General features: G+C 38.4%; 55 protein-coding genes and 6 tRNA genes (1 of these 61 only partly in view). 28 read left to right on the top strand and 33 right to left on the bottom strand.

The window, feature by feature from the left end; genetic code table 11:
• Positions 1-22: 22 nt before the first annotated feature.
• From NGC85_RS03600 to NGC85_RS03590, 3 genes are all read left to right on the top strand, one after another.
• A complete protein-coding gene (locus NGC85_RS03600) occupies positions 23-607 on the top strand; it encodes a hypothetical protein (protein WP_254805542.1) in 585 nt (194 codons plus the stop codon).
• A 158-nt stretch (positions 608-765) separates the two neighbouring features.
• A complete protein-coding gene (locus NGC85_RS03595) occupies positions 766-3,303 on the top strand; it encodes a sulfite reductase flavoprotein subunit alpha (protein WP_254804864.1) in 2,538 nt (845 codons plus the stop codon).
• Between the two features lie 125 nt (positions 3,304-3,428).
• Entirely contained in the window at positions 3,429-4,214 is a 786-nt protein-coding gene (locus tag NGC85_RS03590) for a YdcF family protein (protein WP_254804863.1), read from the top strand.
• A 30-nt stretch (positions 4,215-4,244) separates the two neighbouring features.
• Here NGC85_RS03590 and NGC85_RS03585 read toward each other — a convergent pair whose 3' ends face one another.
• From NGC85_RS03585 to NGC85_RS03545, 9 genes are all read right to left on the bottom strand, one after another.
• On the bottom strand, positions 4,245-4,715 hold the full coding sequence (locus tag NGC85_RS03585) for a DUF2750 domain-containing protein (RefSeq protein WP_005055838.1): 471 nt from the start codon (positions 4,713-4,715) through the stop codon (positions 4,245-4,247).
• Between the two features lie 90 nt (positions 4,716-4,805).
• Positions 4,806-4,881 (bottom strand) — tRNA-Val (locus NGC85_RS03580).
• Between the two features lie 101 nt (positions 4,882-4,982).
• Positions 4,983-5,059: transfer RNA gene (locus NGC85_RS03575), tRNA-Asp, on the bottom strand.
• A gap of 36 nt (positions 5,060-5,095) precedes the next feature.
• Positions 5,096-5,171, bottom strand: a tRNA-Val gene (locus tag NGC85_RS03570).
• Between the two features lie 99 nt (positions 5,172-5,270).
• Positions 5,271-5,347, bottom strand: a tRNA-Asp gene (locus NGC85_RS03565).
• A gap of 44 nt (positions 5,348-5,391) precedes the next feature.
• Positions 5,392-5,468: transfer RNA gene (locus NGC85_RS03560), tRNA-Asp, on the bottom strand.
• 23 nt (positions 5,469-5,491) lie between these two features.
• Positions 5,492-5,567, bottom strand: a tRNA-Val gene (locus NGC85_RS03555).
• Between the two features lie 151 nt (positions 5,568-5,718).
• Complete coding sequence (gene elsL, locus NGC85_RS03550; protein WP_254804862.1) at positions 5,719-6,240, bottom strand: cell wall-recycling L,D-carboxypeptidase ElsL; 522 nt, start codon at positions 6,238-6,240, stop codon at positions 5,719-5,721.
• Positions 6,241-6,456: 216 nt separating this feature from the next.
• Entirely contained in the window at positions 6,457-6,840 is a 384-nt protein-coding gene (locus tag NGC85_RS03545) for a YbaN family protein (protein WP_254804861.1), read from the bottom strand.
• A gap of 100 nt (positions 6,841-6,940) precedes the next feature.
• Between NGC85_RS03545 and NGC85_RS03540 the strand changes: the two genes are divergently transcribed.
• From NGC85_RS03540 to dapE, 3 genes are all read left to right on the top strand, one after another.
• Positions 6,941-7,801, top strand: coding sequence for a DUF1853 family protein (locus NGC85_RS03540; RefSeq protein ID WP_254804860.1), 861 nt, complete (start codon positions 6,941-6,943; stop codon positions 7,799-7,801).
• A 118-nt stretch (positions 7,802-7,919) separates the two neighbouring features.
• Entirely contained in the window at positions 7,920-8,063 is a 144-nt protein-coding gene (locus tag NGC85_RS03535; protein WP_165569309.1) for an entericidin A/B family lipoprotein, read from the top strand.
• 124 nt (positions 8,064-8,187) lie between these two features.
• Positions 8,188-9,321 (top strand): succinyl-diaminopimelate desuccinylase, encoded by a 1,134-nt coding sequence (gene dapE, locus NGC85_RS03530; RefSeq protein ID WP_254804859.1) that lies wholly within the window; start codon positions 8,188-8,190, stop codon positions 9,319-9,321.
• A 48-nt stretch (positions 9,322-9,369) separates the two neighbouring features.
• On the opposite strand, the gene NGC85_RS03525 is transcribed toward dapE, so the two are convergent.
• From NGC85_RS03525 to pilG, 6 genes are all read right to left on the bottom strand, one after another.
• A complete protein-coding gene (locus NGC85_RS03525; protein ID WP_254804858.1) occupies positions 9,370-9,825 on the bottom strand; it encodes a hypothetical protein in 456 nt (151 codons plus the stop codon).
• 13 nt (positions 9,826-9,838) lie between these two features.
• On the bottom strand, positions 9,839-14,902 hold the full coding sequence (locus NGC85_RS03520) for an Hpt domain-containing protein (RefSeq protein ID WP_254804857.1): 5,064 nt from the start codon (positions 14,900-14,902) through the stop codon (positions 9,839-9,841).
• A gap of 154 nt (positions 14,903-15,056) precedes the next feature.
• Entirely contained in the window at positions 15,057-17,144 is a 2,088-nt protein-coding gene (locus NGC85_RS03515) for a methyl-accepting chemotaxis protein (RefSeq protein ID WP_254804856.1), read from the bottom strand.
• Between the two features lie 46 nt (positions 17,145-17,190).
• Entirely contained in the window at positions 17,191-17,727 is a 537-nt protein-coding gene (locus NGC85_RS03510; RefSeq protein ID WP_005061620.1) for a chemotaxis protein CheW, read from the bottom strand.
• Positions 17,728-17,766: 39 nt separating this feature from the next.
• Positions 17,767-18,129 carry a PleD family two-component system response regulator gene (locus tag NGC85_RS03505; RefSeq protein ID WP_005061617.1) on the bottom strand — a complete coding sequence of 121 codons (363 nt, stop codon included), beginning with the start codon at positions 18,127-18,129 and terminating at the stop codon, positions 17,767-17,769.
• A 20-nt stretch (positions 18,130-18,149) separates the two neighbouring features.
• The gene (gene pilG / locus NGC85_RS03500; RefSeq protein ID WP_005055851.1) at positions 18,150-18,533 is read right to left on the bottom strand and encodes a twitching motility response regulator PilG; all 384 of its coding nucleotides are present in this window, start codon (positions 18,531-18,533) and stop codon (positions 18,150-18,152) included.
• Between the two features lie 277 nt (positions 18,534-18,810).
• Between pilG and NGC85_RS03495 the strand changes: the two genes are divergently transcribed.
• Positions 18,811-19,455 (top strand): hypothetical protein, encoded by a 645-nt coding sequence (locus NGC85_RS03495; RefSeq protein ID WP_005061615.1) that lies wholly within the window; start codon positions 18,811-18,813, stop codon positions 19,453-19,455.
• Positions 19,456-19,659: 204 nt separating this feature from the next.
• Positions 19,660-21,375 carry a proline--tRNA ligase gene (locus NGC85_RS03490; RefSeq protein ID WP_254804855.1) on the top strand — a complete coding sequence of 572 codons (1,716 nt, stop codon included), beginning with the start codon at positions 19,660-19,662 and terminating at the stop codon, positions 21,373-21,375.
• A gap of 58 nt (positions 21,376-21,433) precedes the next feature.
• On the opposite strand, the gene NGC85_RS03485 is transcribed toward NGC85_RS03490, so the two are convergent.
• The 5 genes from NGC85_RS03485 to NGC85_RS03465 form a co-directional block, all read right to left on the bottom strand.
• Complete coding sequence (locus tag NGC85_RS03485; RefSeq protein ID WP_005061609.1) at positions 21,434-21,772, bottom strand: YegP family protein; 339 nt, start codon at positions 21,770-21,772, stop codon at positions 21,434-21,436.
• A gap of 144 nt (positions 21,773-21,916) precedes the next feature.
• A complete protein-coding gene (locus NGC85_RS03480; RefSeq protein WP_254804854.1) occupies positions 21,917-22,261 on the bottom strand; it encodes a zinc ribbon domain-containing protein YjdM in 345 nt (114 codons plus the stop codon).
• Between the two features lie 162 nt (positions 22,262-22,423).
• Positions 22,424-23,170, bottom strand: coding sequence for an IS5 family transposase (locus NGC85_RS03475; RefSeq protein WP_254730381.1), 747 nt, complete (start codon positions 23,168-23,170; stop codon positions 22,424-22,426).
• A gap of 354 nt (positions 23,171-23,524) precedes the next feature.
• Entirely contained in the window at positions 23,525-23,860 is a 336-nt protein-coding gene (locus NGC85_RS03470) for a DUF2004 domain-containing protein (protein WP_254804853.1), read from the bottom strand.
• A 70-nt stretch (positions 23,861-23,930) separates the two neighbouring features.
• Entirely contained in the window at positions 23,931-24,377 is a 447-nt protein-coding gene (locus NGC85_RS03465; protein WP_254804852.1) for an SRPBCC family protein, read from the bottom strand.
• Positions 24,378-24,565: 188 nt separating this feature from the next.
• On the opposite strand from NGC85_RS03465, the gene NGC85_RS03460 reads away from it, so the two are divergent.
• The 5 genes from NGC85_RS03460 to NGC85_RS03440 all read left to right on the top strand — a co-directional run bounded on the left by NGC85_RS03460 (position 24,566) and on the right by NGC85_RS03440 (position 27,769).
• Positions 24,566-25,288, top strand: a complete 723-nt coding sequence (locus tag NGC85_RS03460) for a folate-binding protein YgfZ (RefSeq protein WP_254804851.1) — start codon at positions 24,566-24,568, stop codon at positions 25,286-25,288.
• Between the two features lie 89 nt (positions 25,289-25,377).
• Entirely contained in the window at positions 25,378-25,611 is a 234-nt protein-coding gene (locus tag NGC85_RS03455) for a hypothetical protein (protein ID WP_254804850.1), read from the top strand.
• 2 nt (positions 25,612-25,613) lie between these two features.
• On the top strand, positions 25,614-25,934 hold the full coding sequence (locus tag NGC85_RS03450; protein ID WP_254805541.1) for a low molecular weight protein tyrosine phosphatase family protein: 321 nt from the start codon (positions 25,614-25,616) through the stop codon (positions 25,932-25,934).
• Between the two features lie 74 nt (positions 25,935-26,008).
• Positions 26,009-26,740, top strand: coding sequence for a DsbC family protein (locus tag NGC85_RS03445; RefSeq protein WP_254804849.1), 732 nt, complete (start codon positions 26,009-26,011; stop codon positions 26,738-26,740).
• Between the two features lie 222 nt (positions 26,741-26,962).
• Complete coding sequence (locus NGC85_RS03440) at positions 26,963-27,769, top strand: tetratricopeptide repeat protein (protein WP_005061595.1); 807 nt, start codon at positions 26,963-26,965, stop codon at positions 27,767-27,769.
• Between the two features lie 35 nt (positions 27,770-27,804).
• On the opposite strand, the gene NGC85_RS03435 is transcribed toward NGC85_RS03440, so the two are convergent.
• Complete coding sequence (locus NGC85_RS03435; RefSeq protein WP_254804848.1) at positions 27,805-29,934, bottom strand: TonB-dependent receptor; 2,130 nt, start codon at positions 29,932-29,934, stop codon at positions 27,805-27,807.
• A 204-nt stretch (positions 29,935-30,138) separates the two neighbouring features.
• On the opposite strand from NGC85_RS03435, the gene mutM reads away from it, so the two are divergent.
• The 3 genes from mutM to NGC85_RS03420 are packed head-to-tail and all read left to right on the top strand — an operon-like array spanning position 30,139 to position 31,785.
• Entirely contained in the window at positions 30,139-30,966 is an 828-nt protein-coding gene (mutM, locus tag NGC85_RS03430; RefSeq protein ID WP_254804847.1) for a bifunctional DNA-formamidopyrimidine glycosylase/DNA-(apurinic or apyrimidinic site) lyase, read from the top strand.
• Between the two features lie 18 nt (positions 30,967-30,984).
• On the top strand, positions 30,985-31,275 hold the full coding sequence (locus NGC85_RS03425; RefSeq protein WP_254804846.1) for a peptidylprolyl isomerase: 291 nt from the start codon (positions 30,985-30,987) through the stop codon (positions 31,273-31,275).
• A 33-nt stretch (positions 31,276-31,308) separates the two neighbouring features.
• Positions 31,309-31,785: a hypothetical protein gene (locus tag NGC85_RS03420; protein WP_254804845.1), complete on the top strand. Its 477-nt coding sequence runs from the start codon at positions 31,309-31,311 to the stop codon at positions 31,783-31,785.
• Positions 31,786-31,810: 25 nt separating this feature from the next.
• Here the strand turns inward: NGC85_RS03420 and NGC85_RS03415 are convergent, their stop codons facing one another.
• From NGC85_RS03415 to typA, 3 genes are all read right to left on the bottom strand, one after another.
• On the bottom strand, positions 31,811-32,134 hold the full coding sequence (locus tag NGC85_RS03415) for a gamma-glutamylcyclotransferase family protein (RefSeq protein ID WP_254804844.1): 324 nt from the start codon (positions 32,132-32,134) through the stop codon (positions 31,811-31,813).
• A 127-nt stretch (positions 32,135-32,261) separates the two neighbouring features.
• Complete coding sequence (gene mscL, locus NGC85_RS03410) at positions 32,262-32,693, bottom strand: large conductance mechanosensitive channel protein MscL (protein ID WP_169109420.1); 432 nt, start codon at positions 32,691-32,693, stop codon at positions 32,262-32,264.
• A gap of 245 nt (positions 32,694-32,938) precedes the next feature.
• Positions 32,939-34,774 carry a translational GTPase TypA gene (typA, locus tag NGC85_RS03405; RefSeq protein ID WP_005055866.1) on the bottom strand — a complete coding sequence of 612 codons (1,836 nt, stop codon included), beginning with the start codon at positions 34,772-34,774 and terminating at the stop codon, positions 32,939-32,941.
• Between the two features lie 176 nt (positions 34,775-34,950).
• Here typA and NGC85_RS03400 point away from each other — a divergent pair, with 176 nt between their 5' ends.
• The 5 genes from NGC85_RS03400 (at position 34,951) to NGC85_RS03380 (ending at position 40,479) form a co-directional block, all read left to right on the top strand.
• Entirely contained in the window at positions 34,951-36,309 is a 1,359-nt protein-coding gene (locus tag NGC85_RS03400) for a uracil-xanthine permease family protein (RefSeq protein ID WP_254804843.1), read from the top strand.
• 63 nt (positions 36,310-36,372) lie between these two features.
• Complete coding sequence (locus NGC85_RS03395) at positions 36,373-37,389, top strand: class I SAM-dependent methyltransferase (protein ID WP_254804842.1); 1,017 nt, start codon at positions 36,373-36,375, stop codon at positions 37,387-37,389.
• Positions 37,390-37,407: 18 nt separating this feature from the next.
• On the top strand, positions 37,408-38,865 hold the full coding sequence (locus tag NGC85_RS03390; RefSeq protein ID WP_254804841.1) for an amino acid permease: 1,458 nt from the start codon (positions 37,408-37,410) through the stop codon (positions 38,863-38,865).
• 245 nt (positions 38,866-39,110) lie between these two features.
• Positions 39,111-40,316, top strand: coding sequence for an RtcB family protein (locus tag NGC85_RS03385; RefSeq protein WP_254804840.1), 1,206 nt, complete (start codon positions 39,111-39,113; stop codon positions 40,314-40,316).
• A gap of 4 nt (positions 40,317-40,320) precedes the next feature.
• Entirely contained in the window at positions 40,321-40,479 is a 159-nt protein-coding gene (locus NGC85_RS03380; RefSeq protein WP_254804839.1) for a hypothetical protein, read from the top strand.
• A 119-nt stretch (positions 40,480-40,598) separates the two neighbouring features.
• Here NGC85_RS03380 and omp38 read toward each other — a convergent pair whose 3' ends face one another.
• The gene (gene omp38, locus NGC85_RS03375; protein WP_254804838.1) at positions 40,599-41,648 is read right to left on the bottom strand and encodes an outer membrane protein Omp38; all 1,050 of its coding nucleotides are present in this window, start codon (positions 41,646-41,648) and stop codon (positions 40,599-40,601) included.
• Between the two features lie 387 nt (positions 41,649-42,035).
• On the opposite strand from omp38, the gene NGC85_RS03370 reads away from it, so the two are divergent.
• The 3 genes from NGC85_RS03370 (at position 42,036) to NGC85_RS03360 (ending at position 44,408) form a co-directional block, all read left to right on the top strand.
• Positions 42,036-42,548, top strand: coding sequence for a GspH/FimT family pseudopilin (locus tag NGC85_RS03370; protein ID WP_254804837.1), 513 nt, complete (start codon positions 42,036-42,038; stop codon positions 42,546-42,548).
• 111 nt (positions 42,549-42,659) lie between these two features.
• Entirely contained in the window at positions 42,660-43,835 is a 1,176-nt protein-coding gene (locus tag NGC85_RS03365) for an acetyl-CoA C-acyltransferase (RefSeq protein ID WP_254804836.1), read from the top strand.
• A 132-nt stretch (positions 43,836-43,967) separates the two neighbouring features.
• Positions 43,968-44,408, top strand: coding sequence for a VOC family protein (locus NGC85_RS03360; RefSeq protein ID WP_005061568.1), 441 nt, complete (start codon positions 43,968-43,970; stop codon positions 44,406-44,408).
• A gap of 74 nt (positions 44,409-44,482) precedes the next feature.
• On the opposite strand, the gene NGC85_RS03355 is transcribed toward NGC85_RS03360, so the two are convergent.
• The 5 genes from NGC85_RS03355 to NGC85_RS03335 form a co-directional block, all read right to left on the bottom strand.
• On the bottom strand, positions 44,483-44,968 hold the full coding sequence (locus NGC85_RS03355) for a DUF934 domain-containing protein (RefSeq protein WP_254804835.1): 486 nt from the start codon (positions 44,966-44,968) through the stop codon (positions 44,483-44,485).
• Positions 44,961-46,604, bottom strand: a complete 1,644-nt coding sequence (locus NGC85_RS03350) for a nitrite/sulfite reductase (protein WP_254804834.1) — start codon at positions 46,602-46,604, stop codon at positions 44,961-44,963. Before NGC85_RS03350 ends, NGC85_RS03355 begins: the two co-directional genes overlap by 8 nt.
• A 173-nt stretch (positions 46,605-46,777) precedes the next feature.
• Positions 46,778-49,183: a glucose/quinate/shikimate family membrane-bound PQQ-dependent dehydrogenase gene (locus tag NGC85_RS03345; protein WP_254804833.1), complete on the bottom strand. Its 2,406-nt coding sequence runs from the start codon at positions 49,181-49,183 to the stop codon at positions 46,778-46,780.
• A 139-nt stretch (positions 49,184-49,322) separates the two neighbouring features.
• A complete protein-coding gene (locus tag NGC85_RS03340; protein ID WP_254805540.1) occupies positions 49,323-50,546 on the bottom strand; it encodes a carbohydrate porin in 1,224 nt (407 codons plus the stop codon).
• Between the two features lie 144 nt (positions 50,547-50,690).
• Positions 50,691-51,809 carry a CaiB/BaiF CoA-transferase family protein gene (locus NGC85_RS03335; protein WP_254804832.1) on the bottom strand — a complete coding sequence of 373 codons (1,119 nt, stop codon included), beginning with the start codon at positions 51,807-51,809 and terminating at the stop codon, positions 50,691-50,693.
• 213 nt (positions 51,810-52,022) lie between these two features.
• On the opposite strand from NGC85_RS03335, the gene NGC85_RS03330 reads away from it, so the two are divergent.
• Positions 52,023-53,036: an AraC family transcriptional regulator gene (locus NGC85_RS03330; protein ID WP_005055887.1), complete on the top strand. Its 1,014-nt coding sequence runs from the start codon at positions 52,023-52,025 to the stop codon at positions 53,034-53,036.
• A 93-nt stretch (positions 53,037-53,129) separates the two neighbouring features.
• A complete protein-coding gene (locus tag NGC85_RS03325; RefSeq protein ID WP_254804831.1) occupies positions 53,130-53,597 on the top strand; it encodes a GNAT family N-acetyltransferase in 468 nt (155 codons plus the stop codon).
• A gap of 18 nt (positions 53,598-53,615) precedes the next feature.
• Here NGC85_RS03325 and NGC85_RS03320 read toward each other — a convergent pair whose 3' ends face one another.
• The 3 genes from NGC85_RS03320 to NGC85_RS03310 form a co-directional block, all read right to left on the bottom strand.
• Positions 53,616-54,047 (bottom strand): NUDIX hydrolase, encoded by a 432-nt coding sequence (locus tag NGC85_RS03320; protein WP_254804830.1) that lies wholly within the window; start codon positions 54,045-54,047, stop codon positions 53,616-53,618.
• Positions 54,044-54,586, bottom strand: a complete 543-nt coding sequence (locus NGC85_RS03315) for an AAA family ATPase (RefSeq protein ID WP_254804829.1) — start codon at positions 54,584-54,586, stop codon at positions 54,044-54,046. Before NGC85_RS03315 ends, NGC85_RS03320 begins: the two co-directional genes overlap by 4 nt.
• Positions 54,587-54,670: 84 nt before the next feature.
• Complete coding sequence (locus NGC85_RS03310; protein ID WP_254804828.1) at positions 54,671-55,768, bottom strand: agmatine deiminase family protein; 1,098 nt, start codon at positions 55,766-55,768, stop codon at positions 54,671-54,673.
• A 232-nt stretch (positions 55,769-56,000) separates the two neighbouring features.
• On the opposite strand from NGC85_RS03310, the gene NGC85_RS03305 reads away from it, so the two are divergent.
• Both NGC85_RS03305 and NGC85_RS03300 read left to right on the top strand, forming a co-directional pair.
• Complete coding sequence (locus tag NGC85_RS03305) at positions 56,001-57,206, top strand: acetyl-CoA C-acetyltransferase (RefSeq protein WP_254804827.1); 1,206 nt, start codon at positions 56,001-56,003, stop codon at positions 57,204-57,206.
• A 277-nt stretch (positions 57,207-57,483) separates the two neighbouring features.
• Positions 57,484-57,671, top strand: partial view of a 3-hydroxyacyl-CoA dehydrogenase NAD-binding domain-containing protein gene (locus NGC85_RS03300; protein WP_005061537.1) — the 5' end (the start) only. Its footprint extends 1,948 nt past the window's final position; the window shows 188 of its 2,136 coding nt (coding positions 1-188); its start codon is at positions 57,484-57,486; its stop codon lies beyond the right edge, outside the window.

Here is a 57,671-nt window from a genome sequence, read left to right as displayed (position 1 = left end):
AAAACTCATTTTTTACATTATTATGACCGCCAAAACACTATACGCTTACACGCTACAACCTGTTCCCTATGAAGTCTCTGAAGTTGAACAACGTCAAGCTCAACTGATGATTTGGCGTAGTACCAACAAATTCAGCCGCAAAGCATGGATGATTATGATTGCACTGGTTGTGCTCTCTTTAGTTGCAGCAGGACTTATCAAATATTATTCAACTTACTCAACTATAATTTGTTGGGTGGTAATCATTGGTGTCGCTCTGTTTTACTTGACCAAAAGATTTGGGCTTGAGTGGTATGTAAAACGTAAAATGAATGAGTTCCCTGTTCAAGAAACCAAGGGCTTGCGCTTAGGTGTACAGCAACATGGGATCGTAATGCGTCAAAAAGTAGGCATGCAAGATGGCATTATGACTGTCGGTTGGAAAGACATTTACGAGTGGTACAACTCCCCTGACTTTATTTTGGTTAACTTCAAAGTGAAAACACCAAAGGGTGATGAGCAACAAGGCGCTTATATTTTGCCAAAGCGCATGGACTCTAGAAACTTTCCATTTAATACTGTTCGCAAGCATTTAACTGAAATCGTTGGTCCTGCTAAGCAAGTTTAATTTTTAAAATCTAAAAACCTTTCACAATGAAAGGTTTTTTTACACCCTTAAAAATAAATGAGAATCAAAATCAATATTACCTAGAAAATCCATATTATATTCTTAATCTTGAGTTATAATTTTTTACATGAATTTCATTATCTTTTCATGATTTGACCATGCTAAAAAAAGTTTTTTTCCAAATTCACTGGTTCTTAGGAATCACTGCAGGTTTGATTCTCTCTTTGATGGGAATAACAGGGGCAATTTACTCTTATGATCAGCAAATTCTCAAATGGATCAATCAGGACAGTTATGTTGTACAAGCTGCAACAACGCCTAAATTAACTCCTGCTCAGCTTTATCAACATTTTAATCAACAGCAACCAGAAATTGTTATCAATAGTGTGACGATTGAAGCCAGCCCTACTGCATCTTCGACAGTTAATATCAAAAAAGAAGGCGCTCGGCGTGGTTATAATATGATGGTGAATCCATATACTGCTGAAGTGTTGCCTGAAGTCAAAGGACGCGAATTTTTTCAGTTTGTTCAACGATTACATCGCAATTTAACCGTCGGCGAATTTGGTGCACAAATTACTGGTGCATCGACCTTGATGTTAATTTTCTTTGTACTTAGCGGTATTTATCTGCGTTTTCCTAAAAAGCATACTGTTAAACAATGGTTATTCATTAAACCCAAACTAAAAGGTCGTAATTTTATTTGGGACTTACACGCAGTTGTGGGAACGTGGGTGATCGTTTTTTATCTTTTATTTGCGTGTACTGGCTTATATTGGTCTTATGACTGGTGGCGTGCTGGCATGTTTAAAGTGATGGGGGTAGAACAACCTCAACGCAATCAACAAAATAACGAACATAATAAAAAGAAAGAGCCTGCTTTATCTCCTCAGCAAGTCAATACCATCCTTACCCAAACATGGACTGGTGTAAACGCCCAAATTGGTCATCAATATTCTAGTCTAACACTAAATATTCCTAAAAAAGATGATGCAAAAGTTGAAGTATCTTTTGTTGATCCAACGCCGCAACATGAACGCGCTCGCAATCAAGCTGTTTATAACTATGAAAAGAAAAAATTTGAAAAATTAGAGCTTTATGAAGACAAAAAACTCAATGAAAAAATTATGAGCAGCATGTTGCCTGTTCATCGTGGCAGTTTTTTTGGTTCAACCTATCAATTTATAGCATTGCTTGCTTCCCTTGTCATGCCATTATTTTTTGTAACGGGTTGGATGCTTTATCTCAAACGACGTAAGCAGAAAAAACAGACTCTAGCAGCTCGTCAATCTGTGACGACACAACAAATTGATCCCAATGCTAAATCTTGGTTGATTACTTATGCATCTCAAACGGGTGTAGCAGAGCAACTTGCTTGGCGAACAGCAACAAGCCTACAAGAAGCTAAACAGCCAACAACGGTTAAGCCTATTCAACAGCTTACGCCACAAGATCTTCAGCAAGCCGAGCAAGTCTTATTTGTGGTAAGTACCTATGGAACAGGTGATGCGCCAGATCTTGCTTCAAGTTTTACTAAAAAAGTGATGCGACAAACATTTGATTTAAGTCAAATGCAGTATGCTGTTTTAGCCCTAGGTTCAAAAGAATATCCGAATAGCTATTGCAGTTTCGGTCACGCAATTGATGTATGGCTTAAGCAATCTAAAGCGCAAGCTTTGTTTGATCTGATTGAAGTCGATAACGCCAATATCAATGATATTCAGCGTTGGAATCAAGCACTATCAGTCATCACCAAGCATGAACTTCATGCCATGAATATTGAAAAAGTCTTTGACGAATGGATGTTAAGCGAACGCTATGTACTTAATCCAAACAGTGTTGGTGATCCTGCTTTTAACATTGAATTAACAGCACCACATGATATGACTTGGCATGCGGGAGATATTGCCGAAATACAACCTGCAAATAGCTTGATTGAAATTCAGGAATTTTTGGTTAAATATCAAATTCCAGCACATGCAGTAGTTGAGTCGCTCAATCTTGAAATTGAACAAGTCTTGTGGGATAAAAACTTACGCACGGATATTCAAAGCTTTAAAACACTTGAAGAGCTATTAGCACAACTACCAATCTTAGCTACACGAGAATACTCGATTGCCAGTATTCCTGCACAACAAAGATTAAGATTAGTAGTGCGTCAAAAGCGTGATGCAAATAATCAACTTGGTCTTGGTTCTGGCTGGTTAACTGAGTTTGCTCAACTGAAACAGGAAATCTCATTACGTATTCGCACCAATGAATCTTTCCATTTAATAGATGACAATCGCCCAATTATTTGTATTGGTAACGGTACAGGTATTGCTGGTCTGATGAGCTTATTACAGCAGCGTAATCGACAAAATTACACAGCAAATTGGCTCATATTCGGTGAACGTCAACGTGAGCATGATTTCTTTTATCAAGAAACAATTAATGCTTGGAAAAATATGGGAACGCTGCAACGTCTCGATCTTGCTTTTTCTAGAGATCAAGAACAACGTATTTATGTTCAAGATATTCTTCGAGAAAATGCCGAGGAACTCAAACACTGGATATATCAAGGTGCAGTGATCTATGTATGCGGTAGTATTGAAGGTATGGCTTCAGGTGTAGACCAAGCTTTAAATGACATACTTAGCGAAGAGAAAGTAGATGAACTCCGCCAATCAGGACGCTATCGTCGCGATGTATATTAAGTAATTTTAATGCGCAGAAAGACGAGTGATTTTCACTCGTCTTTTTTATTTTAATGCACTCAAATTTGCCTTTCTACGAATTTTGCATACACTTAGCACGACTCAAATCGACTACGATTAAGATTATGCAATTAAGCTCATGGATACGCATTTTTATAGCCCTTATTGGCTTAGTTTTACTCTTCGATGGTGCGATCTTAATCGCCTTTAAAAAGATTCATATTGGAACCGTTATCCCTCTCGTATTGGGATTATTTCTTTGTTTTTATTCGTTCTATTACTATTATATTGAACGATTCTTCTTTTACCATTTCCGCTTACATTCAATTTGGCGTTTTGGGTGGCTATGTTTTTGGGTTTGGTTGATCAGCTTAGGCTATTTTTTTAATCACCTTTCAAAAAGCAATCCAATCAATCAAAAAGTTCCAACTGCTGAAGCCATCATCGTTTTAGGCAGTGGTGTAGAAAATGGAGAACCGTCTGTTACGCTAGCAAAGCGATTAGATCGCGCAGCACCAGTAGCACGATCTCAGCCTAATGCAAAATTAATTGTATCAGGTGGCGTCGATTTTGGAGAAGTCGATAGTGAAGCATTGGTTATGTCCCGCTATCTACAAAAAAACTATCATATTCCCGCATCACAAATTCTGTTAGAAGATAAAAGCACTAGCACAGAATTGAATCTTATTAATAGCCAACCTTTACTAAAAGCACATAACATCACTATTCAACAGCCGATTATTATTGTCACCAGTGATTTTCATACCCCTCGTGCTGCTGCAATTGCCAAAAAACAAGGTTATAGCAACTTTACCATGCTTGGCTCAACCACTCCGCTATCAACACGCTACAATGCATGGCTAAGAGAATATTTTGCCTATGTGAGTGGTTGGTTACTGAATGAATATTGATGAGCGAATAACCTCAATTGCGATTCAAACTTATTTATGCAGTCGAATATCACGTGGCATAGGTAATTTTAATTCTGCAAACACGTCTGGACGCTGCAAATAAATTTGATATAGAAAGTTTTTAATATCCAATAACAATGTATCTGGTGACACCAAAAGGTTATTTCCTTCTGGTGTTAAATCCAGTGATAACATCGTATTATTTTCTTTTAAAAATGGAATCAGCTTTTCAATCAGTGCTGACAAAGATACTTCTTGGATCTCATATTTAGCCCAATTATCTTTGATCAATAATTTTGCTAGTCCTTTATGTTGCCAAATTGATAAAGCATGTTGACCAGATGGCGTTGAACACAAAGCCCAACCATCATGATACAAAGCAATAACTTGACGTTGAATAATAATATTTTGGATAAACTGACGATAAGCATCTTTCGGTAATGAACTGGATGTTGTTGTTTTTGATTTCGACGCAGCCTTGCGTTGATAAGGGTTTTTCATAAAATTACTTCAATATTAGAATCATTATTAATGCCAATATTAAAATATTTTACGTTAAAGTACAATGATTTGATTTTAATAGAGAGAATATGGTGGGCGCTGACGGGATCGAACCGCCGACATTCTGCTTGTAAGGCAGACGCTCTACCAACTGAGCTAAGCGCCCTGAGGAATAAAAATTGATTGAATATCAATTTTTATGACGCAAGACAAACGGAGTGCGTAATGTCTTACATTGTCACCCTCTTGAACAGGGAATCAAGAGAATGGCGCAGCGGACGGGGCTCGAACCCGCGACCCTCGGCGTGACAGGCCGATATTCTAACCAACTGAACTACCGCTGCACTGCATTACTTCCAACGAAGTAAATGTCACAAATATGGTGGGCGCTGACGGGATCGAACCGCCGACATTCTGCTTGTAAGGCAGACGCTCTACCAACTGAGCTAAGCGCCCTGAGCGAGGTAACAAACTTAAAGTTTTGCTTTTTAAGTTTGTTTGAATAAAAAGAAAAAATCAATCTATTCAACTCTAACCAAGCATGCAAATTTAAAGTGGCGCAGCGGACGGGGCTCGAACCCGCGACCCTCGGCGTGACAGGCCGATATTCTAACCAACTGAACTACCGCTGCACTATAATTTTGCAATTATGGGTAAAACGATATTAAAACTTAAGTGGCGCAGCGGACGGGGCTCGAACCCGCGACCCTCGGCGTGACAGGCCGATATTCTAACCAACTGAACTACCGCTGCACTTGAGTTTTAACGTAAAGGCTTGGTGGGCGCTGACGGGATCGAACCGCCGACATTCTGCTTGTAAGGCAGACGCTCTACCAACTGAGCTAAGCGCCCTTAACGTCTTCATCGTTTGTGAGGTGCATTATAGAGAATCTTTACAGCCTGTCAAACGCTTTTCCGATTCTTTTTAGAAAAAACAGTGTGAATGATTAAAAAATAGGTGATTCCGTTAAAAAATAAAGATTTCCGTATTTTATTTAGGCACTTATTGAAAATTTAACGGCTCATTTTCCAATGCTTGCTCTGAAATATAAACCAAAGCTTGTTCTGAAATCAGTTGAAAAATTTCAATCACATCTTTATTTCTCATACGAATACACCCATGCGACATCGGTATTCCCATCGGTTCGGTATCAGGGGTACCATGTATATAGATATAACGTCTAAAAGTATCGCAACCTTCCCCTTTGTTAAATCCAACTTCTAATCCATCTAACCATAAGATTCGAGATAAAATCCAATCCCGTTCGGGAAATTGCTGTGCAAGTTGTTGATCGTATATTTCACCTGTTGCTTGTCTAGCAATGAATACCGAATTTTCTTGAGCGTCTAAACCTATTTTTTGTGCAACTTGATGCCAACCTCTAGGCGTCTTGCCACTGTTTTCTTGCTCCCCTATGCCATTTTTACCCGATGAAATCACATAAAATTTATTGTGTTTAGGCAAATGCAACGTTTGTTGTGCTAGGTCAATAAGAATATCTGCCTGATCAAGCATATAGGACATTGTGATCTCAAGATGAATAAAACATGATTATTTCAACATAGTCAGCAATCATTTTCTTGTATTTTTCAGTAGTTTTAATTTACAACAAGTTTTAAAACCAATAAGCAAATACTCAATTAAATATGAATATCTTATAAATCAGTCAAAACTGTTTGATTGCTTAACCGATACTTCTATTAGCCTGATGATAGACCATAAGATGTTTAGCTGAGCAACCTACTTTTGATTGAGTTCTAGCTCAACTTTCGACTCTGGTCGCATCCACAACCAAATTGCTACGATTAACATTGTTAAATCTGTAAATACTTTTACTAAAAAGGGTGCATTGGTAAATAACATTAAAATACCGCTAAGCAGCATCATAATACTGGCGATCCATTTTGCTTTACGCGGCACTGTTCCATTTTCTCGCCAATTTCTTAATGTAGCACCATATTTAGGATGACTCAGTAACCAAGCATCCATTTTTGGCCACCCTTTCGATGCAGCCCAAGCAGCTAAAATCAAGAAAACCGTTGTTGGCATACCTGGCAATATTGCACCAATAATGCCGAGCGTAATAAAAATTACCACTAGACCTCGCCAGAACAAAGTTTTCATTGAGCCATAACCAATAAGCTAATCCAAGCGTGCTAGTATAAATTGTTTTTTCGCTGCTTTCTTAAACTTAGCGCGCTTATTTCCACAATTGGGTTAACTAATGATTAAAGCGATTTCTCAAAAAAAATATTTTGAACCATGGACTCAATTTAAGACGCCAATTGTTCGGCAACTGGCGTTTTGTATCGCCAGTCCAAATATTTTGATCAGCATTCCAACAGAACTAAATATAAAAAATGACTTTGAATTACATCATAATCATGAATGGCGAAATTACTATGATTCATACGAAATACGTTTACATGAACTTGATCAAGCACCGCATGTTTTAATTGATTTTCTCTCACGTTTGAAAAGCACCCGTTTAGGATTACGTTTTGAAAATTTATTGTGGTTTTGGTTATTAGATAACGCTTATCACCCTTATCAACTTTTAGGACATAGCATCCAAAAAATTAATGGTGCTACTACCTTGGGTGAGCTTGATTTTGTGGTACTCAATACAATATCAAATGAAATTGAACATTGGGAAGTTGCGTTAAAATTTTATCTTGGGGAAGATCTACTCTATTTAGATCAATGGTTTGGTCTCAATCGGCAAGATACGTTACAAAGGAAATTACGACATTTTACCGATCGTCAATTTCAGTTTTCACAAGCTTTAGAACATACAATTCAACGAAAAATAGCTGTGATAAAAGGTCAATTATTTATCCCGTTTGAGCAGAATAATCCAGCATTGCCTGATTGGATAAATACCGAACGTCGTTTGGGTTATTGGGGAACAAAAATCCCAAGTACATCATTTTATCGTTTACAGCGGCAAGAATGGTTATGTCAAAACAATCAACCCTCTTCTGAAACAGCAAAATGGTGGACAAATGGTCTTTATTATTCAGGAAAAAGTGAGCCGCTATTTTATATGTTTCGCAACCCAGCTATTTTATTAAGTGCTACTTAATCAAATCATTTTTTATAAAGTAACATTTTATAACACATCTACCAACAAACCATCATGTTCATTTTATGCGTTTTTTTTTAGCCTTGATGAACATCATAATTACATTTAAACGGAGAAGATGATGAAAAAAATCTTAGTTGCTTCAATCATGACTGCTTTTGTTTTAACTGGCTGTAATACGTTTAAAGGCTTTGGGCAAGATGTTTCTAAAGCTGGTGACAAAGTGAGTCAAACTGCTGAAAAAACTCAAGATAAAATGTAATTTAACCGAACAAACTGCACTAAACCTTATCTATTCTTAGATAAGGTTTATTTTGACATACCTTTCTTCTTAAGATTCCCCTATCATATCGGCTTATAACTCACCAGATTTAGCCACATTTCGCATGAACCATTCCGATACTTTAGAACTTAGCTTACAACTTCTTCGCCAACCCTCAGTTACACCTGTAGATCATGATTGTCAAAATATCATGGCTGAGCGCTTAGCAAAAATTGGTTTCAATATCGAAAATATGCGTTTTGATGATGTCGACAATTTGTGGGCTCGTCGTGGTACAGAAAGTCCTGTGTTCTGTTTTGCTGGGCATACCGATGTTGTTCCAACCGGTCAACTGGATGCTTGGAATTCCGATCCATTTATTCCCAGTATTCGTGATGAAAAGTTATACGGTCGTGGCGCTGCGGATATGAAAACAGCTTTAGCCGCTATGGTTGTTGCTTCTGAACGCTTTGTAACTAAACACCCAAACCATAAAGGCTCTATTGCGTTTCTGATAACCTCTGACGAAGAAGGTCCATCAATCAACGGAACAGTGAAAGTTGTTGAAACTTTAGAAGCGCGTAACGAAAAAATGAAATGGTGTTTGGTGGGTGAACCATCAAGTACTACTACACTTGGTGATATTGTAAAAAATGGTCGTCGTGGTTCTCTGAATGGTGTCTTAACTGTACAAGGTAAACAGGGTCATGTTGCCTATCCTCACTTAGCTCAAAATCCTATTCATTTAGCCTCTAAAGCGATCACTGAGTTATGTGAAATGGTTTGGGACAATGGTAATGAGTATTTTCCTGCTACTTCATTTCAAATCTCAAATATACATGCTGGAACAGGAGCAACAAATGTTGTCCCAGGCACATTAGATGTGACCTTTAACTTCCGTTATTCGACTGAAGTGACGGCTGAAATTCTTAAACAGCGCGTTTTAGAAATTTTGGATAAACACGGTTTAACATATACGATTAATTGGACCTTATCTGGTTTACCATTCCTCACCCCTGTTGGTGAGCTTGTAAATGCAGCACGCAATGCTATTAAAAATGTCACTGGAGTTGATACTGAATTATCGACAAGTGGTGGTACATCGGATGGTCGATTTATTGCTCCTACAGGTGCTCAAGTGCTTGAACTCGGTGTGTTAAATGCAACCATTCATCAAATCAATGAGCATGTCAATGTTGCTGATTTAGAGCCATTGGCTGAAATATATGAGCAAATCCTCGAACAACTTTTAGCATAATGATTTGATTTAAAATAAAAAGGAGCTTTTGAAAGCTCCTTTTTTTATTTACAACCCAAGTTGGGTTTGAATATTTTGCAAGTGAGGAACATAAAACTGCTGCTCCCCCATTTTTACATATTTAAATACCTTGTTATCATCAACATCTATTTCATCATCAACAATCTCAGAAATACGTACACGAATTGATTCAGGCATTTCATTGCAAACCAATGCAAAACGTTCAGAGACATCATCTCCTTCAATCACCAAAGCCACACCTTCTTTATGATTAGGATCATTCACAGCAAAAACTGGAAGTTTTAAATCATGCCATTCAATATGGTCAACGTTGGTTGCAGTATCCATTGCAGATAACACAATATTTTGTGGTAATAACATCGGAACTTTCTGATGACATTGAATAATATAGGCATCGATAAATCCAGTAGATACCGTAATTAAGTGCTGTAACTCTTGCTGATTAATTTGTCCCAATGTTGGGTTTGCGCCTTGCTTAGCCATTCTTTTTCACCTCTTAGCGCACTGCGAGTAAGCTTTCAACATTTTCCAAGAGAGCTTCTTCTTGGAAAGGTTTACCCATATATTGATTCACACCTAGTGATAGTGCTCGTTCACGATGTTTCTCACCAGTACGAGAAGTAATCATAATAATCGGCAAATCACGATGTAATTCATGATGGCGTACAAGGTTTGTAACCTCAAAACCATCCATACGAGGCATTTCAATATCAAGCAACATCAAGTCTGGCTTAATGGTTTCTAACTGCTCAATCGCATCGACACCATCTTTCGCAGTCACAACATCATAACCTTGGCGTTCTAACAAACGAGAAGTAACCTTACGAACTGTAACTGAGTCATCCACAATCATAATCAAACGACGTTCGTCATAACGTTGCTTAGTATAGGTTTCATCTGCTTGTTTGCTACGATTAGTTGACTGTGCATGTCTAGCAATATTTTGACCATCCAAAATCAAGCAGACTTGACCATCACCCAGAATCGTTGCACCTGCAATGACCCCAATACTAGAGAATTGTTGCCCAATTGGTTTTACAACAATTTGACCACGAGAACCAATCAATTGATCCACAAGTAATGCTGTTGTTTGACCTTGCGCACCTTTAACCAATAGTACAGGTAATGAATGGACAACCCCATGTAAGCGTGGAATAGGCTGTCCAGCCACAAATTCAGATAAATAACGTAAGCGATAGCGTTCTTGATCAATTTTGAAGTAATCTTCTTTACTCTCAAAATACTCTTCTAGAGCTGCTGGCGAAATACGAACAATACGATCAATTTGCGCCAATGGGAATGCAAATTGCTGATCGCCCGCTTTAACCATTAAGGCATCACTGACCGCTACTGTCGTTGGTACGCGAATCGTAAAGGTCGTGCCTTTTCCTAGAGTCGAATCGACACTAACATGACCACCTAAAGCTTTAATATCACTTTGTACAACGTCTAGTCCAACACCACGACCAGAAATTTGAGTGACTTCTGCGGCTGTACTAAAACCAGGATGGAAGATAAATTGTAGAATTTCTTCCTGATCAAGCTTCTGATCTTTGGTCATCAATCCCGTTTGGATCGCCTTTTGCTTGATGCGATTAACATCAATTCCTTTACCATCATCACTGAATGTAACGACAACATCCGTACCTTGACGACCAATATTTAAAACAATATGACCTGTTTCTGGCTTCTTGGTTTGTAAACGTTGTTCACGGTCTTCGATACCATGGTCAATCGCATTACGAAGCATATGTTCAAATGGTGAAACCAAGCGCTCCAAAATACTACGATCTAATTCACCCTCGGTATTGTTGACAATTAACTCAGTTGGGCGATTTAGGGTAGATGCAGTTTGGCGCACAATACGCTGTAAACGTGGCAATAAACGAGAGAAAGGAACTAGACGGGTACGCATCAAACTTTCTTGAATTTCAGCTTGAATACGTGATTGTTGCAATAGCAAACCTTCCGTATCACGGATTTTCTCAGAAAGTGTGGTTTTAAAATCGACTAAATCCGAAGCCGATTCAGCAAGAGACTTAGACAACTGATTTAATGATGAATATTGGTCCATTTCTAATGGATCAAAATCAGCATAACGGGAGTTTTCACCACCATGACGAGCAATAATTTGACTTTCTAACTCGCCTTCCATTCGGCGCAACTGATCAGCCAAACGTTTGATTGCAAGTTCCATCTCAGTCAATGTCCCACCTAACTGACCAAGATCCATTTCAATACGTGAACGGTTAATTGCATTTTCACCCGACAGATCAATCATTTTCTCAATGACATCTGCGGAAACACGAATCATCTCATTGTTTTGTTCATTTCGCTCTGTCGTTTCCCACTCACCCAACATTGAAGGTGGTTCAGTACCATCACCCTGAACAAATTCCATCGTATATTCAGGTGTAAAGATATCTTTAGCTGAAAGCTTTTGTGGAAGTTTTGCAGAAACATCTACAAACTCCATATTTTCTAAGCTTTGTTTTAAACCATCAAAGTTTGCATATTGACGCTTAAATATCGCATCATTTAGCCATGCAAGAGCTGTGTTGAGCAAATTGTCATACACATTAGAGTTAAAATGATGCACACCAAATTGCTCGAATGCATTCTCAAGATGATAAGCAATAATAGCAATCGCATCCAACTCCGCCATGCGAGCGCCACCTTTTAAACTGTGGGCATTACGTTGGAGTTGCAACAATAAACTACGGTTACCACGCTGATCAATCCATTGTTTCAACAAAGTTTTTGCTTGTTCTAATAGCTCTTCAGCTTCTTCAAAGAATGTCTCTTCAACCAAAGAACGAACTTCATCATCTTCATTACGTTGCTGAATTTCAGCAATGGTTTCAAGAGATGAGGTATCTTCAACTTCATGCTGATCATTCAGTACGATTTCTGATGTATCAGCCGCTAACTCTAATGTGCTACTGTCAATTTGAGAATGTTCAATTTGTGTTAGATCTTCGGTTTGCTCTTCTAAGCTCGCAATCTCAAGATCACTCGTAGCAGTCTGATCAGATTGTTGTAGAAGGTTGATGACATTAGTTGATGGATAATCAACATGCTGATCTCGAATCGTTTGAATACGATCTGCAATATCATCCTGAACAATACGAATTAATGCAACCAAGTAAGCTGTAGGCTGTATTTGTTGATTAATCAGTTTTTCATAAATTGTTTCTAACTCATGCGCAATCAAACCAATATGACGCGCTTGAATCATATTTGAGCCACCTTTTAAGGTGTGTAGATAACGCATTAAGTTTTTCAAAGCATTAATATTTTGATGGTCAGAGGTCCAACTGTTGAGATCAGTATCAATACCTGCCAACAATTCATCTGCTTCTTCTAAGAAAATATCTAATAGATCTGGATCAAAATCTCGATTTGCTTGATCAGACTGTAACTGCTGTTTGTCTAAAGTTAACTGTGCGGCTAAGGCTGTTACATCAATTGTAGAAGGCTGAATATCCGTTTGAGAAACATTAGCAACATGACTAGATTGAGTGATTTCAGTTTCAAAAACAGTGTCGTTAAAACTTAAACTTTCAATTTCATTTTCTGATGTTTGATCTTCATCTACAACTTCAAGTACAGCAATGCTGGTACTTTCTAACTGATCGAAGTTATTTAATATCGCTAATACATGTGTTGATGGATAATCAACTTTCTGATCACGAATCGTTTGAATTCGATCTGCAATATCATCTTGTACAGCACGGATAACAGCAATAAGCTGACTAGATGGTTGTAACTGTAGATTAATCAACTTTTCATAAATGGTCTCTAACTCATGCGCAATCAAACCAATATGACGCGCTTGAATCATATTTGAGCCACCCTTCAAGGTGTGCAAATGACGCATTAAATTTTTGAGTGCATTTATATTTTGTTGATCAGCAGCCCAACTATTTAAATCAGCATCTATACTACCCAATAACTCATCAGCTTCCTCAAGGAAAATATCAAGTAAATCAGGATCAAAATCTCGATTTGATTCGCTAGATTCAATTTGTTGTTTATCTAATGCGAATTGTGCTGCTAAATCAGTAATATCAATAGAAGAAGGTACTTGTTCATCAGTATCTTGAATAGTATTCGACTGTTGATATTGCTCAGTAGATGTTGTATCAACTGGCTCTAAAAGCTCAATATTCTGTTGGGTAAATGAACTTAATTCATTTAAAACACGCTCATGCGTTTTACTTAATGTCACCCGCTGCCCAGCAGCCAAAGTATCAAACAATTGTATAAACTGTTGATGAACCTGATGATATAACTCAAAAGCATAATCAATATTTAAAAGATCAGGCTTAAATAAGAGATCTTGATAACTAGAACGCAATAGACTGGTATACTGGTACATACCAATCGTTGCATGATGATGGGTATGTTGTAATAACAGTTCAGTTTGTTGGCTTAATGTTTGAATATAACGAGGGAACTCGTCACGAGCTCGCTTTTCAAAATCAAATTCAACATCCAATAAATCATTAATATTTAATTCTAATAACTGTGAAACTAGACCTTGTGGACGAACCGCATCACCATGTTTTTCTTCTAATTGGAAATCGTAACTATCCCACGCCACATTAAAGGTGTCATAAATTTCATTACATTTCTGCTCTGAACCTTGATGCTTTAATGTATGTAAATAATCACGTACAAATTGTGCATAGTGAGTTAATAGCGCAGTTTCATCTGAACTAGAATCCAACTCTTCTTGTAATAATGTTTTAAATAAGTTTTCAACTTTAGAGCTGGCTTCAAACACATGATGAACATGCGCCATTGCGGAACTACCACGTAATGTGTGCAGTGCTCGAATTAAAGTATTGTAATTTTCATTTGATGGACGATCATTAATTAAGAATTGATCGATTGTTGCTAAATGATCCTCTGCTTCTTCCAAGAAGATCGCCAAGGTTTCTTTTAATAAGCCATCATCTTCAAGATTGATAACTTGTGGCTCTTCAATATCAACCGAATCTAGTGGCTCAGCAATGAATTGATCATTTACAAACTCTAAATCTGTAATCACCGAATCATCAGTTAATTGATCTGCCAGTAGCAGTAAATCTGTTAAAGCAGGCTCTAAGCTTTGTTGCTGTTGTAATTGCTGCCCAAGTAAGACCAAAGGTCTTAAATCTATTTGATGTTTTTGAACCGATTTAAAATCATGAGCGAGCTTAAAGCGATAGATATTAAAAATCGCTTTTACGTAGCATTGAATTTCATTTGTTAATGAAATTGTTCCTGCTAGCACTCGATTTAAAGTATCTTCAACAGTCCATGCCAATTCACCAGACGACTTTGCACCGACCATACGCCCAGAACCTTTTAAGGTATGGAAATGACGACGAATATCAGTTAGCACATCCTGTTGATTCGGCTGTTCTTTCCATTGAACGAGTAATGGCTCTAGCTCAACAAAAATCTCATCTAATTCTTCAATAAAAATTTCGAGAATTTCTGCGTCTTGCTCAAGATAACTATCTTCAGGAAGCGTCATTGTTTCAACTAACGTTTTTAATATTTCTTTCATAGCGGCTTCTTTAGTTTTTATCCACTAACTGTGGCTAAAAATTACGTGTATCTATCATTCAAGACGTTGTTTGGTTTCATCATCATCTTGCCAAGATAATCTACATCTCTATAAAAAAGGAAGGCAGACACCCCATCTACCTTCCCTATGCTGCTTAGTCAGGTAACTTAAAGTCAGTTACAGATTCACGTAATGATTCAGCCATATTCGCCAACTCAGAAACTGAGCGCGCTGTATCAAAGGTTGCTGTCGTGGTCTGAGAGGTAATCTCTTGTACAACATTCATCGTCGTCGCAATGTGACTTGCAGATGCCGACTGAAGTTTTGCTGCATCAGAAATGCTTTCAATAAGTTTTGCCAAATCACCTGATACCGTCTGAATTTCATCTAGTGCAATACCCGCATCTTTTGCTAAGTTCGCACCACGCACAACTTCAGAAGTCGTTTGTTCCATTGAAATTACTGCTTCATTAGTATCCGTTTGAATGGTTTTAACTAAGCTCTCAATCTGTTTAGTTGCAGATGCTGAACGTTCAGCAAGACGCTGTACTTCATCGGCTACAACTGCAAAGCCTCGACCTGCTTCACCTGCCATCGATGCTTGAATTGCAGCATTTAATGCCAAAATGTTCGTTTGGTCGGCGATGTCGTTAATTAAAGAGACAATATTACCAATTTCTTGAGATGACTCACCCAAACGTTTAATACGTTTAGAGGTTTCTTGAATCTGCTCACGAATATGATCCATACCTTCAATAGAACGGTTTACAACTTGCGCACCATTCGATGCAATTTGTACTGAACGTTGTGCTACTTCCGCTGACTCTGATGCATTTGAAGATACTTGGTCAATCGACAGCGCCATTTCGTTCATCGCTGCTGATGCACCTGCAATCTCTTGTGCCTGATGTTCAGATGCTTCTGCTAACTGGTTGGTAATGTTCTGAGTATCTTGAGTATATCGAGCAACTTCTTGAGACGTATCCGTAATTCGAGATACAAGATCACGTAACTGATCAATCGCGAAGTTAATCGAGTCCGCAATCGCTCCAGTAAAATCTTCCGATACCGTTGCATAAGAACGTAAGTCACCGTCTGCAAGGTCGGCAATTTCATCAAGTAATCGTAAAATCGCATTTTGGTTACGATCATATTCATCTTGTAAGCGTGTTACACGTTCTTTATCTGTGTTACTACGTAATGCAAGCAATTGAAGTGCTGAGAAAATCAATAGACCTAATGCGCCAATTAATACAACACCTGCAATTACATTACCCCAACCACTTTCAGCTTTATCAGACAACGTATTTAATGAACCTAATAAACTATCTGATTGAGAAAAAATTTGAGAAGATGCTTGACGTACACGAACGATTTGATTGGCGTTTTGCAAAACTGTTGCAGCAGCTGATTTCAATACAGCATCATAATCAGATTTAATACTGTCTACAGATTCACGCAAATCTGGTGATGAAATACGATCCACACCTAATTCAGAGCTACCATTTAGCTGAGCGTTTAAATAAACACCAAAGGTATCAATATCGGCACCGAAGTCATTTGCAGAAACGTTAGAGTTATCCGTTCCAACCAATACTGAGTTAATCGAACGTAAAATACGTTCTGCAATAAATACTTGGTTTTTCGTGATAATTACCTGACTACTTGGCATGTTCTCACGAACCATTTGATCAACCATCAAGTTATATTCAGCCTGAATTTCAGGAATCGTTTCACTGATCGAAATGTTGGTATCGTAGAGTTGGTTAATAATTTTTTGTTGCGAGGCAATTAACTCAATGTTTTTCGATACATTGGTCCAAAGCTCATTCACTTTCTTGTATTCTTCAGACCCTTTACCATAGACATCTTCAACAGTTTCAAGGTTTTCAGCAAAGCGCTTCTCTGATTCAACAAGACTTTTCATCGCTTCAGGTGTACCCGAAGCTGTCGCTTCAGTTGCTTGACGAGAAATCATTTGTGATAACAGACGTAATTCACCCAAACTACGTGTTAACTGATTTGAACGTGGCACACTCACAAACAGATAAATTAAGAGGATGACTGCAAGAGCTAGAGCAATTAAAGCACGGTAAATAATTGGCTTAGATTTCTCAGTTTCACCGAATAAACGTGAAAACTGATCAAGCTGAGTTCGTATCTTTTCTAGAAACGCACGACCACTTTTTTGACCAGCACTATCACTGCCACTACCATTTTTCTTTTTAAGTTTAAAGCCCATATCAGCTTCTCCCCAGAATACGCGTTTATGTTCCGTAGCGTACAAATTAGTTTATAAATTTTATAGATGCATTCATATATTGAGGATTTTGCAACAACCGACTCAGTAAAAATACATGCCATTGCTGATTATGTTGATGGAAATAACCTTGACAATAATCTTTTAATTTATCGTCAATTTCAGCACTTTGAGAAAAGAAACTCTTTTTATTAAAGTGCTGGATTCCAAGAACTTGATCTACAACCAAGCCAACATAATGATCTTGATGACTAATACATATTACTTTTTGTGTTGGCGAAAATTGACTCCGCTGCCCTGAAATAAAATGCGTTAAATCAGAAACTGAAAGCAATCGTCCACGAATATTTGCCAAACCACGCACCCATGCTTGGGTATTTGGAACAGGAGTATATTTCGGTGGATATATTACTTCCGAAATTTCCCCTAATGGAGCGACAAAATATTGCCCTAACATCTCAAATGCAATACCAGACCAACGGCTGACTTCATTTTGAGTTGAAGCGTATTGTTTATTGCCTCGCTTGGATAAGCGAAGCAATTCGATAAATCCATTTGCTGCCATAACCTATCCTGTATTGAGTAATGAAAAGGCCCGTATTGATTAACTTAATAGTTCTTTAATTACATCAATAAGCTGCTGTTCATCAATTGGCTTGGTTAAATAATCACAAGCACCTTGACGCTTACCCCATACACGATCTGTCGCCTGATCTTTGGTACTTACGATCACAACAGGAATATGCTGTGTGTCTTTACCTTTGCTGATTTGGCGAGTTGCTTGAAAGCCATTCATCCCTGGCATAACCACGTCCATAAGAACTAAGTCTGGTAATTCTGCTTGTGCCATCGTGACACCATCCGCGCCATTGGTCGCCTCAATCACATCATAACCGTGCTTAGTCAAAATTTCTCTAAAACGAAATGTTTCAGTAGGAGAATCATCTACGATAAGTATACGAGCCATTTTTTCCTCAATTTAATTCTTTATGCGCCAACGTGGTTACGAATCGCATTTAAAAGCTCATCTTTACTAAATGGCTTAGTTAAATACTCATCTGAGCCCACAACACGACCTTTCGCCTGATCAAACAAACCGTCTTTGCTTGATAACATGATCACAGGAATATTTTGATAATTTAGAGAGTTTTTAATTAATGCGCAGGTTTGATAACCGTCTAAACGAGGCATCATAATGTCAACAAAAACGATATCAGGATTAGCTTCAGCAATTTTTGATAGTGCTTCAAAACCATCAACGGCTGTGATTACTTCACAACCTTCACGCTGCAATAATGTTTCTGCTGTACGACGAATTGTTTTTGAATCGTCAATTACCATTACCTTTAAATTTTGAAATTTATCTTCCATTTAATTGTCCTGCCCCAATACTCAATACAAATTATGGTTGTTTAATTTGTTTTATACAGATTAGTTGATATTTTTAACATATCTTTACTTGCATTATCAATGAAGTTTTTTGAACCAATCTATCAGTTTTTCTTAACAACACTAAGTGGTTCACACTTTTCATCGAATAACTATTTTTTTTGCATCTTAAGTATTTTTAATTGTATAAATAGCTACTAATATACAACTGATTATTATTTAAAAATAAGTGATTTAGTTAACTTTTTTGGGGAATGTAATGACTGGTTTGTTAAAGTGGAGTTGCCGCGTTAGTCACTTTACAATGATCACTCGCAATTACATTTGTGCTTTTTTATTATGCATTTTTACTATTGATTGCTTTGCAGCAACCGACCAGTCTAAACCCGTTTGGTATCGTTACTATGATAAAAATGGCGTGGCAAATGTGAGCACTTCGGTCACTCCTGAACATATTCGTTATGGCTATGAAGCTTTAGATCGTAATATGCAAGTTATTAAGCGAAATCGTCCTTACAATGCGATTCAAGATGTACAACAATCTTCTCGTCGTGAATCTATAGCACGTCAACGCGAACAAGATTTGAAACTCAAACGTGCTTATGGTAGTACCAAAATTGCTGCAGCAAAACGTGATCAAATTTTAGCAAATTTAAAAAAACAACTGAACTATCAACAAGAGCAACTTCAACAGCTACAACAAGATAAAATCGGTTTTAAACGCCAAGAAATGGAATATCATCGCAAAGGCCAACCCTTACCTCCGCAACTTAAAAGTAATTTAGAGAATAATGCAAGAAATATTGATAATGTAAAAAGAACTGTAGAAAGTTTACGTAATGCTTATCATAAAACTGAACAGGACTATGCCGATATTATCAATCGTTTGAGTAAGCTTGAATAAAGTGGATCACATCATTCTTAGTTAGTTTCATCTAGTCTTCCCAATTTAATTATCATTTATTCCTTCAAACGCAATTCCCGCATTTTAACTTTTCCCGAAATTGATTGATTCATGGCATAATGCCAACTACTCAAAGATGGGCATATTACTTGTTCACTGTTGTAATCTTATTTTTATATAACACTTAACTTTAGGATAGTTTCCATGCGCGCAAGCCGCTTTTTATTTGCAACGTTAAGAGAAACCCCAAATGATGCTGAAGTAATATCTCACCAGCTCATGTTACGTGCGGGGATGATTCGTAAATTAGCTTCTGGCTTATACTCTTGGTTGCCCATGGGAACACGTGTTTTAAAGAAAGTTGATGCGATTGTCCGTGAAGAAATGAATCGTTCAGGCGCATTAGAAGTCTTTATGCCAGTGACTCAACCTGCTGCTTTATGGGAAGAATCTGGTCGTTTTGTACAATATGGTCCTGAGTTATTACGCTTTAAAGATCGTCATACTAACGACTTTGTATTAGGTCCAACGCATGAAGAAGTTATTACTGATTTAGCGCGTAATGAATTAAAAAGTTATAAGCAACTTCCATTGAATTTTTATCAAATTCAAACCAAATTCCGCGATGAGATTCGTCCTCGCTTCGGTGTAATGCGTTCTCGTGAATTCATCATGAAAGATGCATATTCGTTCCATGCAAATCAAGAATCACTTCAAGAAACTTACGATGTGATGTATGACACTTATAGTCGTATCTTTAGTCGTCTAGGATTAGACTTCCGCCCTGTACAAGCAGATACAGGCTCGATCGGTGGTTCAGCATCACATGAGTTTCATGTACTTGCAGCTAGCGGCGAAGATGATATCGCATTTTCAACCGAATCAGACTATGCAGCCAATGTTGAAATGGCTGAGGCTGTTTTAGTGGGTGAGCGAGGCGCTGCAACTCAAGCTTTGGCATTGATTGACACACCGAATCAAAAAACCATTGCAGATGTATGCCAATTCTTAAATGCAAATGCAGCACAATCAGTAAAAGCACTACTTGTACAAGGTATAGCTGACGAATCAGGCAATATCCCTGTTGTTGCATTATTCTTACGTGGTGATCATGAACTGAATGACATCAAAGCAGAAAAGCACCCTTTAATTGCCTCGCCTTTGGCTTTTGCAACAGAAGAACAATTGAAACAGAATGGCTTAACTGCTGGTTTCTGTGGTCCGCAAGGTCTTGTTGAAAAAGGTTTGGCAGTCATTATCGACCGTGCAGCCTCTGTATTATCTAACTTTATTGCAGGTGCGAATGAAGTGGATAAACATGCAACTGGCGTAAATTGGGATCGTGACGCGAAATTTACTGAAGTCTTCGATCTTCGTAATGTGGTTGAAGGTGATCCATCTCCTGATGGTAAAGGCACCCTTCAAATCAAACGTGGTATTGAAGTTGGTCATATTTTCCAACTCGGCACAAAATACTCTGAAGCATTAGGCTGTAAAGTGCTTGGTGAAGATGGCAAGCCGTTTACCGTGACAATGGGTTGTTATGGTATTGGTGTAACTCGTGTGGTTGCGGCTGCGATTGAACAAAATTTTGATGATAAAGGTATTATTTGGCCACAAGCAATTGCGCCATTTGACATCGCTATTGTGCCAATGAATGCACATAAATCGCCTCGTACCGTTGAAGCTGCTGAAGCTCTGTACGCAGAATTACAAGCACAAGGCTATGATGTATTACTGGATGATCGAAATGAACGTCCTGGTGTAAAATTCTCTGATCTTGAGTTGATGGGTATTCCACATCGTATTGTGATTGGTGAAAAAGGCTTGGATGCAGGTACTTTTGAATACAAAGGTCGTCGCGATGAAGAAGCAAGTAATTTGACTAAAGAAGAATTAATCGCAAAATTTGCTCGTTAATCTTTTACTAAAATCCATAAATAAAAAAGCCGTTTTATAAACGGCTTTTTTATTGTAATCATGAAGTTGTCAAATCTTTTACTGTTTCAGATGGACCATTGTTTTTTACTGATTCAATACCCTTATCACGTGATTGCTCACTTGCATAAAGCTGACTTGTGCCAATGACCTGATGATTTGCCGCCTTTAAATTAAAATAAGCTTTATCATTTTTAGAAGTTAGTTTTTCATAACGTGCATCATCAGGACTATTTTTTTGTACTGATGCAATGCCATTCATAGCAGCAGCTTTTGTTTTATATAACTCACTATTTAGAATAGCTTCTCCATTCCCTGCTTTTAATATAAATCGAAACTGACCATCGCTAGCTAAGCTTACTTCAAACCATCCAGCCATAAAAAACCTCTTTTATTAGAGTTAATATTGTTTGTTATTTACTCAATATAAATCAGCTAAAAAAATATTAGATCGTTTTTTGTTCATTTTTGGTAATTGATAATTTTAAAAAAGGAGCATTTTTGCATGCTCCTTTCATGTGAGTTAAACCTTTTTCACATATTCCGATTTGAGTTTCATTGCTCCAACACCTTCAATTTTACAATCGATATTATGCCCATCGGTTGCATCTGGTACTAAACGAATATTTTTCACCTTTGTTCCAACTTTAACAACAGAAGATGAACCCTTAATTTTTAAATCTTTAATCACCGTGACAACATCACCGTCAACCAATACATTTCCATTTGCGTCTTTAATAACGTCTTGTAATTCTGAAACCGCTGCTTCCTCTTCCTTCCATTCATGTGAACATTCAGGACAAATCAATAAGTCGCCATCTTGGTAAGTATATTCTGATTGGCATTGTGGGCAATGTGGAAAAGACATAAAAGAAACTCAAAACGACTATTATGATGGATAGAAGCCGTTATTCAAAGTTTTAGGCTGAAATCGTTTTTCGAGTAAATAATTTTAAGTACTAAAACATGGTTAAGATGTAGTATCTTTTGTTGCATAAATCGTCATCAATTCTTAGGGTGTGTTGACATTTCATAGCGGTAGCCAAATAAATATACAGGCTAAAGCAACTGAATTTTCGTAGTTCCGCTTTAGCTTGTCATAACGTGTTGCAATTCCCCTAAATTGCTTGAGTCTAGCAAAGGTATTCTCCACTAAGTGCCTGATTTTATATAAGTGCCAGTCCATATAATCATTGTTCGATCGTGTATTGGATTTCTTTGGAATATTTGCTTTAGTCGCTGTTTTTTCTATCTGCTCTCTCAATAATTCTGAGTCATATCCTTTATCTGCACAAAGCACATCGGTATCTTTTAAATCAATGCTATCGACTAATGCAGGTGCAACACTCACATCATGGGTGGTGCCATCATGAATGAGAAATTGGATTGGGTTCCCATTTGAATCCACAGCTAAATGGATTTTAGTACTGTTTCCACCGATGCTTCTTGAAATAGCTTGATCCTTGAGTCCTGTAGCATGTTGATGTGCTCGAATATGGCTAGCATCAATAAACACCCATTCTAGATCAGCATGTTTTGATAATAATTTAAATATTTTTAGTAGCTTATTATCTTTAGACCACCTGGTGAATCGTTTAAATATGGTGTTGGACTTACCAAAAGATTCAGGTAAATCTCGCCAAGGACAACCTGTTCTAATTCTATAGAGAATGGCTTCAATAAAATTTCGAAGATTATGTTTGAGGTAGATCCCCAAATTGTGGACAATAGATTTCAGCTTTAACCAGTGTTGATCATTCAGCATTGTACGAGTCATAGCGAGGAGTAAATTTGGTTTGGCGATTGAATTTTACTTTCTCGCTATTTTTTTGCACAGCAAATGTCAACAGACCCTATTGTTCTACCATTTCTATGAACAGATGCACATAAAGATTACCTTTAAGTTCTTGGTAATATCCCGCTTGAAAACCTAACCAATGTTCAACCTTGTGACAAAAGGCTTATCACAACTCAGTAAAAGTGTAATTCCCCTCAGTCATAATTTAAATGTGCAAGCCCTTTAGAAAATCCTATTGAGCACAAACGATCAAACTAGACTTAGCCACCCAATATTTCGACAGATTCATATACACCTTTGTTTATTATTTACAGAGGTACTAAAAATTCTGAATTAGCTCTCCATAGAGATATCAATAACATCTCCTTTCTTATCAAAACTGACACAAAGCACATAATTGGTTATTTCATCAGGTAAGCTAAAATCAATTAATTCAGCACGTTGAAATGGCTCATCTCCATCATTGTCCACAACTAACAAATCTAATACCTGTAATATTGTAGGTTTTTGAGTTCCTGTGTGTTTTTCCCAATACGCTGGTTCAATTTCTTCAAGATGATGTTGAATAAATAATTCCACACTATCTTCCGCTTTTTGATTTTGTAAAGCCTCACGCATAGCAATACGCGCAAGATGTTCACGTTGTTGAATATTTTCCTGATCAGACATAATCCCCTCGCAATCACTATAAAAACATTTTTTTATTTTTCTATTTTAATTTTGACCAAACCTGAAACAATTACTCATCAGGAATTTCAGGCTGTACCAGTAGATTTAATAAATAAAGAGATTCTTGCCATCCTAAATAACACGCCTCTACAGGGATCACATCTGGTATTCCCTCTTGAGTAATATTTACCTCAGTTCCGACCAAGACTGATTTCAATTGAATCGTGACTTGTATTTCTCCGATCAAATTCGGATCATCAAACTTATCTGTGTAACGCAATAATTCATTAGGAATAATTTCAACATAGGTGCCGCTAAATGAGTGAGACCGACCAGTTGAAAAGTTGGTAAACGACATTTTATAGGTGCCACCTTCTTGCAGATCTAGGTGGTGAACTTTTGCAGTAAATCCGTGAGGAGCCATCCACTTTACTAAGGCATCAGGATCAAGAAATGCTTTAAAAACTCGCTCAGGTGGTGCGCTAAAAACTCGATGTAATCGTACTGTACCTGCCATTTTTATTCTCCATTCTTACTATTATTTTATTTGGTGAAATGATCATAGCGATTTGATTAATAATTGCTATACCTTCAATCGCATATTTCAGCACGATTATCGAGATTCTCAAGCTGCTTTTTTGTGAAAAAAAGCGCAGAATAGGAACCCGTATTTTAATGATCAGAACGCAGCTTTAGGATTGATCTATGAGTCAACTTGCTTTTATTGCTTTTAGCTTAAATGGTATTGATGCACAAAAATTCTTACAAGGTCAGGTCACTGTTCACATTGAACGCTTGGCTGAAAATGAAAGCCGTTACACTGCAATTTGTGATTTAAAAGGGCGAATTCACTTTGGTCTTTGGATAAAAAAACTCAATCCTGAAAGTTTTGAGTTGGTCACCACTCAAGATCAAGCAGAAGAATTTGCCAAACACATTCGTAAGTTTGGTGCCTTCTCTAAAATGAAACTGGAAGAAGTTGGTGCAGTTTTTCCAAGTGTAATTGGTAATCATACTGAATTCTCTCAAACCGAAACTGATGTTCAAGTTTGGCAAACAGCGGCTATTCGATCAGGTCAAGCGTGGATTATCCAAGCAACTGAACACTTATTCCAACCTCAAGAATTACGTTTGCATCAGCGTGAAGGCGTTCACTTTGATAAAGGGTGTTATTTAGGTCAAGAAATTGTGGCACGTCTTTGGTTTAAAGCAAAACCGAAGCATTGGTTACATTTAATTCAGGCTAAAGGTGAACTCCCAGCTCCTGCAACTCAACTGAGTAACGATGTTGAAGTGGTAAACAGTGTTGTATTTGAAAGTGGCTATCTCGCACTTGTGATTGCCAAACCTGCAGCTTTAACTGAACTTGATGTATCCGTTTTGGATCTACCAGAAGCACTGAATGGTGATGTGGCAAGACCAAGCTAAGCCCTTGTAAAAATCAGGCTTTAATTTTATATTAAAAACTCATGTGTTATCGCGGCTGCTGAACCCGATTAATTCATGAGTTTTTTAAAATGGATCACTTATCACAACAACGTAATCGATCATGGCGACGTAAGCAGAAATATTTATTTCGAGGACGTGACTGTAGACACACAACACTTTTGTGGAAAGCACCCAAGAAGTGGAAATATCTATATACACGACAACTCAAAATTATTCGAGCAAGACAATTAGCAATCGAATATCCACGAATCTCTGCAAAGCAATATTTACATGATGCTCGTTCTAATTACTGGATTTTTTAATTCTGAATACACTCTTTATTTGCAGCCGTAATCAATGGCGTAGCCCAACAGCTGAACGTATTTTCGCGCAGGAATATGGTCTACAGACCCGTTCAGCTGGCACGAGTCGCCATGCCAAGCACACCCTCTCAGTCAAAGATATTGCATGGGCTGAACAGATCTTTGTGATGGAACCACGGCATAAACAACAAATTAAAGAAAAATTTTCCAAACAACTTCTCCACAAAAAAGTGTTTGTCCTCGATATTCCAGATGATTATCACTATATGGATCCAGCTCTCATCGAATTATTAAAATTAGCGATGCAACCCTATTTAAAATAAAGTTCTATTTCTATTCTTGTCGAAAATAAAAATGAGCGTTATTGTTTGTACATTCTTAACAATTTACTTTTCCAATGAAAATAATGATCAAAAGCTTAATATCAGCACTGAGTCTAAGCGTCTTAGGTTTACAAACACTGCATGCCGATAGCAAAATTTTAGAACAAAATTTTAAGAAGAATTATCCTGACCTGCCTATTAGCGCTATCTCAGCTTCACCATTCTCTGGGATATATGAAGTCTATGTTGGTGGAAAAATTATTTATACAGATGAGGCGGCAAAATATTTATTTTTTGGCAACTTACTCGATGTAAAGAATCAAAAAAATCTTACGGAGGAACGCATAGCAGAGCTGAGTAAGATTGATATTAAACAATTACCGCTTGATCAATCCATTAAATACGTAAAAGGCAATGGAGAGCGTATTGTGTATATTTTTACTGACCCAGACTGTCCGTACTGTCAAAAGCTAGAACAGCATATGACATCTATTGATAACATCACTGTATATTTATTCTTATTTCCTTTGAAGAAATTACACCCTCAAGCAGAAACTGTAGCAAACAAAATTTGGTGTGCTAAAAACCAATACGAAGCTTGGGAAGATTATATGTTGCATCGCAAACTCACCAAGAATTCAGGCGAATGTAAAACACCAATTCAAAAGAACTTAGATTTAGGTCAATCTTTACAAATTAATGGAACACCAACATTGTTTTTACAAAATGGCAGCCGAATTTCTGGCATCCCCCAAAATGCAGATCATCTTGAGAAAATATTACAAGAAGCCAGTTTAAATAAATAACTCTACACTTAAAGGTATTTGTATTAAAATCAACATTTAAACAAATACCTTTTTTATATTCAAGCTAATGATTTTTATCAAATAATTAATTTTAACATCCAAATGCTATAAGAGATACAAAATCTTCATTTACATTCTCAGCCAAACTTTTATCATGAGCATGTCAAATTATTTTCTACTGCTTATAAAGGATTTAAGCAGAAAGAGATGAAAGGAAAAAATATGAAAAAGTTGCTCACTGCTGGTCTAATATTTGTAGCTAGCCATTCTTCATTTGCAGCAGACAACAAAACAACTGCAAAGCCTGATGTATTTGCGAAAGCAACCCAACTGTATGAAGCCAAAAATTATGTTGCTGCCTTTGAAGAAATGCAAAGACTTGCAAACACAGGAAATGCTCAAGCAATTTACAATCTTGGCTATATGCATCAAGTTGGGCAAGGCACCAGCAAGGATGAAAAAAAAGCTGTTCAATATTATCAAGAAGCATCCAATAAGGGCTTTGGCAAAGCAAGCTTTACTCTAGCTCAAGCCTATAATACTGGTGATTTGGGCATTAGCAAAAACTCTCAAAAATACAAAGAATATTTAGATAAAGCATCAAATCAAGGTTCTGAAGAAGCCATCGTAGAGAGTGCGAACATTTTATTTCGCCAAGGAAAACCTGAATACGATCAGCTTGCCGTACAAAAATTACTTCCTCTGTTGCGAAAAGGCTATCAACCAGCAGTTCATTTGAAAGCAATTTATGATCTGAGTTTAGGGGTCAAAAATAAGAACCCAATTATGCAGCAACGGGCTGTTGAATCTTTACAAGATTTAGCAAAAAAAGGATATCCACCCTCGCTTATGGTTTTGGCAAATATGCTTGCTAATGGAGGCATTGTTGATCAAGATTTAGAGCAAGCTAAAAATATTTTTGCTCGTTTGGCAGCAGCAAATTATCCAAATGCGAAAGAGTCTTTAGCCAAGGTTGAAGAAGCCATTACAGCAAAAAAAGCGGCTACGGCTCAAGCACCTAAAAAATAGAAAAAAAGAGCAGCATTTTATGCTGCTCTTTCCATTTAGAATTGTTTACTCACTTTAATTCCAGCACTCCAATTTCGTCCATCAGCAGGCTCAAAGAATCGGCTATTGCTATCATTGACAATCACAGAGCCTGCATAGTTTTTATCAAATAAGTTATCGACACGTGCAAAACCATTAATTCCCCAATCTGCATATTTCCAAGCATATCCCGTGTATATCGAAGCAACAGTATAACTTGGCGCTGTATCACTATTGATATCATCAACATAGACCTTATCCATATATTGAGCATCTACACCTGCATACAAGCCTTGCTCTGGTTTCCATGCCAAACCAAGAAAAGCTTGGTTCTTCGCAATACCAGGAATTGCATTACCTTTTTGAACCGCATTTACTGTTCCAACAGCAGGGATAGCAGCATCAAAAGTTGCATCTAAATAACCATAACTGGTATTAATTTCCAAATCTTTCCAAAGCTTTTTATTCCATGCTAGCTCAGCACCCTGACGTAGGGTTTGGTCTGCATTTCGAAATGTCGAACGTCCATTCGAAGTCCCGGCTGAAACAATATCATTTTTGGTTTTGCTCTGGAAAACAGACAACGTAAAATCGCCAAATTGGTTTTGTGATTTTAAACCCAGTTCGAAGTTATCACTGGTCGATGGTTTTAAGTCAAAATTAAATCCAGATTTGGTCGAATCTGCTTGATAAGCCATTTCAGTAAAGGTTGGTGTTTCAAAACCTTTGGCATAGCTAGCATAAGCTAATAATTCAGGGATTATTTGCCAACTTAGAGCTGCTGATGGTAATAACTTGTTGTAATCCGTTTTATCACTATCATTGCCATTGTTTAGATAGTGATCTTTTGACTTGTAATGCACATTGCTATACCGCAGCCCTGTATCTAAACTCCAACTCGGTAAAAATTGCCATGAAGCTTGTACATAAGGATCAACATTCCACAAGCTATTGTCTTCATCACGACGTAATGTACCTTTTACGCCATATGAGGGCTTTCCGTTGACCAAATTGAAGTTCTCATAGCCTTTACGATCTTCATCCATATTATCAACAGCAACCCCTGCACTGAACGTTGTATTAGGTATTAGTTCTTTACCTGTCCAACGGAAATCAGCGCCATAATAGTTGCGTTCAAAGTCGATCACACCACCTGCATGATTTGGGTTATTTTGAGCAGATTGAGGAATAGATTGATATTGAGTCACTTGGCGATTTCCAAAATACGCCATTGCATACAATTCATTTTGATCATTGATCGGCTTAGACCAAGTTACGCCTGTCTGAGTCTGCTCGATGTCCTTACGAACATTGTAAGTATTATTAGTATCATTTACTTGGCGGGGATTTTGTTGCCACTGTCTTCTATTTAATCCTTGTGGGTCGTCGGCATGAATCTTGACATAGTTAGTAACCCAATTAATTTTACTGCCATCGTCCAAATTCCACGTCAGTTTCGCATTATTTAAGACTTTTTCTGCGCGACTATGATCACGGTAACCATCAGTATCAAAATAAGAGGAACTGATAATATAGCTCGGCCCATTTTGATTTTTCGCACCTCCTTGTAACACGAGGCCAGCACGATTCTTGTTATGACTACCACCTGCATAACTCATTTCAATCGAATCTTTACCCCGCCCTTCTCGAGTCGTTACGAGAATTGCACCACCTGATGAGTTTCCATACAACGAAGAAAATGGTCCGGTTAATACTTCTAAATGGCTTAAACTACTTAAATCAATATTTGAGGTTTGACCCTGACCATCTGGCATAGTGGCTGGAATACCATCTGTATATAAACGAATACCCCGCACACCAAAAGTCGATCTAGCACCAAAACCACGCATTGAAAGCTGTAAATCTTGTGCATAATTTTCACGATTGCGTAATTGTACACTTGGAATACCTTTCACCACTTCGGTTAAATTTACCTGTGCAGATTGATCATTTTGAGGCATATCTACCCTAAAGATCGATGCAGGCGTTTCCATATACGAAGTGTCTGTCCGCGTTGCCTCAACTTTGATCACTGGTAGTTGCGTTGGTAAATCTTGCTTAGGCTCTACAGCCCATAAACTAGAACTAGTGAACCCCATGCATATGACGATACAACCGTATAAAACATTAATTTTCATTGAAGGCATGAAGTTTCCTTATTTCTCAAAATTTCAAGTCGCGATTTAAAAGCAAGAATATGATTATTTTATAATTATCTTACCTATTTAACTTTAGCGAAAACGATCAAAACAATTCGTGATCTGTATTAGCAAATAAAATTAAATGCACGCATAATTGTAAGTGAAACCTTTGCCCTCATTGTATTGTTGTTGAAACAACTTGAGTATCCTATGCCCGAACTACCAGAAGTTGAAACCACAAAAACCAGTTTACTCCCGCTATTAGAACAACGTGTTCAATCAGTAAGCGTACACAATTCAAGTTTGCGCTGGCCTATTCCCAATGATATTGAAAAACTGATTGGACAACGTCTAATTCAATTGAAACGACGTTCTAAATATATTTTGGCAGAGTTTGAAAGAGATCAAATGCTTTGGCATCTCGGTATGTCTGGCAGCTTTCGCTTATGCCAGCCAAATGATGAGCTTAGAAAACATGATCACCTCATCATCAACTTTGAAGATCATCAGCTTCGCTACCATGATCCACGTCGCTTTGGATGTATTTTATGGTTAGATTCCGAAAGTCAAACCAAACTTATTGATACCCTTGGTCCTGAACCGCTGAGTGATGATTTTAATGCTGCTTATTTGCAAGAAAAACTCAACAAAAAAAATGTAGGCATCAAAATTGCTTTAATGGATAATCACGTAGTGGTAGGTGTTGGTAATATTTATGCGACTGAAAGTTTATTCAACATCGGGGTTCATCCAGCACAACCTGCTTCAACGTTAAGCAAAATACAAGTGGAAAAGTTGGTTGTCGAAGTCAAACGCATCTTAAAACATGCCATTGATCTAGGCGGTTCAACCTTACGCGATTACACTAATGCGATGGGCGAAAATGGCTATTTTCAGCAAACACTTTTAGCTTATGGTCGTGCAGGTGAAATGTGCGTTAATTGTGAAACCACATTGGAAAACTTGAAATTAGGTCAACGTGCCAGTGTATTTTGTCCACAATGCCAGCCATTAAAGTTGAAAAACACTGAAATATAAATGTAAGGAGAACAAGATATGAAAACTGCGATTGTTCGACATATTCTTGTGAAAGATAAAGATTTAGCTGAACAGCTAAAAAAACGGATTCAATCAGGTGCAGATTTTGCCAAAATTGCCAAGCAGTATTCAACCTGTAATTCTGCTAAGCGGGGTGGTGAACTTGGCGAAGTCAAAAAAGGGCAACTGGTTCCTGTCATTGATAAACTGGTTTTTACTGTGGCAGAACGTATCTTACATGGCCCGATCAAAAGTCAATTTGGGTTTCATCTATTAGAAGTAAAGTTCCGCATGGAAGGCTTAAGGTAAATCTTTGCAAATTTAGGCTTATTGAGGACTTTAATGGTATATCATATTAAGATTGAAAGGATTCCCTATGAAGAACCCTATCATTTGGAACTTCATTGGGACATTTCAACCAGCACACAAAGCGTGAAATTCGTGCTATATCAAAACGCTAACGATCTTCTAACTATTGCTTCTGGATTAGAAAATTTTCCGCTCCATGCTAATGACCTATTTTCATATGAAATAGGTTCTGAAAAGAAAGCGGATAATTTTGCATACTATTTCCAGTTAAATGCGTTTTTAACAAACCCTTTAGGTCAATCAGCTCTACATATTAAATTTTGCAATAATTCATCTTCACCTTACACATCTAGCTCAGAATTTTATATTCATACCTTACCAAGTGATATCAATCGTCTAGGAAATCTCTTTAGAAAATTTTCCGAATTAAAAGACAGTTTCTTAATATGGAACGATAAAGAAGATTTTATTGGTGAAGAATATGAATATAAGTGGTATCAAATTAAATAGCTGCTCCATCATCAAATTTAATCTGCTACTTCATCACATAGGTCCATGCCTCAATACTTTCACCTGAGGCTAAATCAACTTTTACCTGTACCCTTTTATATTGAAAACCTTCAAAATCATCGAGCATTTGCCAATTTTCTGCCAATTTTTCTGTACTAAATAGATAACCATCGACGACTGGATCAAGATCATTCAGGACGATCGCAGGCAAACCTTGATCTGGCCCCCAATCTAGTATGTGAATTGTTCCATGTACTGTTGCAGATTGCCAATCACCACCGATCTCACCAAGAATATGTGCATTTTCTCGATTTGGACACAATGTTCCGTAAACAAAAAGTCGATTCATGATTGTATGTTCCATTCCAATATTTTTGCATATTAAAATCAATTGCTTTAATTTTCTATCAAAAATCTAACAAATATTAAGTACAAAAAAAACGGCATTTAAAATGCCGTTTTCTCAACTAAAATGTTTAACCTTGTTTTTTCAACTCATCACGAATTTCGCGTAATAATTGAATATCTTCTGGGGTTGCTGCTGGTTCAGGTGCAGCTTGTTCTTGCTTACGGATACGGTTCATCACTTTAACTAACAAGAATACCACCCATGCTAACAACAAGAAGTTAATAAGAATGGTCAAGAAGTTACCATAGGCGAAAATATTCAGTCCGGCATCCTGTGCAGCTTTCAAAGTCGTCACATTGTTCGGATTGTCTCCTAGTACAAGGAACCAATTGCTGTAATCAACATCACCACCTAAGATCCACGAAATCACAGGCATCACGATGTCTTTTACTAATGAATCAATGATTTTACCAAATGCACCACCAATGATGACACCAATTGCTAAGTCCATCATATTGCCTTTAATGGCAAACTCTTTAAATTCTTTAATAATGCTCATATATCACTCCAGAGTTGAAATTAAAGTAGCCTGTTTTTGGTTTGTTTATTACACAGGTACAATTCTTCACATAATGTTGATAATTTAATATTTTTCTAAAAAAAAGATAGTTATTTCACACTTTAACAACATAATTTATTTTAGTAAAAAGATGAACTTAAGCATGCCGTAATCAATCATTATTTTCAATAAAAAAACCGCTAAATAAATTTAGCGGTTTTTTTCATTCTTCTATTCAAGAAAAATTATTTATCACGATTACGTTTACGTTCGTTTTCAGTTAAATAACGCTTACGAATACGAATCGATTTAGGTGTTACTTCAACTAATTCATCATCTTCAATGAATTCAAGCGCTTGTTCAAGCGTATATTCCATTGCAGGTGTTAAAGTTAACGCTTCATCAGTACCAGATGCACGAACGTTAGTTAACTGTTTCGCTTTAGTTGGGTTAACAACCATATCATCTGAACGAGAGTTAATACCGATAATCATGCCTTCATAAACTTCAAGCTGTGGTTTAGCAAATAAACGACCACGATCTTGAAGTGTAAACAATGCATAGCCCAAGCAAGTACCTTGAACCATTGAGATCAACACACCGTTTTGACGCTTCGCAACAGTACCTTGTTTAGCAGGACCATAATGCGAGAAGCTTGAAGTCATGATACCAGTACCAGAAGTCATGGTAAGGAATTCTGAACGGAAACCAATCAAACCACGTGAAGGAACAGTCGCTTCAATACGGATACGGCCTTTGCCGTCAACTTCCATATTGGTCATCTCGCCTTTACGGAAACCCATTTGCTCCATTACAGAACCTTGGTGCTGTTCTTCAACGTCAAACGTTACGTTCTCAAACGGCTCTTGTCTTTCGCCATCGATTTCTTTCATGATGACTTGTGGACGAGAAACACCCATCTCAAAGCCTTCACGACGCATGTTTTCAATCAATACTGAAAGATGCAATTCACCACGACCAGATACTTTGAAACGGTCTGGACTGTCAGTATCTTCAACACGCAATGCTACGTTGTGAATCAATTCGCGATCAAGACGTTCACGGATGTTACGTGAAGTAACGAATTTACCTTCTTTACCAGCGAATGGTGAGTTGTTCACTTGGAACGTCATCGAAACTGTTGGTTCATCAACAGATAATGGCGGTAAAGCTTCAACATTTTTCGGATCACAAATCGTGTCAGAAATATTTAATGCATCAATACCTGTAATACAGATGATATCACCAGCTGATGCAGATTCTACATCAACACGCTCTAGCCCGTGGTAACCCATGATTTTTAAGATACGACCGTTACGTGTCTTACCTTCTTTATCAATAACAGTTACTTGAGTGTTTAATTTTACAGAACCACGTTGAATACGACCAACACCGATAACACCTACGAAACTGTTATAGTCAAGTGAAGAAATCTGCATTTGGAATGGACCATCAACATCTACTGCTGGTGGTTCAACGATATCAACGATCGTTTGGAATAACGGAGTCATATCATCCGCTAATTCTTCTGGTGATGGACCTGCAACACCACGAAGACCTGAAGCATAAACGATTGGGAAATCCAATTGTTCATCAGTTGCTCCAAGGTTATCAAATAAATCAAATACTTGATCAATAACCCAGTCACAACGAGCGCTAGGCTTGTCAACTTTGTTAATAATTACGATTGGCTTCAAACCACGTGCGAACGCTTTTTGCGTTACGAAACGAGTTTGTGGCATTGGACCTTCTTGAGAGTCAACAAGAAGCAATACGCAGTCAACCATAGACATTACACGTTCAACTTCGCCACCGAAGTCCGCGTGTCCTGGGGTGTCTACAATATTGATGCGATATTCAGTGTTTGTACGTGCATCTAACCATTTGATTGCAGTGTTTTTTGCAAGAATGGTAATACCACGTTCAGACTCAAGCGCGTTAGAATCCATAACACGTTCAATCTCGCCTGCGCGATCACCAAGAGCACCTGATTGTTGTAAAAGTTTGTCTACAAGAGTCGTTTTACCATGATCGACGTGCGCAATAATGGCAATGTTACGGAGAGTTTTAATATCTGACATGTAAAATTCGATACGCTTTAAATTTGAGGGCAAATTATACAGAAAAATACTAAACTTTAGTAGTGACAGTTTATTGACAGAGCATTTTTTTTCTGACGAACTGTAACAGAATCGTTGGTAAAGCACTTTAACTCTATTAGAATATTCCACTAATGCTTACCGCTTTTTATACTCCCATGTCGAATTCTGAACCTCAGCAACAACTTGATCTAGTCTATGGACTCAATGATCAACCGAAACCTTTTGTTGCATTTTTAGCCGCCCTACAGCATCTTTTGGCGATTTTAGTCCCGATTGTGACCCCTGGTTTACTCATCTGTTTGGCTCTAGGCGTATCTCGTGAAGATACAAATATGATCTTATCGATGTCCTTAATCATTTCAGGAATCGCTACTTTTTTACAATGTAAAAAAGTTGGTCCTTTCGGTGCGGGCTTATTGATCGTTCAAGGTACAAGCTTTAACTTTATTGGTCCAATCATTGGTATTGGTAGCGCAATGGTCGCAGCAGGCACGCCTGTTGAGCAAGTTATGGCTGCTATTTTTGGTGTGGTAATTACCGGTTCATTCATTGAAATGGGTGTGTCTCGAATTTTACCATGGGTCAAAAAACTAATTACCCCATTGGTCACAGGTATTGTGGTGCTATTGATTGGTCTTACCTTGATTAAGGAAGGACTGATTAGCATGGGCGGCGGTTATACCGCAATGCAGGACAATACTTTTGCAAATGCCGACAATTTGATCATGTCGTGTACTGTGCTAGGTATTATTATTTTGCTCAATCGTATTCGCATTATTTGGGTGAAAAGTTCAGCAATTTTAATCGCTTTAGTCATCGGTTATATTCTTGCTGGATTTATGGGGCATTTAAACTTTTCTGTATTACAAGATGCACCATTAATTCAAATTCCAACCCCTATGCATTTCGGTTTAAGCTTCTCTTGGAGCTTATTTATTCCAATGGCTTTTATTTACCTAGTGACTTCTCTGGAAGCGATTGGTGATGTAACAGCCACCAGTAAAATTTCAAATCAGCCTGTTGATGGTCCAATCTGGATGCAACGCATTAAAGGTGGTGTCCTTGTTAATGGTGCAAATTCTTTCCTAGCTGGTATTTTCAATACTTTTCCAAGCTCTGTTTTTGCGCAAAATAATGGTGTTATTCAACTCACAGGTGTAGCAAGTCGTTATGTGGGGATCTGGATTGCCGTACTATTGATTATTTTAGGACTATTTCCAGCGGTAGCCGCAGTCATTCAAGCGGTCCCACAAGCTGTGCTTGGTGGCGCAGTCATGGTCATGTTTGGTGCGGTTGCTGCGTCGGGTATCAATATTCTTTCGAGTATTCATCTTGATCGTCGTGCATTACTGATTATTGCGATTTCACTTGCACTTGGTTTAGGTGTCGCACAAGTTCCACAGATTCTTGAGCACTTACCTGAATTAATCAAAAATATTTTTAGTTCAGGTGTTGCAACAGGTGGTATTGCAGCCTTGATTTTAAATATTGTTTTACCTGAAACACATAAATAGTTATTTAAACATCACAACTGCCCAGTTTCGCGACTGGGCTTTGTTTTTGATGAGAGATCAAAAATGGATCCACGCAGTGAAGTTGTCATCAGACAGCAAGATTATTTAAATGGGCATGTACTTTTAATCAATGCACCAAATGATCAGCTCGCAAAATTATTGCCAAATCAAGTGCAATCCTCAGTTTGGACTTGGAATTATGCTGATCATCAAGCTTTTCTAAATAGTGAAATTAACTCGCACTTTTCAGTTGAATTTCCTCAACATGAATTTGATCAAGTGGTAATTTTTGTACCCAAATCTAAGGAATTACTCAATTATATTTTGCATGTGGTGATGAGCCATTTAAAAATGGGGCAAAGCGTCTTTCTGGTGGGTGAAAAGAAAGGAGGCGTAGAGCGCGCAGCAAAACAATTACAGCCCTATGGCAAAACACTCAAACTTGATAGCGCTCGCCACTGTCAATTTTGGCAAATGAAAATTGAAAAAAATGAAATTCTAAAACCACTGGAAGATTGGATAAAAACTTACAGTATTCAAATAGATCAACATACTTTAGAGATCTGCGCCCTCCCAGGCGTGTTTAGTCAAGATCACTTAGATGTCGGAACGGCTGTATTACTCCCTTACCTAAGTCAAGTAAAATCAGGTAAGATTGCCGACTTTGGTTGCGGTGCTGGTGTTATTAGTGGCTATTTAGCCAAGCTTAATCCAAATCAACAGATCTTTGCGCTTGATGTAGATGCATTTGCATTACGGTCAACTGAGATAACATTTAAAAGAAATCAGCTAAATTTAACTCAGTTAACGCTTCAACCTGTTACAGGTTTCCAAGATGCACCTACAGATTTGGATGCAGTTGTAAGTAACCCACCTTTTCATCAGGGAATTCATACTAACTACGATGCGAGTGAAGAACTTTGTCGACGAGCCAAATTACATCTTAAAAATGCAGGTGAATTATGGATCGTTGCGAATCGTTTCTTGAATTACCCGCTCCTGATTGAACAAAGCTTTAGTAATTGTGAACTCAAAGCAGATCAACAAGGATTTAAGGTGCTATATGCCTGTGCGAAATAAACAGTTTAAGGATTTTCTATGAGCGATCTATCTGCTCCTCAACACCTACAGCGTAAGCTCGGTGCTCGTCACCTGAACATGATCGCAATTGGTGGATCAATTGGTACAGGCTTATTTCTTGCGTCAGGCTCTACCATTGCTACTGCTGGTCCTGGTGGTGCATTACTCGCCTATGCTTTGATTGGTATTATGATTTATTTCTTAATGACCAGTTTAGGTGAGCTTGCAACGCACACCCCAACCTCTGGTGCATTTTTCACTTATGGCAGCCGCTATGTCGAAGATGGCTTCGGTTTCGCTCTAGGTTGGAACTATTGGTACAACTGGGCAATTACCGTCGCATTTGAACTTGTTGCTGTTCAGTTTATTATGAAATTTTGGTTTCCTGAAATTTCTGGTTTTTACTGGAGCGCATTGTTTCTTGCCGTTATTTTTGGCATCAATGCAATGACAGTAAAAGGCTTCGGCGAAAGTGAATTTTGGTTTTCAATGATTAAAGTTATCGCGATTATTGTATTTATAATCATCGGTATAGCTATGATTGCCAAAATTATGCTCACACCGAATGTTTCTGCTTTTAGCAATTGGACTAAAGGTGACGCCCCTTTCGTTGGCGGTTTACAAGCCTTAGTCGGTGTTGCCATGATTGCAGGATTCTCATTCCAAGGTACTGAAATGGTCGGCGTCGCTGCGGGTGAATCTAAAGACCCTAAAAAGACCATTCCATTAGCGATTAAGCAAATTTTCTGGCGCATATTATTATTCTATATCTTATGTATTTTTATCATCGGTACGCTCATTAGTTATGATAATCCATTGCTATTGCATGCAGCAGAAAGTGAAAATATTGCCCTATCCCCTTTTACCTTACTGTATGAAAAAGCTGGTTTTGCATTTGCAGCAGGTTTGATGAATGCTGTGATTTTGAGCGCGATATTATCTGCTGGTAATTCGGGCATGTACTCATCAACACGTATGCTTTTTGATATGGCGAAACAAGGTCGTGCACCTCAATGGTTCTCAAAACTTGATGGTCGCGGTGTTCCAATGAATGCACTATATGCAACGACAGCCGTTGCTGCATTGTGTTTTTTGACTACATTTATTGGTGAACAGCAAGTATTTAACTGGCTCCTCAATATGTCAGGAATGTGCGGCTTTATTGTTTGGTTGGGTATCGCTATTTCCCATTATCGTTTCCGAAAAGGCTATATTGCTCAAGGTTACAAACTTGAGAATCTTGCTTATCAAGCAAAATTTTTCCCTTTTGCGCCATGGTTTGCATTTATTCTTTGTTCAATCATCATCTTAGGTCAAAACTATCAAGCAATTATGGGTGGGAAAATTGACTGGTTAGGACTACTTTCAACATACATCAGCATTCCATTATTTTTAGCGATTTGGTTAGGTTATAAATGGAAACATAAATCTAAACTTATTGCTTATAAAGACATGAATGTAAAAGAAGGCGAATAAAATAATTTTTCACTTGACCGAATGCTAAATATGGGTAAAATTCATGCTCATATTTTCATCGGCAATTTTAGATAGGAGAACGCACATGCCATTACTACCAAGGAAAACACTTTAAGATTTGGCACTGTCGTCTCACGGACAGGTGGCAAATCAACTGATCACTTGTCCGAATGTAATAGTTAACCTAGCATTCGCTAGGTTTTTTTATGCCTATTCGGACAGAAAATACAATAAGAGAGAGTCTTATGGGCATACAAAAAATCCTCAATGCTGAGGCTCAATATGGCGTTCCTGTGAAAATTTTCACAACAGATATTGATAGCGAAAGTATTGAACAATTGAAAAAAATGGCGCAACTGCAATTTATCTATTCGCATATTGCAGTAATGCCTGACGTACATGTTGGCAAAGGTGCAACTGTAGGAATTGTCATTCCCACAAAGCACGCCATCATTCCAGCCGCTGTTGGTGTTGATATCGGTTGTGGTATGAATGCGATTCGCTTGAATTTAAAAGCGTCACAACTTCCCGATAATCTTACACCTATACGTCATGCTATTGAACGAAAAGTACCTGTTGGTTTTGAATTGCATAAACAAATCAAGGCAAAAGCATCGACTATTATTCCACTGGAAAAAAGATTACAGCCCATTATCAAGAAGCATCCGGGCTTAGTCAGAATGCTTAGAAAGTTTGATGCAACGTGGCAAAAGCAACTTGGAACACTTGGTGGTGGTAATCATTTTATTGAACTCTGCTTAGATGAAAACCAAGATGTCTGGATAATGCTGCACTCTGGTAGTCGTGGTTTAGGTAATGTCATTGGTACCTATTTTATCGAGCTTGCAAAAAAAGAAGCTCAACATCGATTTGGACACGTTCCAGATAAGGATTTGAGTTATTTTGCAGAGGGTTCAAATAGCTTTGATGATTATGTAGAAGCCGTGGAATGGGCCCAACAATATGCTTATGAAAATCGTCGTGAAATGATGCGATTGATTTTGGAGGCGATTCGCCCACTGCTTCCACCTTTTCAAATGACCAAAGAAGCTATTAATTGCCATCATAATTATGTCAGTCGCGAGAACCATTATGGTGAAGATCTTTTAATTACTCGCAAAGGTGCGATTCGAGCAGGTTTAGATGAACTTGGGATTATCCCTGGTTCAATGGGAACACGCTCGTATATCGTTAAAGGCAAAGCTAATCCTGAATCATTTTGTTCATGTTCTCATGGTGCAGGACGCAAAATGAGTCGTAGCAAAGCAAAGTTATTGTTCAATCAGGATGACTTAATTCGACAAACAGAAGGTATCGAATGTCGTAAAGATACTGGTGTTATTGATGAAATCCCCAGTGCCTATAAAGACATAGATCAAGTCATGGCAAATCAATCTGATCTGATTGAAATTATTCATACACTGAAGCAAGTTTTATGTATTAAAGGTTAATCAAATGAAAATTAAAGCAATGCCAAAAATTAAAGTTCGTAATCCTGTGGCACTATCACCTTTACTGAAAAAAGGAGGGATTCACGAAACAGAAAAGCCACGTGCGCAACATCGTCGTGATCGTCAACAAACCAAACAACAATTGAATAAAGGTGTATGGTAGACAAAAAATTTGATCAAATGACTAAAACTGAGGAGAAATAAAATGAATATTTACAACGGATCTACAATAAAAAAAGCGACTCATTTGAGTCGCTTTTTTATAATTTCAATAACTTGAAATTATTGACCTGGTTGAACTAAAACAGTACGGCTACCAGAAATCGCAGCGAATACGCGACGGTTCATAGCACGACCTTCTTTAGTTTTGTTGTCAGCAATCGGTTGATCCCAAGCGAAACCTTGAGTAGACAAGCGCGATGCATTTACGTTGTATTCGTTAACAAGTGCTGATTTAACAGAGTTAGCACGAGCTAAAGATAAACGTTCGTTCAACTTACGTGGACCAGTGTTATCTGTGTGACCTTCAATACGAGCAGTCGCATTCGGGTATTCAGCCAATTTCTCTGCAACTTTAGCAATTTCAGATTTGTATTGTGGCTTAATGTCAGACTTGTTCGTATCAAAGAATACGCGAAGTTCCATGTTAAGGTCTTCAGTCAACTCTTGTGGTTGTGGAGCAACTGGAGTTGGTTCAACTGGAGCAACTTCTACTACTGGTGCAGCAGGTTTCAAGTGACCACCAAGAACTACGTTTAAACCAGCAAGAGCTGTATAGTTCCAAAAGTCTTCATCGATGTTATAAGTACCACGAGCTTCTGTACGAAGAGATAAAGCATCGTTTAAGCGCCAAAAAGCACCAAAACCAGCATTACCTAAAGTACCTTCTTCTTTCAAGCCACGACCAGCACGACCCAATTGAACATCAGTAGCATTATCAAATGTATATTTATAGTGACCAGCACCTAATAATACATATGGTTTGATTTTGCTGTCGTAGTTTTTAGTGATTAAATCAGAAGTAACATAGAAGTTACCGTTGATTTGCTGTTGTTTGTATTCAGCGTTAGCTGTAGCGCCGTCAACATCACCTTTAACTTGGTTATATTCAGCTTCAAAACCTAACCAAGGTGTTAATTCAACACCAAGTGCAGCACCAACGAATAAATCGTCTTGAATTTCAGCACCGTTAGTTAAATTCTCAGTACTGTTGTTGTGCTTAGAATCTTGAAATGTGTAACCAAGCATTAATGGAGTTACTGTAACACCGGCATTAGCAGCAGCTAAAGGAGCAGCAACAAGCATAGCAAGTGCAATACGACTCAATTTCATGGATATCCTCCAGAGATAACAATTGTTTGTTGTTCAAGCTTAGCCTATGATTTTTGGCCCCATAAACATATGAATGTTCATAGTATTTTTTTTAAGCTATTCACTTCACTTTGAATCATACAAACACTTGATCAATTTTCCAAGTGCTTGATAACTTTAACCTCGTAAATTATTGACAAAAATTCTTACAATTTCCGTTGTAGTTCAGTAAATTTACAATTCAAAACTAAGACGTAAATAGCTTATCTTTCGCTTGCTTCGATTTTAGCAGCATTTTGCTCGAGAAGTAATCGTTAGTTTTTCTAATACTAAACTTTATTTAATAAATACAGTAATTACTTAACACTTTGTTAATAAAAAAATTACAGAAACATACATGGGTAAATTATGTTTAAAGCATTTGGATTCACAATCAGTGAATTGTTGATCGTGATCACAATTTTTTCTGTTTTAATTTGGATCGCTATTCCCTCTTTTCAAGAGTTATTGATTAAGAATGAAGCAAATCAAATTAAAAAAGTACTGACAATTCATATACAAAAAGCCAAATCCGAAGCACAAATTCGCCATAAAAATGTGACTTTGTGCGCAAGTTTAGATCTCATCAACTGTCATCATAATTGGAATAATGGCATGATCGGCTTTCTGGATATCAATAATAATCGATTAAGAGATCCTGATGAAATTCTTTTATACGCAGTTCCATTAAATTATAAATATGGAAATTTGGATTGGAGAGGTACTCTTAGAGTCAACTCAGTCACATTTCAAGGTGATACTGGATTACCTAGAGGATCGAATGGTAGTTTCTTTTATTGCTCGAGTTCGCCTAAGTATCATAAAAGGATAAGACTCAGTTCCATGGGCAATATAACACCTGAAGATATATCAACATGTTGAAAACTCTTCAGTCTAGCTCAAACGATGTAAAACACTTTATTCCCTTCTTTTTTTTACTATACTGCATAGGTTTTGAACATTCTCTGCAAATTATAAGTCTGGAGACACACAATGACTGACATCGTAATTGTAAATGGCGCTCGTACAGCAATGGGCGGCTTCCAAGGTGCTTTATCAAGTGTTACTGCACCTGAGTTAGGCGCAGTAACAATCAAAGAAGCTATTGTGCGTTCTGGTTTACAACCAACTGATGTAGAAGAAGTCATCATGGGTTGTGTTTTACCAGCAGGCTTAAAACAAGGGCCAGCTCGCCAAGCCATGCGTAAAGCTGGCTTACCTGACTCTACGGGTGCTGTAACAATTAATAAATTGTGTGGCTCAGGTATGAAAGCAGTGATGCAAGCAGCAGATATGATCAAAGCTGGCAGCGCAGAGATCGTTGTTGCAGGTGGCATGGAATCCATGACCAATGCTCCTTATGTATTGCCAAAAGCTCGTGCAGGTTACCGCATGGGTCATGGCGAAATCAAAGACCATATGTTCCTTGATGGTCTAGAAGATGCTGAAACAGGTCGTTTAATGGGTTCATTTGCACAAGATATGGCAAATACTCGTGGCTATACGCGTCAGCAAATGGATGACTTTGCAATTCGCTCTTTACAACGCGCACAAAAAGCAATTGCTGAAGGGTATTTCAAAGATGAAATCGTTCCAGTAACTGTTTCTAGTCGTAAAGGTGATGTTGTTGTTGCTCAAGACGAGCAACCATTAAATGCAAAAATTGACAAAATTCCAAGTTTGAAACCAGCATTTGCAAAAGACGGTACAATTACCGCTGCAAATGCAAGCTCAATATCTGATGGTGCTTCAGCATTGGTATTAACCTCAAGTGATGTTGCCGCACAACGTGGTTTACAACCATTAGCAAAAATCTTAGCAACAGCGTCAAACTCACAGCACCCTTCTGAATTTACCATTGCGCCTGTTGGTGCAATTGAGAAAGTACTGAAGAAAACAGGTTGGGATGCACAAGACGTTGATCTTTGGGAAATCAATGAAGCATTTGCAATGGTGACGATGTGCCCAATTGATGATTTCAAATTAGATGCAGAAAAAGTAAATATCAATGGCGGTGCTTGCGCTTTAGGCCATCCTGTAGGTTCTACAGGCTCACGTATTATTCTTACATTAATTCATGCGCTCAAACGTACTGGTGGTAAGAAAGGTATTGCAGCATTATGTATCGGCGGTGGTGAAGCAACTGCTGTCGCAATTGAATTAATCTAAAATTCAAAACTGTTAGTAAAAATCCTGCATTTCAGCAGGATTTTTACTTTGTTGATTACAAAAAATAATCCACCAGTTGTTAAAATCCCGATAAGTTATGTTCTGTATAAAAAAACAACAAGGACTCTCACAATGCAACTCAATCACTATTTAAATTTTAAAGGGCAAACTGAACAAGCATTTATCTTTTACCAGTCAGTTTTCGGCGGTGAGTTCGCGCTGATTAGCCGCTATGGAGATATGCCACCTACTGAAGGTGTCACGTTATCTGAGGCTGACAAAAGCTTAATTCTGCATGTATCTTTGCCGATCAATGAATACACCGTTTTAATGGGATCAGACGTAAATGATCAATTTTGCGCCCCCAATAGCGTATTCACTCAGGGCAATAATCATTATATTTCAATCAATATTGAACATGATGAAATGGAAGCCCGTCGTCTATTCAATCAGTTATCGGTTCATGGTCATATCGAAATGCAATTGGAAAGAACTTTTTGGGGTGCACTTTACGGCGCATTTACTGATCAGTTCGGCATAAAATGGATGGTGAATTGTCAGCTTGAAGAATAGGTTTTTAGAATAATTAATATAAAAAAGCCAAACATTCGTTTGGCTTTTTTATTCAAACATAAAACTTAATAAAATTAAGCACCCGTCTGATAACTTGCTTTTGGCACAGCTGTTGAAGCTTGATAAGGATTGGTAAAATCTTCAAGCCCGGCAGCTGCTTCATGAATATCTTTACCTTCTTTCACGACAAAGGTATCAAAGCCAGAACGTTTTAAATAGTTCAAAACATCCTTGAAGATATCACCGACAGCACGTAACTCACCTTGGTAACCTTGACGACGTAACAATGCTGCGAATGAATAACCGCGACCATCATTAAAGCCTGCAAACTCAATGAAGATTGCATCCAATTCATTTAATGGAAATTGATGCGTTTCAGGTGAATCATTCACTGTAATGAATAGTGCTTTTTTACCTTGCACATTACTTAATTGATCCAACTGAGCAGTTGTTAACACCACATCACCTTGTGAAATTACGCCATCTTCAGAAATTACTTGATAAGAATTATCAGTAATTGTGCCATCTTTAGAGAGCACTTTTAGTGATGTATTAAGCATAAGCACGCTCCTTAAATGGTTGAATACCTACACGGCGATATGTATCAATAAAACGCTCACCTTCATTACGTAAATCAAGATACGTATTCAGGATTTCTTCAATGACATCAGGCACTGCATCAGCAGCAAAAGATGGTCCTAAAATATCACCAATAGATGCATCATGATTCGCGTTACCACCTAAAGTGATTTGATAAAACTCAGCACCTTTTTTATCTACACCAAGAATACCAATGTTACCGACATGGTGATGACCACAAGCATTCATACAGCCCGAAATATTCAGATCAAGTTCACCAAGGTTATAAATGGTATCTAAATCATCAAACCGACGGCTGATTGCTTCTGAAATTGGAATCGATTTCGCATTTGCCAATGAACAGAAATCACCACCAGGACAGCAGATAATATCGGTAATAAAGCCGATATGTGCACGTGCCATATCGCTGTGTTCAAGCGTTTGCCACAATTCAAATAAATCTTTTTGCGGCACATCGACCAATGAAATATTTTGTTCGTGTGTGGTACGGAACTCTCCGAAAGTATATTTATCGGCTAAGTCAGCAATTAAGTTCATTTCTTCACTAGTGACATCACCAGGAGCAATACCTGCACGCTTTAAAGAAAGCGTGACGATACGATAACCTTTGACTTTATGTGCATTGGTATTGACGTTAAACCACTGTTTGAATTTCGGGTGTGCAGCGAATAACTCTGTAAAATCCTGATCTTCTAAATCTTGATAATCAAACGGTGTAAATTCTTCATCTAATTTTTTCAAGATTTCAGGTTGAATCTTTAAGGCTTCACGCGTGTGTTCAAATTCAGCTTCAACTTTTTCGGCAAATACTTGTGGTGTTAATGCTTTCACCAAAATTTTGATACGTGCTTTGTATTTGTTATCACGACGACCATGCAAGTTATAAACACGTAAAGTCGCTTCTAAATATGCAATTAAATCTTCGCGTGGTAAAAACTCACGGATCACGCTACCAATAATTGGAGTACGACCTAGACCACCACCTGCCATGATTTTATAACCGAATTCGCCTGCTTCATTGCGAACGATATAAACACCAATATCATGGAATGCGGTTGCAGCACGGTCAGTCTCTTCCAAAGCAGAAACAGCGATCTTGAACTTACGTGGTAAGAACGCAAATTCAGGGTGGAATGTACTCCACTGACGAATCAATTCACATGTTGGGCGTGGATCTGCAATCTCACCAGCAACTACGCCTGCAAACTGATCAGTCGTTGTATTACGAATACAGTTACCTGAAGTTTGTACAGCATGCATTTGTACTGTTGCGAGTTCAGCAAGAATATCAGGTACATTTTCTAGAGCAGGCCAGTTCAACTGAATATTTTGACGGGTTGAAACGTGTGCATAGCCACGATCATATTCAGTCGCAATTTCAGCAATTTTTCTGAGTTGTTTAGTATTCATCAAGCCATACGGCACAGCGATACGGAGCATAGGTGCATAACGCTGCACGTACAGACCATTTTGCAAACGTAGTGGACGATATTCGTCTTCTGTTAATTTTCCAGCTAAATAGCGTTCTGTTTGATCGCGAAACTGAGCAACACGTTGGTTAATCAGTTGTTGATCGAAATCCGTATATAAATACATGGCGTATGGCTAGTCATTCATTATAAAGGCGACTAGCATAGCGAGCTTTTATTCATCAACAAAATGCTTTTTTTGCATATTTAATAACGATTTTATTGATAAGCCTATCTAATTGCCACAAAAAGAAAAAGCCCAGACCAATCTGAGCTTTGACAATCATTCTCTAAATGAAATTAGTTCTTATCTGGTAATGCATAAGCCACGAGATAATCACCCATTTTGGTACCGAATGAACCATGTCCACCCGCCATAATCACCACATATTGTTTGCCGTTGGCTTCATAAGTCATTGGTGTTGCTTGCCCACCCGCAGGTAAACGTGCTTCCCATAATTTATCGCCATTTGAAACATTAAAGGCACGGATGTAATTATCTTGTGTCGCACCGACAAACATCACATTACCCGCAGTTGAAATCGAACCGCCTAAACCTGGTACACCAATTTTCACTGGTGGTAACTGGAATAGCGTTGGTAAGCTGTCACGAATGGTACCAATACGTTTTTTCCATACTACTTCATGTGTTTTTAAATCCACACCAGCAACAAAGCCCCAACCTGGTTGTTTACATGGTAAACCCAATGGAGACAGGAATGGGCTGATATCAACACCATATGGCGTACCATACATCGGTTGCATGCCCTGTTCTGTACCAGCACCACGTGCCACAGGTTGACGGTTTGGATCTGCAGGAATCAAGCGACTAACGAATGGCAAGCCAATTGGGTTCATCACCGCAACTTGACGATCCGCATTCACCGACATACCGCCCCACTCAAATACACCTAAGTTTCCTGGGAATACCAAGGTTCCATTTTCAGAAGGTGGTGTATAAATACCATCGTAGTTTAGGCGTTTAAATTTCACACGACACATTAACTGGTCAAACATGGTGGCACCCCACATGTCTTTATCTGTTAATTTATCTTTAGGTGCTAAGTTAAAGTCAGAGAATGGTTGAGTTTTAGCGTAGAACTCACCTTTGGTCTGTGGTCCCCACTTCACTGTTTGCGGCACTGGTTTTTCAGTAATCGGTACAATCGGCTGACCATTACGACGATCTAAAACAAAGGCATTCCCTGTTTTAGTCAATACATAAATTGCAGGAACTGTTTGACCTGATTTATCTTGAATATCAGCCAATGAAGGTTGTGATGGTACGTCCATATCCCACAAATCATGATGTGTAGTTTGGAAGTTCCATACCAGTTTACCCGTCGTTGCATTGATCGCCAGCATTGAGTTGGCATAACGCTCTTTCAACTCAGTACGGTCTCCACCCCAGATATCTGGTGTACCTACACCTGTTGGAACATAGACAATATCAAGTTTTGAATCATAGGCAAGTGGCGCCCATGCATTTGGTGAGTTGTGAACAAACTGCGTGTCTTGACCTGGCATTGCATTTGGATCAGCTGCGCCGGTATCAAACACCCACAATAATTTACCTGTGTTCACGTCATAACCACGAATCACGCCTGATGGCTCTTTATTCGAATGGTTATCGGTCACTGAACCAGCAATCACCACAGTTGTACCAGAAACCACACCCGGAGATGTTGGGTTATAGCCACCCGGATACGCATACGGCATGAACTCTTGCAAGTTCACTTCGCCATTTTGACCAAAGTCAGAACATACTTTTCCTGTATCTGCATTCACGGCCACCAAACGACCATCATTCACAGGAACAAACACTTTGCGTGGACACTCGGTTGAGGTCGACTTCTTCGCTTGTAAACTGGTTGCAAATTCACTGGTATTGGCAGCATCGTAGTACATCACACCACGACAGGTTAAATGCTGGAAGGTTTTATCAGTTTTGAGTTTAGGATCAAAACGCCATTTTTCCTTACCTGTCGCAGGATCAATCGAGATTAGATGTTGATGTGGCGTACACATAAACATGTTATTGCCGATTTTGATTGGTGTTACTTGATTGGTGGTTTCCCCCGAATCATTTGCAGTTCGGAAATCACCCGTACGTAATGTCCAAGCCACTTTGAGGTCTTTGACATTTTTATCGTTGATCTGTGTGAGTGGAGAATAACGCTCACCACCTTGACTGCGACCATATGCAGGCCAATCTTCAGGGGCAATGCCATCCACTGCTTTCGCTTGTGCTGGCTGTGGCGTTTGAATCACACCATTGATTTCTTGTGGATCATTAAAGATTGAGTAGACCATCACCACAATCGCAATGGCTAATGTCGATGATAACGCCACTTTACTTGAAGTGAGATTATCAATACCACGCGTCACCGCTGGAATGAGTAACCATAAACCTAGAATGCCAAGAATATCAAGGCGTGGCGCCAGTGCCCAGAAGTCAGTTCCAACTTCCCAAACACCCCAAATCACACTGCCTAACATCAATGCAGCATAGATCCATAGTGGTCCAGATGCTCGCTTATACAGTTGTACTGCTACGATAAGTAACAACACACCTGCAATTACATAATAAAAAGACCCGCCAATCGCAGCGAGCCAGATACCGCCAATGAGCAAGAACAACGCAATGAGAGTGATAATCACCACCGTCAAGGTTCTAAGCCCAGATTTTGAAGCAGATTGATTCATAAGATCACCTTGCATCTTTTATATTTTGAATCCATAAAAAGTAGGAAATCTCTTTTTATGGTCGAGTTCAAATCACAATAACAATCTTGCAGATGCTTCCTCTATCGAAACAATCTGCAAGAAAACTCAAGCATTGAAATTAGAAAATAGTTTGGAACTTAACACCGCCAACCCAAGTTTTATCACCATCTTTCAATGCACCTACATGGTGAACATATTGAATATTTGGACGGATGGTTAACCAGTTGGTGGCATGAATGCCGTAATACAGCTCGGTGTTATACTCTTCATCCAATAGACTATTGTTTTTGTCATTGGCGTGGATACGGGCAACACCTAAAGCCAATTCATCTTGGGGACGTTGATCCAACAAACCTTTATAGACCAATCCGACATTTTGCATGTCTTTGATCGCATTGGTTTTAGAGTCATGCACTGTGACATTGACAAAACCAGTCAAACCACGATCTGACTGACCGTCATGACGTGTTAACTGTTGTTTCGCAGTAAACCAGCCACCTTGTTTGTGTCCAGTTTTTGATGGATTCTCAATTTCTGTGGCATCCGCTGTACTGTAGTAATAACCAAAGCGATATTCACCTGAAAGAGATTGTTGACCTAATTTTGGTGTCCAAACCAGTTCAGCAGGAATAATTGCACCACGCGAACCATCTGTACTCAGGTTAAAACCTTTGCCACGTTGCAAATTTTCAGGGTTATATTCATATGCACCAATTTGTGCATAAAGATCTGGCTGTAGGTTATATTTGACACGTAACGCCCATTGGCTCACAGGCCAGTTGTACCATTGATCACCAACCCAGTTCCCAACTTGAGAACCGCATAACGACAAATTTTGGAAATCACAGTCAAAACTGTTGAAATCTTCACCTTCACCAAAACGACCAACTTTAATATCTAAAGCTTGATCTAAAAATTTCTTTTTGATCCAGAGATCGGTTAAACGCCACGTTTGACCACGACCCCATACTTCTTGTACCGAACTTTGGTGACCTTGTAAGCCATCTGCGCTTTGTGACAAAGACTGACCATCACGATAGGTAACGGTGATTTGAGCCTCAGTATCTTGCCAACCTAAAATTTTATTTAGATCGAAGTTTGTACCCAAAGCCAGTTGTCCAGTGAATTCACTACCATGCCTTGAATGCTGTTTAGAATCTAAAACCCCTGCAAATTCACCTGTGTAATCAGCAGAAAATTTATAACCTTGTTCTTGCAACGCAGTGCGCTGACCGTTCCAATCACCAAACAGCCATTGACCATTCGGGTCAAATGCGGAAGATGCTGCCTGAGTATATTGTGTGAAAAGACTCAATGTGAGAACGGATAAACAAGAAACAATCATAGACTTAGAGATTGTCATGTTTACGTAACCTTTTATGTTTTTGTACATAAAAGGTTACTCTTATTTTTAAATTACAATTTATTCAAAATGTTAACAATCTGTACAATATTTTAACAATCAGTGATCAACTGCACACATTTTCTACCATTTCCCCTCTCCCAAACCCTGCCCGATAAATTGATACTTCATTTGAGAGCGAGAAAACTTAATCGGACAAGCTAATTGAGGCTCTGTTTCAGATGCATTTTCAGATAAGGGTACATCAACAACCCAACTCCGTTGCTGTGCCATTGGCGAAATTAATGCTTCATCTAGGCTAAGCACAGGTTCAACACAAATATCCAAGCTTTGGAATAAATGTTGCCATGCTACAAAATCTTGAGTTTTAAACTTTTCCTGTAATGCCTGTTTAACGGCTTGACGATCTTCAGGGTCAAAAGATGCTCCTTTTGCCATGAGGATTGGTAAATCTAAAGCCGCAGCAAGACCTGCCATAAATTGAGGTTCTAAACTTCCCACTGAGAAATAACGACCGTCTTTGGTTTGATAATAATCATAAAAGCTTGAACCATTCAACATGCCTTGCTCTGGGCCTTGTGGTATTTGACCTGCTAAACTAGCCGAAGCCGCCATACTATTCAGACTCGCCACACAATCGGTCATGGAAATATCAATATATTGCCCCATACCACTACGTTGACGCTCCACGACTGCGGCTAAGATTCCAATAACAGCATGTAAAGAACCGCCTGCGACATCAGCGATTTGAATACCAAGCGGCGGTGGACCGCTGTCTTGACGACCACTATGACCAGAAACACCCGCTAATGCTAAATAATTAATGTCATGCCCTGCACGATCTTTATATGCACCCGTTTGACCATAACCTGTAATCGAACAATAGATGAGTCGAGGATTGATTTCTGCCAAAGTCTCATAATCTAAACCTAAACGGCGCATCACATCTGGACGGAATTGCTCTAGTACAATATCAAACTCAGAAATTTTAGTTTTGATCAGTTCAATATTCGCTGCATCTTTTAAATCTAAAGCTATCGACTGCTTATTGCGATTCAGATAACTATGTGCAGTGGCTTGTCCATTCGCATAGGGTGGCATAATCCTTACCAAGTCTGGACGTGTCGGTGATTCAATATGGATAACTTCTGCACCCATGTCTGCAAGATACATACTGGCAAAAGGACCAGGTAATAAAGTAGAAAAATCGAGGACTTTCAATCCTTTTAAAGCAGATGGCATGATAATTTTTACTCAATTTGTTTAAATTTTCTTTTATACTAGGTACGGATAAACACAAAAACAATGTCATGTTCAGCCATTTACCTTGATAGTTTCGGCAATTTAACATGTACACATTGAGCAATTATTTTTCTTGTCAATTGCCCAATTTGATATTTTAGACGGTTATTTAGGTCAATTATCGTGAATAGTAAAGAAACTGAAGGATTCAATATGAGCCGTGATACGATCAGCATCCACTTCGTGAATGCGGCTTTAACAGGTGTTAAGCGCCTAGGCATGGACGTTGAAACATTACTTTCACATGTCGGTATAGAAGCAGAATTACTGCGACAACCTAAAGCTCGAATCTCCCCTGAGCAATACACTCGTTTTGTCAAAATGTTGTGGATGGTGACTCAAGACGAACATGTTGGTTTTGATATACAACCACGTCGTTTAGGTACATTTGCAATTATGTGCCAGTTAATTATCCATTCTAAAACGCTTGGGCAAGCACTTGAATTATCATCTCAGTTCTACAAACTGTTTGGAGATGAATGGTCGGTAAGTTTAGAGCGCGATAAACACGAAGCTCGCCTTGTCCCCCATATTCCAAAAGCATTAGATCCTGATCATTTTATTACTGAAAGTATGCTGATGATTTGGCATGGATTAGCATCTTGGTTGATTGAACGTCGTCTACCTTTGGAACGTGTCCATTTTGGTTATGAACGTCCAAATCACGCCGATGAATACGATGCATTGTTCTTTGCACCTGTAATGCAATTCGATGCACCTCGCACTGAAATTACTTTTGCTGCGGACTATCTCGATTTACCAATTCGCCAAGATGAAAATACTTTAGAAGAGTTTTTAAAAGCTGCGCCTGCACAGTTATTGGTGAAATTCAAAAACACCAATTCATTGACTTCACGTATCAGAGATGTCTTGAAGAGCCAAATCGGCGAAGAAATGCCAACATTGAATGATGTTGCATCGATGTTGTATCTATCACCGCAAACTTTACGTCGTCGTTTAGCAGCGGAAGGTAAGAGCTACCAAGGTGTTAAAGATGCCTTGCGTCGTGATGCTGCAATTCATTTATTGTTGACTCCAAACCTCACTCTTGAAGATGTCGCTCAACAAGTCGGCTTTAGTGAAACCAGTACTTTCCACCGTGCCTTTAAGAAATGGACGGGTGTAACACCTGGTTTATATCGTCAATTGCATGGACATCATAACTAATTTTTCACTCGAGCGTTCAACCAGAGATTATTGAACGCTCGTTTAAAACTATGGTAAAAATCAAGCATACCATTCTAATGTGCTTGAATAAAAATGATCATTAAAAAAGCTAACTTCTCTCACCCACAAATTCAAAATTTGATTCACATCCATTTGCATGGTCTGCATCAAAACACCCCACTTGAACATAGTTTTGCATTAGACCTCAGCCGTCTGCAAAAAGATTCCATTAGCGTCTATACCTTATGGAACGATGAGCAATTACTGGGCTGTGGCGCAATCCAAGAACTCACACCCGACCATGCAGAAATCAAATCTATGCGGACTCACCCTGCCCATTTACGTCAAGGGGTCGCAGCACAACTACTGGAATATTTGCTAGAACTTGCCCAGCAACGTAACTATCAAAAAGTCAGTTTAGAAACAGGAAAAGATAGTAACTTTGATGCAGCAATCAAACTTTATAAGAAGTTTGGTTTTGTTGAAGGTGCAGCTTTCGCAGAATATACCGAATCACCCTATAACCAATTTTTTCATTTAGACTTATCAAATAAACGATAAACTAAAGCTTGAGATGATCTATTCATTGAATAGCCATTGCTCAATGCCTTTGGGATAAACTGGATATTGAGTGAGTGCGATTTGCTCTCGACTTAGCCACTGTGCGATATAGCTATGTCCATTGGTTTCGCAACCCTGTATGTGGTATTGCTTATAGATATGTGGGTCTATAAATTCAGCATCATATACAAACACAATTTCATGACCTTGCTGCCCATCAAAGCTAAATAGATTTTCCATAACGCAGACAAGTTTAGGCTGTGTCAGCTGCTGCTGAGTTTCTTCCAAGACCTCTCTTTCAATTGCCTGAATAGATGTTTCCCCAAACTCAACACCACCACCGATGGGTCTAAAAAAATGTTCATCCTGAATAGGATCATACGCTTTTGCAAGCAACACCTTGTCATTATGACGAAATAGGCATAACGCTTTTGCTCGAATAGATGTCATTGCACGGCCTTAATCTGTTCTAAAAACTTTTCTGCATGTTTTGGGGAAGTTAAACGAATAAACCGTATATGTTGATAGTCAGGGTTCTGCATCAAAGCTAAGTATTTTTTTCGGTTTTTCGGATAGGATTTGAATAGCCATACAAAAATAGATTCCTTAGACAACATCATTTTTAAACTTTCTCGATTATTTGAATCTTCCCACAACTTTTTTTGGCTGATCACACGCCCTAAAGTGCGTTTAGTAAGACGATATAAATTGATGTGAAAGGAATAATCTAACCAGATGACGGTATCTACTTTCTCCATCATCATTGGAGTAGTACGAGTATAAAGTCCATCAATGACCCATCCTATCGCAGTATTTTTCATGGCGATTTTCAGCTTCAAAAACAAGGCTTCATTTGTCGATTCTTGCCAATCATCTAGCCAAAGTAAATTATCAAGTTCAATGTATTGTAATTGTTGTTTTTGAGCCAACTGACGAGCAAATGTAGATTTGCCTGAACCTGTTGTACCAATAATATTAATAAACTTCATTTGTTATTAGCACAATAAAAAAGGGATGTGAGTTTAAACAACATACATCAGCTTGTGAACCAGCCGATGTATGTTGTAAATCAATTACTTTTCTCTCGCTGCTTGAATGAGTTTTTCTGCATTGTCCCCTGTCACCTGCCAAGTAAGGCAACGCACGCTGCCACCCATTGGACAAACACTTTCAGCATTTACAGGAATGACTTTCTTGCTGGTATTTTGCTTGATGATCGTGAGTGCTTTTTGATCATGCGGCATATTAAAAGTCGGCACATAAATATTGTGATGTGTGACCGTGGCATTTAAATTCACACCACAAGCCGATTCAAAACCTTCCCACTGCCCTTTGGGATTGGTCTTATATTCAACAGGCACTTCCACAATTTTTGCAGTTGGAAACGAAGTTTTTAACTCCTTCATTACTGTTGTTCTAAATGATGGTGTGTTTGAATAATCATTCACAAGTAAAGTATTTTTATCCACCCAACTGACCATGCCATCTGAGTGTGCCAGCACTTCTTCATCAGGTTCTAGAATAGCAACTTCTGTTGCACCTAATGCGGCTTTTAACTCTTGTTTGGCTTCATTGTAGCTAAGTTCATTATCTTCCATAAAACGCGTGGTGGTAATGACACGACCCGCATAATCATCAACAAGGTTACCCCCATCAATCATCAAATCAGTTTTGGCTCTTTGAATTTGATAACGATCAGCAAACTGACTAAAACTTTTTTGCACATCTTTACTTTGCTTTTGGGTCATGGATGCCCAAGTATAAGTAAATTGCACAGGCTGCATTGGATTTACCGTGGTGAAGTCACGCATCCAAATATCACGGACATCATCTACCAGTAAGATATCTTCAGGTACTTTGCCTGTGAAATAAGGCTTGGTATCCTCATCCACCAAAATCACAACATTATCATTGCCCAAAATTGATTTTGCATAATTAATCTGGAAATCCACAATCCGCTGAAAGGCTGATTTGTAATAAGGATCATGCACAGAAGGCGACGATAATACCAATAGCATTTTGTCATCAGCGACCTGATTCGAATACGTTTGGCTCACCTTATTTTTATCCTCGATTGCTTTTTTATTTTCAATATTACTTACAGATGAATCACATCCAGAAAGTGACAAAATCAATGCCATGACAGCATAGTGATGCTTTGGTTTTATCATGTGCTTTCGCCCATCTTTTCTATCCATTATTTCCAAACACTAGTCTAATCGAAGATGTCCAAAGACTTGCAGAAAAATACCAATGTTAACAATTGACTTGATCAGTTGCTGAACCCATCAAATTGGCGAAAAACATCAAACTTGCCAATGTTTATCATCATTGCACTGCTACTTAAATTGAGTACACTCGAAGCACAATGAATTTTAATTTAAGGCAATACAAGGAACAGCTATGAGCGAGGCCTATATTATTGATGCCATTCGCACACCACGCGGAAAAGGAAAAAAAGACGGCTCATTACATGAAGTAAAACCAATTACTTTACTGACAACATTATTGAATGAATTACAACAACGCCATCAACTCGACACATCTAAAGTCGATGATATCGTTCTCGGTTGTGTGACACCGATTGGTGATCAAGGTGGGGATATTGCCAAAACTGCTGCGATTGCCGCAGGATGGAATGATGATGTTGCAGGTGTACAAATCAACCGTTTCTGTGCTTCTGGTTTAGAAGCAGTAAACTTGGCTGCACAAAAAGTTCGTTCAGGTTGGGAAGATGTTGTGGTTGCGGGTGGCGTAGAATCAATGTCACGCATTCCTATGGGTTCAGATGGTGGACCATGGGCACTTGATCCTGAAACCAATTTGAAATCCTCTTTTGTTCCACAAGGTGTGGGCGCTGACTTAATCGCAACCTTAGATGGTTATAGTCGTGCAGATGTAGATGCTTTTGCAGTTGGTTCACAACAAAAGGCCGCTGCTGCTCAAGCAAATGGTTATTTCGATAAATCAGTTGTGCCTGTGAAAGATCATTCAGGTGTAACAATCCTAGAAAAAGACGAATTTATTCGAGGTGCTACCACCGTTGAAGGTTTGGCAAAACTGAATGCCAGCTTTGAAATGATGGGTCAAATGGGCTTCGATGCGGTTGCGCTACAAAAATATCCTGAAGCGCAAAAAATTAATCACGTTCATCATGCAGGTAACTCATCAGGTATCGTCGATGGTGCTGCGGTGGTGTTATTGGCTTCTGAAAAAGCAGTCAAAGAGCAAGGTTTAAAACCTCGTGCCAAGGTGCTTGCAACTGCATTAGTCGGTACAGATCCAACCATTATGTTGACTGGCCCTGCTCCTGCTGCACGCAAAGCTTTAGCAAAAGCAGGCTTGACGATTGACGACATTGACCTATTTGAAGTGAATGAAGCCTTTGCTGCGGTGGTGATGCGTTTTATCACTGAATTGAAAGTTCCTGCTGAGAAAGTCAATGTCAATGGTGGTGCAATTGCAATGGGTCATCCATTGGGTGCAACAGGTGCCATGATTTTAGGAACACTATTGGATGAATTAGAACGTCAAGGTAAAAAACGCGGTCTAGCAACATTATGTGTCGGTGGTGGTATGGGTATCGCTACCATTATCGAGTTGGTGTAAATCACTCAAAACCTCCCTGAAATATGAGACTCGGAAACGTCATTCGCAACCTGCATAGTATCTACAATATATTGTTTCTGCGATAAATTGTATAAATGAAAGAATTGAACAGGTTTTGCGAATGACAATGGTTTTGCCTACTTTTGACGAAACAAAAGTAGGTCGAACCGAAGGTTTATCCTAAAACTAGATGAGAGCTTAACAAGACGCTGCGATGCTTATATTTACTTATGCAGGTCACTTACGATTAAGCTCATAAAATATTGGACGATGATGTATGAGCGCTATTAAATACGAAAAAAACGCTGACAATATTGTAATTCTTACCCTTGATTCATCGGGTCAATCTGCCAACACCATGAATGCAGAATTTCGTGACTCACTCAATGAAGTCAGCCAAAAGCTGAAAGCTGAAACTGATCTAAAAGGCATTATTTTCCGTTCTGCTAAGAAAACTTTCTTTGC

Source organism: Acinetobacter sp. Z1 (assembly GCF_024296945.1).
Lineage (GTDB): Bacteria > Pseudomonadota > Gammaproteobacteria > Pseudomonadales > Moraxellaceae > Acinetobacter > Acinetobacter beijerinckii.
This window is presented reverse-complemented; position numbering and strand designations above follow the sequence as displayed.

What these genes read in the sequence shown, in the direction of transcription:
- NGC85_RS03510 (WP_005061620.1), bottom strand. Translation starts at nt 17,727, where the DNA reads ATGGCAGCAAATGGATTTATCGAATTGCTTCGCTTATCCAAGCGAGGC.
- NGC85_RS03425 (WP_254804846.1), top strand. Translation starts at nt 30,985, where the DNA reads ATGAAAACTGCGATTGTTCGACATATTCTTGTGAAAGATAAAGATTTA.
- NGC85_RS03420 (WP_254804845.1), top strand. Translation starts at nt 31,309, where the DNA reads ATGGTATATCATATTAAGATTGAAAGGATTCCCTATGAAGAACCCTAT.
- NGC85_RS03455 (WP_254804850.1), top strand. Translation starts at nt 25,378, where the DNA reads ATGGATCACTTATCACAACAACGTAATCGATCATGGCGACGTAAGCAG.
- NGC85_RS03365 (WP_254804836.1), top strand. Translation starts at nt 42,660, where the DNA reads ATGACTGACATCGTAATTGTAAATGGCGCTCGTACAGCAATGGGCGGC.
- NGC85_RS03595 (WP_254804864.1), top strand. Translation starts at nt 766, where the DNA reads ATGCTAAAAAAAGTTTTTTTCCAAATTCACTGGTTCTTAGGAATCACT.
- NGC85_RS03505 (WP_005061617.1), bottom strand. Translation starts at nt 18,129, where the DNA reads ATGGCTCGTATACTTATCGTAGATGATTCTCCTACTGAAACATTTCGT.
- NGC85_RS03535 (WP_165569309.1), top strand. Translation starts at nt 7,920, where the DNA reads ATGATGAAAAAAATCTTAGTTGCTTCAATCATGACTGCTTTTGTTTTA.
- NGC85_RS03440 (WP_005061595.1), top strand. Translation starts at nt 26,963, where the DNA reads ATGAAAAAGTTGCTCACTGCTGGTCTAATATTTGTAGCTAGCCATTCT.
- NGC85_RS03380 (WP_254804839.1), top strand. Translation starts at nt 40,321, where the DNA reads ATGAAAATTAAAGCAATGCCAAAAATTAAAGTTCGTAATCCTGTGGCA.
- NGC85_RS03370 (WP_254804837.1), top strand. Translation starts at nt 42,036, where the DNA reads ATGTTTAAAGCATTTGGATTCACAATCAGTGAATTGTTGATCGTGATC.
- NGC85_RS03355 (WP_254804835.1), bottom strand. Translation starts at nt 44,968, where the DNA reads ATGCTTAATACATCACTAAAAGTGCTCTCTAAAGATGGCACAATTACT.
- NGC85_RS03385 (WP_254804840.1), top strand. Translation starts at nt 39,111, where the DNA reads ATGGGCATACAAAAAATCCTCAATGCTGAGGCTCAATATGGCGTTCCT.
- NGC85_RS03305 (WP_254804827.1), top strand. Translation starts at nt 56,001, where the DNA reads ATGAGCGAGGCCTATATTATTGATGCCATTCGCACACCACGCGGAAAA.
- NGC85_RS03360 (WP_005061568.1), top strand. Translation starts at nt 43,968, where the DNA reads ATGCAACTCAATCACTATTTAAATTTTAAAGGGCAAACTGAACAAGCA.
- NGC85_RS03350 (WP_254804834.1), bottom strand. Translation starts at nt 46,604, where the DNA reads ATGTATTTATATACGGATTTCGATCAACAACTGATTAACCAACGTGTT.
- NGC85_RS03395 (WP_254804842.1), top strand. Translation starts at nt 36,373, where the DNA reads ATGGATCCACGCAGTGAAGTTGTCATCAGACAGCAAGATTATTTAAAT.
- elsL (WP_254804862.1), bottom strand. Translation starts at nt 6,240, where the DNA reads ATGTCCTATATGCTTGATCAGGCAGATATTCTTATTGACCTAGCACAA.
- NGC85_RS03400 (WP_254804843.1), top strand. Translation starts at nt 34,951, where the DNA reads ATGTCGAATTCTGAACCTCAGCAACAACTTGATCTAGTCTATGGACTC.
- NGC85_RS03480 (WP_254804854.1), bottom strand. Translation starts at nt 22,261, where the DNA reads ATGTCTTTTCCACATTGCCCACAATGCCAATCAGAATATACTTACCAA.
- NGC85_RS03390 (WP_254804841.1), top strand. Translation starts at nt 37,408, where the DNA reads ATGAGCGATCTATCTGCTCCTCAACACCTACAGCGTAAGCTCGGTGCT.
- NGC85_RS03520 (WP_254804857.1), bottom strand. Translation starts at nt 14,902, where the DNA reads ATGAAAGAAATATTAAAAACGTTAGTTGAAACAATGACGCTTCCTGAA.
- NGC85_RS03590 (WP_254804863.1), top strand. Translation starts at nt 3,429, where the DNA reads ATGCAATTAAGCTCATGGATACGCATTTTTATAGCCCTTATTGGCTTA.
- NGC85_RS03475 (WP_254730381.1), bottom strand. Translation starts at nt 23,170, where the DNA reads ATGACTCGTACAATGCTGAATGATCAACACTGGTTAAAGCTGAAATCT.
- NGC85_RS03345 (WP_254804833.1), bottom strand. Translation starts at nt 49,183, where the DNA reads ATGAATCAATCTGCTTCAAAATCTGGGCTTAGAACCTTGACGGTGGTG.
- NGC85_RS03325 (WP_254804831.1), top strand. Translation starts at nt 53,130, where the DNA reads ATGATCATTAAAAAAGCTAACTTCTCTCACCCACAAATTCAAAATTTG.
- dapE (WP_254804859.1), top strand. Translation starts at nt 8,188, where the DNA reads ATGAACCATTCCGATACTTTAGAACTTAGCTTACAACTTCTTCGCCAA.
- NGC85_RS03585 (WP_005055838.1), bottom strand. Translation starts at nt 4,715, where the DNA reads ATGAAAAACCCTTATCAACGCAAGGCTGCGTCGAAATCAAAAACAACA.
- NGC85_RS03470 (WP_254804853.1), bottom strand. Translation starts at nt 23,860, where the DNA reads ATGTCTGATCAGGAAAATATTCAACAACGTGAACATCTTGCGCGTATT.
- NGC85_RS03490 (WP_254804855.1), top strand. Translation starts at nt 19,660, where the DNA reads ATGCGCGCAAGCCGCTTTTTATTTGCAACGTTAAGAGAAACCCCAAAT.
- NGC85_RS03600 (WP_254805542.1), top strand. Translation starts at nt 23, where the DNA reads ATGACCGCCAAAACACTATACGCTTACACGCTACAACCTGTTCCCTAT.
- NGC85_RS03545 (WP_254804861.1), bottom strand. Translation starts at nt 6,840, where the DNA reads ATGAAAACTTTGTTCTGGCGAGGTCTAGTGGTAATTTTTATTACGCTC.
- NGC85_RS03435 (WP_254804848.1), bottom strand. Translation starts at nt 29,934, where the DNA reads ATGCCTTCAATGAAAATTAATGTTTTATACGGTTGTATCGTCATATGC.
- NGC85_RS03540 (WP_254804860.1), top strand. Translation starts at nt 6,941, where the DNA reads ATGATTAAAGCGATTTCTCAAAAAAAATATTTTGAACCATGGACTCAA.
- NGC85_RS03515 (WP_254804856.1), bottom strand. Translation starts at nt 17,144, where the DNA reads ATGGGCTTTAAACTTAAAAAGAAAAATGGTAGTGGCAGTGATAGTGCT.
- NGC85_RS03485 (WP_005061609.1), bottom strand. Translation starts at nt 21,772, where the DNA reads ATGGCTGGATGGTTTGAAGTAAGCTTAGCTAGCGATGGTCAGTTTCGA.
- NGC85_RS03465 (WP_254804852.1), bottom strand. Translation starts at nt 24,377, where the DNA reads ATGGCAGGTACAGTACGATTACATCGAGTTTTTAGCGCACCACCTGAG.
- NGC85_RS03310 (WP_254804828.1), bottom strand. Translation starts at nt 55,768, where the DNA reads ATGATAAAACCAAAGCATCACTATGCTGTCATGGCATTGATTTTGTCA.
- NGC85_RS03415 (WP_254804844.1), bottom strand. Translation starts at nt 32,134, where the DNA reads ATGAATCGACTTTTTGTTTACGGAACATTGTGTCCAAATCGAGAAAAT.
- typA (WP_005055866.1), bottom strand. Translation starts at nt 34,774, where the DNA reads ATGTCAGATATTAAAACTCTCCGTAACATTGCCATTATTGCGCACGTC.
- NGC85_RS03335 (WP_254804832.1), bottom strand. Translation starts at nt 51,809, where the DNA reads ATGCCATCTGCTTTAAAAGGATTGAAAGTCCTCGATTTTTCTACTTTA.
- NGC85_RS03525 (WP_254804858.1), bottom strand. Translation starts at nt 9,825, where the DNA reads ATGGCTAAGCAAGGCGCAAACCCAACATTGGGACAAATTAATCAGCAA.
- NGC85_RS03330 (WP_005055887.1), top strand. Translation starts at nt 52,023, where the DNA reads ATGAGCCGTGATACGATCAGCATCCACTTCGTGAATGCGGCTTTAACA.
- omp38 (WP_254804838.1), bottom strand. Translation starts at nt 41,648, where the DNA reads ATGAAATTGAGTCGTATTGCACTTGCTATGCTTGTTGCTGCTCCTTTA.
- NGC85_RS03460 (WP_254804851.1), top strand. Translation starts at nt 24,566, where the DNA reads ATGAGTCAACTTGCTTTTATTGCTTTTAGCTTAAATGGTATTGATGCA.
- mscL (WP_169109420.1), bottom strand. Translation starts at nt 32,693, where the DNA reads ATGAGCATTATTAAAGAATTTAAAGAGTTTGCCATTAAAGGCAATATG.
- mutM (WP_254804847.1), top strand. Translation starts at nt 30,139, where the DNA reads ATGCCCGAACTACCAGAAGTTGAAACCACAAAAACCAGTTTACTCCCG.
- NGC85_RS03445 (WP_254804849.1), top strand. Translation starts at nt 26,009, where the DNA reads ATGAAAATAATGATCAAAAGCTTAATATCAGCACTGAGTCTAAGCGTC.
- NGC85_RS03320 (WP_254804830.1), bottom strand. Translation starts at nt 54,047, where the DNA reads ATGACATCTATTCGAGCAAAAGCGTTATGCCTATTTCGTCATAATGAC.
- NGC85_RS03495 (WP_005061615.1), top strand. Translation starts at nt 18,811, where the DNA reads ATGACTGGTTTGTTAAAGTGGAGTTGCCGCGTTAGTCACTTTACAATG.
- pilG (WP_005055851.1), bottom strand. Translation starts at nt 18,533, where the DNA reads ATGGAAGATAAATTTCAAAATTTAAAGGTAATGGTAATTGACGATTCA.
- NGC85_RS03315 (WP_254804829.1), bottom strand. Translation starts at nt 54,586, where the DNA reads ATGAAGTTTATTAATATTATTGGTACAACAGGTTCAGGCAAATCTACA.